The 57127-nt window shown below is 71.9% G+C and carries 49 protein-coding genes, 1 tRNA gene and 1 pseudogene (1 of these 51 cut by a window edge); 14 read left to right on the forward strand and 37 right to left on the reverse strand.

Annotation, left to right across the window (positions count from 1 at the left end; translation table 11 throughout):
- The first annotated feature begins 104 nt into the window (after positions 1–104).
- On the forward strand, positions 105–299 hold the full coding sequence (locus ACFW1A_RS02705; RefSeq protein WP_380402905.1) for a hypothetical protein: 195 nt from the start codon (positions 105–107) through the stop codon (positions 297–299).
- Positions 300–349: 50 nt separating this feature from the next.
- Here ACFW1A_RS02705 and ACFW1A_RS02710 read toward each other — a convergent pair whose 3' ends face one another.
- The 8 genes and pseudogenes from ACFW1A_RS02710 to ACFW1A_RS02745 all read right to left on the reverse strand — a co-directional run bounded on the left by ACFW1A_RS02710 (position 350) and on the right by ACFW1A_RS02745 (position 10220).
- Positions 350–1330, reverse strand: a complete 981-nt coding sequence (locus ACFW1A_RS02710; RefSeq protein WP_380402908.1) for an endo alpha-1,4 polygalactosaminidase — start codon at positions 1328–1330, stop codon at positions 350–352.
- A complete protein-coding gene (locus ACFW1A_RS02715) occupies positions 1327–2076 on the reverse strand; it encodes a spherulation-specific family 4 protein (protein WP_380402911.1) in 750 nt (249 codons plus the stop codon). The genes ACFW1A_RS02710 and ACFW1A_RS02715 overlap by 4 nt, the downstream gene beginning before the upstream one ends.
- Entirely contained in the window at positions 2073–2978 is a 906-nt protein-coding gene (locus ACFW1A_RS02720; RefSeq protein ID WP_380402916.1) for an NAD-dependent epimerase/dehydratase family protein, read from the reverse strand. The genes ACFW1A_RS02715 and ACFW1A_RS02720 overlap by 4 nt, the downstream gene beginning before the upstream one ends.
- 128 nt (positions 2979–3106) lie before the next feature.
- Positions 3107–3808 (reverse strand): annotated as a pseudogene (locus tag ACFW1A_RS02725) (NDP-sugar synthase); the annotation flags it as partial.
- Between the two features lie 86 nt (positions 3809–3894).
- The gene (locus tag ACFW1A_RS02730; protein WP_380402922.1) at positions 3895–4887 is read right to left on the reverse strand and encodes an SDR family NAD(P)-dependent oxidoreductase; all 993 of its coding nucleotides are present in this window, start codon (positions 4885–4887) and stop codon (positions 3895–3897) included.
- Between the two features lie 41 nt (positions 4888–4928).
- Positions 4929–6440 carry a hypothetical protein gene (locus ACFW1A_RS02735; protein ID WP_380402925.1) on the reverse strand — a complete coding sequence of 504 codons (1512 nt, stop codon included), beginning with the start codon at positions 6438–6440 and terminating at the stop codon, positions 4929–4931.
- Positions 6437–7888, reverse strand: a complete 1452-nt coding sequence (pelF, locus tag ACFW1A_RS02740; RefSeq protein ID WP_380402928.1) for a GT4 family glycosyltransferase PelF — start codon at positions 7886–7888, stop codon at positions 6437–6439. The genes ACFW1A_RS02735 and pelF overlap by 4 nt, the downstream gene beginning before the upstream one ends.
- Before the next feature lie 106 nt (positions 7889–7994).
- The gene (locus tag ACFW1A_RS02745) at positions 7995–10220 is read right to left on the reverse strand and encodes a hypothetical protein (protein ID WP_380402931.1); all 2226 of its coding nucleotides are present in this window, start codon (positions 10218–10220) and stop codon (positions 7995–7997) included.
- 401 nt (positions 10221–10621) lie between these two features.
- Here ACFW1A_RS02745 and ACFW1A_RS02750 point away from each other — a divergent pair, with 401 nt between their 5' ends.
- Positions 10622–11539: a tyrosine-protein phosphatase gene (locus tag ACFW1A_RS02750; RefSeq protein WP_380402934.1), complete on the forward strand. Its 918-nt coding sequence runs from the start codon at positions 10622–10624 to the stop codon at positions 11537–11539.
- Between the two features lie 60 nt (positions 11540–11599).
- Here ACFW1A_RS02750 and ACFW1A_RS02755 read toward each other — a convergent pair whose 3' ends face one another.
- The 10 genes from ACFW1A_RS02755 to ACFW1A_RS02800 all read right to left on the reverse strand — a co-directional run bounded on the left by ACFW1A_RS02755 (position 11600) and on the right by ACFW1A_RS02800 (position 20577).
- On the reverse strand, positions 11600–12508 hold the full coding sequence (locus ACFW1A_RS02755; protein ID WP_380402937.1) for a SigB/SigF/SigG family RNA polymerase sigma factor: 909 nt from the start codon (positions 12506–12508) through the stop codon (positions 11600–11602).
- Between the two features lie 172 nt (positions 12509–12680).
- Positions 12681–13613 (reverse strand): RNA polymerase sigma factor SigF, encoded by a 933-nt coding sequence (locus ACFW1A_RS02760; RefSeq protein ID WP_380403078.1) that lies wholly within the window; start codon positions 13611–13613, stop codon positions 12681–12683.
- 251 nt (positions 13614–13864) lie between these two features.
- On the reverse strand, positions 13865–14158 hold the full coding sequence (locus ACFW1A_RS02765) for a Dabb family protein (protein ID WP_380402940.1): 294 nt from the start codon (positions 14156–14158) through the stop codon (positions 13865–13867).
- Between the two features lie 79 nt (positions 14159–14237).
- On the reverse strand, positions 14238–14378 hold the full coding sequence (locus tag ACFW1A_RS02770; RefSeq protein ID WP_380402943.1) for a hypothetical protein: 141 nt from the start codon (positions 14376–14378) through the stop codon (positions 14238–14240).
- A gap of 388 nt (positions 14379–14766) precedes the next feature.
- Positions 14767–15192: a DUF6917 domain-containing protein gene (locus ACFW1A_RS02775; protein ID WP_380402946.1), complete on the reverse strand. Its 426-nt coding sequence runs from the start codon at positions 15190–15192 to the stop codon at positions 14767–14769.
- Positions 15189–16148 (reverse strand): Gfo/Idh/MocA family protein, encoded by a 960-nt coding sequence (locus ACFW1A_RS02780; protein WP_380402948.1) that lies wholly within the window; start codon positions 16146–16148, stop codon positions 15189–15191. Before ACFW1A_RS02780 ends, ACFW1A_RS02775 begins: the two co-directional genes overlap by 4 nt.
- Positions 16145–17317 (reverse strand): Ldh family oxidoreductase, encoded by a 1173-nt coding sequence (locus ACFW1A_RS02785; RefSeq protein ID WP_380402951.1) that lies wholly within the window; start codon positions 17315–17317, stop codon positions 16145–16147. Before ACFW1A_RS02785 ends, ACFW1A_RS02780 begins: the two co-directional genes overlap by 4 nt.
- Positions 17308–18615 (reverse strand): M20/M25/M40 family metallo-hydrolase, encoded by a 1308-nt coding sequence (locus tag ACFW1A_RS02790; RefSeq protein ID WP_380402954.1) that lies wholly within the window; start codon positions 18613–18615, stop codon positions 17308–17310. Before ACFW1A_RS02790 ends, ACFW1A_RS02785 begins: the two co-directional genes overlap by 10 nt.
- Positions 18609–19559, reverse strand: a complete 951-nt coding sequence (locus ACFW1A_RS02795) for a sugar phosphate isomerase/epimerase family protein (protein WP_380402957.1) — start codon at positions 19557–19559, stop codon at positions 18609–18611. Before ACFW1A_RS02795 ends, ACFW1A_RS02790 begins: the two co-directional genes overlap by 7 nt.
- On the reverse strand, positions 19549–20577 hold the full coding sequence (locus ACFW1A_RS02800) for a Gfo/Idh/MocA family oxidoreductase (RefSeq protein ID WP_380402960.1): 1029 nt from the start codon (positions 20575–20577) through the stop codon (positions 19549–19551). The genes ACFW1A_RS02795 and ACFW1A_RS02800 overlap by 11 nt, the downstream gene beginning before the upstream one ends.
- Positions 20578–20863: 286 nt before the next feature.
- Here ACFW1A_RS02800 and ACFW1A_RS02805 point away from each other — a divergent pair, with 286 nt between their 5' ends.
- The 7 genes from ACFW1A_RS02805 to ACFW1A_RS02835 all read left to right on the forward strand — a co-directional run bounded on the left by ACFW1A_RS02805 (position 20864) and on the right by ACFW1A_RS02835 (position 29016).
- Positions 20864–22039, forward strand: a complete 1176-nt coding sequence (locus ACFW1A_RS02805; RefSeq protein WP_380402962.1) for a DegT/DnrJ/EryC1/StrS family aminotransferase — start codon at positions 20864–20866, stop codon at positions 22037–22039.
- A complete protein-coding gene (locus tag ACFW1A_RS02810; protein ID WP_380402965.1) occupies positions 22036–23178 on the forward strand; it encodes a DegT/DnrJ/EryC1/StrS family aminotransferase in 1143 nt (380 codons plus the stop codon). The genes ACFW1A_RS02805 and ACFW1A_RS02810 overlap by 4 nt, the downstream gene beginning before the upstream one ends.
- Before the next feature lie 330 nt (positions 23179–23508).
- Positions 23509–24012, forward strand: a complete 504-nt coding sequence (locus ACFW1A_RS02815) for a hypothetical protein (RefSeq protein WP_380402968.1) — start codon at positions 23509–23511, stop codon at positions 24010–24012.
- A gap of 85 nt (positions 24013–24097) precedes the next feature.
- A complete protein-coding gene (locus tag ACFW1A_RS02820) occupies positions 24098–24937 on the forward strand; it encodes a class I SAM-dependent methyltransferase (protein ID WP_380402970.1) in 840 nt (279 codons plus the stop codon).
- An 83-nt stretch (positions 24938–25020) separates the two neighbouring features.
- The gene (locus ACFW1A_RS02825; RefSeq protein WP_380402973.1) at positions 25021–25989 is read left to right on the forward strand and encodes a UbiA family prenyltransferase; all 969 of its coding nucleotides are present in this window, start codon (positions 25021–25023) and stop codon (positions 25987–25989) included.
- Positions 25986–27572 (forward strand): class I adenylate-forming enzyme family protein, encoded by a 1587-nt coding sequence (locus ACFW1A_RS02830; protein WP_380402976.1) that lies wholly within the window; start codon positions 25986–25988, stop codon positions 27570–27572. The genes ACFW1A_RS02825 and ACFW1A_RS02830 overlap by 4 nt, the downstream gene beginning before the upstream one ends.
- A gap of 100 nt (positions 27573–27672) precedes the next feature.
- Complete coding sequence (locus ACFW1A_RS02835; protein WP_380402979.1) at positions 27673–29016, forward strand: protoporphyrinogen/coproporphyrinogen oxidase; 1344 nt, start codon at positions 27673–27675, stop codon at positions 29014–29016.
- A gap of 63 nt (positions 29017–29079) precedes the next feature.
- Here ACFW1A_RS02835 and ACFW1A_RS02840 read toward each other — a convergent pair whose 3' ends face one another.
- Positions 29080–29520, reverse strand: a complete 441-nt coding sequence (locus ACFW1A_RS02840) for a DUF3574 domain-containing protein (RefSeq protein WP_380402982.1) — start codon at positions 29518–29520, stop codon at positions 29080–29082.
- A 361-nt stretch (positions 29521–29881) separates the two neighbouring features.
- Between ACFW1A_RS02840 and ACFW1A_RS02845 the strand changes: the two genes are divergently transcribed.
- On the forward strand, positions 29882–30595 hold the full coding sequence (locus ACFW1A_RS02845) for a hypothetical protein (RefSeq protein WP_380402985.1): 714 nt from the start codon (positions 29882–29884) through the stop codon (positions 30593–30595).
- On the opposite strand, the gene ACFW1A_RS02850 is transcribed toward ACFW1A_RS02845, so the two are convergent.
- Complete coding sequence (locus tag ACFW1A_RS02850) at positions 30579–31733, reverse strand: damage-control phosphatase ARMT1 family protein (RefSeq protein ID WP_380402988.1); 1155 nt, start codon at positions 31731–31733, stop codon at positions 30579–30581. The genes ACFW1A_RS02845 and ACFW1A_RS02850 overlap by 17 nt on opposite strands.
- A gap of 104 nt (positions 31734–31837) precedes the next feature.
- On the opposite strand from ACFW1A_RS02850, the gene ACFW1A_RS02855 reads away from it, so the two are divergent.
- Both ACFW1A_RS02855 and ACFW1A_RS02860 read left to right on the forward strand, forming a co-directional pair.
- Entirely contained in the window at positions 31838–32611 is a 774-nt protein-coding gene (locus ACFW1A_RS02855; RefSeq protein WP_380402991.1) for an aminotransferase class IV family protein, read from the forward strand.
- Between the two features lie 129 nt (positions 32612–32740).
- Positions 32741–35374, forward strand: a complete 2634-nt coding sequence (locus tag ACFW1A_RS02860) for a valine--tRNA ligase (RefSeq protein WP_380402994.1) — start codon at positions 32741–32743, stop codon at positions 35372–35374.
- A 366-nt stretch (positions 35375–35740) separates the two neighbouring features.
- Here ACFW1A_RS02860 and ACFW1A_RS02865 read toward each other — a convergent pair whose 3' ends face one another.
- The 12 genes from ACFW1A_RS02865 to ACFW1A_RS02920 all read right to left on the reverse strand — a co-directional run bounded on the left by ACFW1A_RS02865 (position 35741) and on the right by ACFW1A_RS02920 (position 49595).
- Entirely contained in the window at positions 35741–36514 is a 774-nt protein-coding gene (locus tag ACFW1A_RS02865; protein ID WP_380402997.1) for a DUF6339 family protein, read from the reverse strand.
- A complete protein-coding gene (locus ACFW1A_RS02870) occupies positions 36511–37374 on the reverse strand; it encodes a hypothetical protein (protein WP_380403000.1) in 864 nt (287 codons plus the stop codon). Before ACFW1A_RS02870 ends, ACFW1A_RS02865 begins: the two co-directional genes overlap by 4 nt.
- A 59-nt stretch (positions 37375–37433) precedes the next feature.
- Entirely contained in the window at positions 37434–39398 is a 1965-nt protein-coding gene (locus ACFW1A_RS02875) for a hypothetical protein (protein ID WP_380403003.1), read from the reverse strand.
- Complete coding sequence (locus ACFW1A_RS02880; protein WP_380403006.1) at positions 39395–40378, reverse strand: PD-(D/E)XK motif protein; 984 nt, start codon at positions 40376–40378, stop codon at positions 39395–39397. The genes ACFW1A_RS02875 and ACFW1A_RS02880 overlap by 4 nt, the downstream gene beginning before the upstream one ends.
- A gap of 47 nt (positions 40379–40425) precedes the next feature.
- Complete coding sequence (locus ACFW1A_RS02885; RefSeq protein ID WP_380403009.1) at positions 40426–43068, reverse strand: Z1 domain-containing protein; 2643 nt, start codon at positions 43066–43068, stop codon at positions 40426–40428.
- A 205-nt stretch (positions 43069–43273) separates the two neighbouring features.
- Positions 43274–44410 carry a DNA cytosine methyltransferase gene (locus tag ACFW1A_RS02890; RefSeq protein ID WP_380403012.1) on the reverse strand — a complete coding sequence of 379 codons (1137 nt, stop codon included), beginning with the start codon at positions 44408–44410 and terminating at the stop codon, positions 43274–43276.
- Between the two features lie 142 nt (positions 44411–44552).
- Positions 44553–45032 (reverse strand): very short patch repair endonuclease, encoded by a 480-nt coding sequence (locus tag ACFW1A_RS02895; protein ID WP_380403015.1) that lies wholly within the window; start codon positions 45030–45032, stop codon positions 44553–44555.
- 113 nt (positions 45033–45145) lie between these two features.
- Positions 45146–47095, reverse strand: coding sequence for a hypothetical protein (locus tag ACFW1A_RS02900; protein WP_380403018.1), 1950 nt, complete (start codon positions 47093–47095; stop codon positions 45146–45148).
- Positions 47096–47885: 790 nt separating this feature from the next.
- Positions 47886–47975 (reverse strand) — tRNA-Ser (locus tag ACFW1A_RS02905).
- A gap of 77 nt (positions 47976–48052) precedes the next feature.
- Positions 48053–48568: a tRNA adenosine(34) deaminase TadA gene (gene tadA / locus ACFW1A_RS02910; RefSeq protein ID WP_380403021.1), complete on the reverse strand. Its 516-nt coding sequence runs from the start codon at positions 48566–48568 to the stop codon at positions 48053–48055.
- 34 nt (positions 48569–48602) lie between these two features.
- Entirely contained in the window at positions 48603–49169 is a 567-nt protein-coding gene (locus ACFW1A_RS02915) for a hypothetical protein (protein WP_380403024.1), read from the reverse strand.
- Between the two features lie 228 nt (positions 49170–49397).
- Positions 49398–49595, reverse strand: a complete 198-nt coding sequence (locus tag ACFW1A_RS02920; protein WP_380403027.1) for a hypothetical protein — start codon at positions 49593–49595, stop codon at positions 49398–49400.
- Between the two features lie 165 nt (positions 49596–49760).
- On the opposite strand from ACFW1A_RS02920, the gene upp reads away from it, so the two are divergent.
- Complete coding sequence (gene upp / locus ACFW1A_RS02925; protein ID WP_380403030.1) at positions 49761–50396, forward strand: uracil phosphoribosyltransferase; 636 nt, start codon at positions 49761–49763, stop codon at positions 50394–50396.
- Between the two features lie 117 nt (positions 50397–50513).
- Here the strand turns inward: upp and ACFW1A_RS02930 are convergent, their stop codons facing one another.
- From ACFW1A_RS02930 to ACFW1A_RS02945, 4 genes are all read right to left on the reverse strand, one after another.
- Complete coding sequence (locus ACFW1A_RS02930) at positions 50514–51248, reverse strand: LytR C-terminal domain-containing protein (protein WP_380403033.1); 735 nt, start codon at positions 51246–51248, stop codon at positions 50514–50516.
- 349 nt (positions 51249–51597) lie between these two features.
- Positions 51598–51894 carry a type II toxin-antitoxin system VapB family antitoxin gene (locus tag ACFW1A_RS02935; RefSeq protein WP_101380881.1) on the reverse strand — a complete coding sequence of 99 codons (297 nt, stop codon included), beginning with the start codon at positions 51892–51894 and terminating at the stop codon, positions 51598–51600.
- A gap of 83 nt (positions 51895–51977) precedes the next feature.
- The gene (locus ACFW1A_RS02940) at positions 51978–53144 is read right to left on the reverse strand and encodes a hypothetical protein (RefSeq protein WP_380403036.1); all 1167 of its coding nucleotides are present in this window, start codon (positions 53142–53144) and stop codon (positions 51978–51980) included.
- 135 nt (positions 53145–53279) lie between these two features.
- On the reverse strand, positions 53280–53972 hold the full coding sequence (locus ACFW1A_RS02945) for a rhomboid family intramembrane serine protease (RefSeq protein ID WP_380403039.1): 693 nt from the start codon (positions 53970–53972) through the stop codon (positions 53280–53282).
- A gap of 127 nt (positions 53973–54099) precedes the next feature.
- On the opposite strand from ACFW1A_RS02945, the gene ACFW1A_RS02950 reads away from it, so the two are divergent.
- Positions 54100–56853: a GH92 family glycosyl hydrolase gene (locus ACFW1A_RS02950; protein WP_380403042.1), complete on the forward strand. Its 2754-nt coding sequence runs from the start codon at positions 54100–54102 to the stop codon at positions 56851–56853.
- 72 nt (positions 56854–56925) lie between these two features.
- Here ACFW1A_RS02950 and ACFW1A_RS02955 read toward each other — a convergent pair whose 3' ends face one another.
- Positions 56926–57127: the 3' end of an HhH-GPD-type base excision DNA repair protein gene (locus ACFW1A_RS02955; RefSeq protein ID WP_380403045.1), read on the reverse strand. It continues 416 nt past the right edge of the window; only the last 202 of its 618 coding nucleotides appear in the window; its start codon lies off the right edge, out of view; its stop codon occupies positions 56926–56928.

Raw genomic sequence — 57127 nt, forward strand, 5'->3', positions numbered from 1 at the left:
TCCACAGCCTGTGGACGGGGCCCGCGCTGCTGTTCGGCGGTCCGTCACCCGCCCGAGGGGTCCGGGCTGTCCCGGGACTGGTCGGATTGGTTAGAGTCCCTGCCATGGCTGAGAACTATGAAGACCCCGCCGGCAGCACCCAGATGTTCCGCGCCTTCGTGGAGACCCCTCCGGCGCAGACCCAGAGCAACGTGTCGGTGCACCGCGCCGGCAGCGGCAACCGCAGCGGCGTCCTCGTCATCGGGGCGATCGTCGCCCTGGTGGTCGTGGTCGGCGTGGTCTGGCTCGCCGTCAAGTAACCGCGGTCACCCGACGGGTAGCCGGACCGGCACCGGAACCGGACGCGGCGTCAGCAGGGCTGGCGCCAGGCGTCCAGTTCCAGGTGCTTCTCCATCGAACTGAGCTGCAACTGCTTGGACTGCGCGCAGTAGGACGCGTTCGGCACGTTGTACTCCACGTGCAGCACCGCCTTGCCCTGCTGGATGAACGGGGTGAGCTTGTCGCACTCCGAGTACTCCGCGCACTGCTCGTTGACCGCGAAGTCGAAGTCGTTGACCAGCTGCGGGATCTGGTCGAGGTCGTTCTTGAGCGCGACCCCCAGGCCCCGGTCGTGGGCCAGCTTGGCCACCATCCGGTTGAAGGCCAACTGCTCGTCGGCGGTGAGCGGGAACCCGCTCTTGTTGGCGTAGGCGTCCATCAGGTCGGGCTCGATCGCGTCGAAGCCCTTCTGCTTGCACATGTCGAACCGCTTGCCGAGCAGCGGGCCGAGCACGTTCAACTGCCGGATGTCGAGCCACTTCTCGCCCTGCCAGCCGTTGCCCGCCCCCTCCACCGCGTTGGGGAAGGCGGCGGCGTCGGGGCGGTAGTCCTCCCACGAGCCGGCGTTGATGTAGCAGATCACCTTGCGGCCCTTGGCGTGCAGGGCGGCGACCACGGCGGCGCTGTTCTCGAAGCCGTCGATGTCGTAGACCGGCACGTCCACCGACTGGTCCACGGTGCCGCCCAGCTGCCACTGCCAGGCGGTGCCGGGTGCGGGGTGCCAGACCGCACCGGTGGTGCCGGGCGTGCTCGGCGAGCTGCCGGGGCGGCCCGGGGCGGAGCTGCCCGGGGTCCCCGGGCTCGCCGGGCCCGAGGCCGACGCCGACCCCGACGGTGATCCGGAGGCCGTCGCCGAGGGCGAGTCGGTGGGGCTGTCGGAGAGCGAGGGGGCCGGTTGCGGCGGGAGGTCGGCGTCCCCGTCGTCACCCCCGCCGCTGCTGCCGCAGGCGCTCGCGAGCAGCGCGGTGGTCAGGGTGAGGGCCGCCACCAGGGCGGCGGAACGTCTGGTCACAGCGAGCGCTCCGGAGCGGTCGGGTGAGCTGGCGTGGGAATGGCGGACCTGCTCCTGGCCGAGGTCGGCCCGAAGAGCCCGTAGGGCAGTCCGTCCCAGGGATTGGACCCGGTGCCGGCCACCACGCACCCGGTGCCCGCCCGCCGGGAGGCGATCAGCGCGCCGGTGGCCTCGGCCCGGTCGGACGGGACGGCGTAGACCAGGTGGCAGAACCGCTCGGCCGGGTGGTGTCCGGTCCACAGCGGCAGCACCAGGTCCTGGTAACTGAGCAGGCTGCCCTCGAAGGTGACCAGGATGTCACTCAACTCAGGCTCTGCATAGGCAGGTTCGGGGTGGTCTCCGTGTCCCAGCGCGACCGTGGCGCAGCCTGCTGCCCGGGCTGCGACGGCGAGCCGCCGGTAGTGCGGGACGGCTGCCGCGTGGGTGGCGGCCTGGTCGAAGTAGACCCCGGTGGTGCCGTACCAGTCGCGGTGGTTGAGCATCTCCGCGACCACCTCGGCGTGCGGCCGGCTGCCGTAGTTGGTGTCCACGTAGCCGAGCACCTCGATCCCGGCGGCGGCCAACCCGGCGGCGGCCTCGGCGAAGGCGGGCTCGCGTGCCGGTCCGGGACCGTCGGCCACGTTGAGCACCACGGCCCGCACGGTTTCGGGTCCTGCTGCCGTGACCGCCTGCCAGGCCGCCGGGTCCACCGCGGGGTGGACGTACAGCGGCACCAGCAGGCGGGCTGCGGTGACGGTGCCGGTCATCGTGCCCCGGCGGTCGCGGCGGTCCCGGCGACGGCCTGCCACAGATCGCGCAGGCTGTCGGCGAGCTGGTGGGCCGGCTGCCAGCCGAGTGCCTCGCGGGCGGCCGAGATGTCGGCCTGCTGCCACGAGACCGCGGCCGAGCGGGCCGAACCGGCGCCGGTCTCGGCCAGTTCGCCGGTGAAGCCGGCCGCCGCGACCAGGCCCTCGGCCACCGCGCGGACCGGCTGGGCCCGTCCGCCGGCGACGTTGAGGATCCGCGGCAGCGGCCCGGGGGCGGTGACCGCGGCGGTGACCGCCGTGGCCACGTCGCGGGCGTCCACGAAGTCGCGGTAGGCGCTCAAGTCGCCCAGGGTGATCACCTCGCCCGTCCCCGCGGCCAGTTCGGCTGCCAGCCGCCCCGGCAGCGAGGCGGTCGGCGAGCCGGGACCCAGCGGGTTGAAGACCCGCAGCACCACCGCGTCCAGGGCGGACTCGGCCACCGCGAGGGTGCCGGCCAGCTTGCTGACCCCGTAGATGCCCAGCGGGCGCGGCTGGCTCTGCTCGGTCAGCGAGCTGCCGTGCTCGGTCGGCCCGTACTCGCCGGCCGACCCCAGGTGGACCAACCTCGCCGCGGGCCGGGCCAGTTGCAGTGCCTCGGCGAGCACGGCCGGTCCGCGGGCGTTGACCTCGGTCTGGTACAGCGCCGAACCGGACACCGCCCCGGCGCAGTTGACCACCACGTCCGGAGCGAGTGCGGCCAGCCCGGCGGCCAACGGCTCGACCTGACAGGAAGTCAGGTCGAGTGGCAGGTCGTGGTCCGGGCGCCGGCCGGCCGTGCGCAGCTCCGCTGCGGGCAGGGCCCGCAGCGCGGCTGCGACGTGCCGGCCGAGGAACCCGTCCCCGCCCAGCAGCAGGATCCTCACGCGGCCCGCCCGTCGGCGACCGCCTCGGCCAGCTGCGGCACCTCGATCGGCGCGGCGGCGGGCTGGCTCGGGATCACAGTGGGCTCGGGCACGGCCACGGCGACCGGCGGCTGCGCGGCCTCGTGCGGCAGCAGCAGGTCGCGGCGGAGCGCGAACTCCGCGTTGGCGCGGTCGTAGTCGTCCGGGCGGCCGATGTCCAGCCAGTAGCCGTTGAACTCGTAGGCGGCCGGCGGGGTCTGGGCGTCCAGCAGGTCCAGCACCAGCTCGTCGAAGCCGAGCGGCAGGCCGGGCTGGTACTTGGCGAGCGCGTTGCGCGAGACGCCGTAGACGCCCATCGAGACCCGGTAGTCGTAGCTGGGCTTCTCGCGGAACTCGGTGATGCTGCCGCGCTCGGTGGTCAGCACACCGAAGTCGATCTTCACCTCGCGCGCGTAGGTGGCGATGGTGAGCGGCGCACCGGAGTCCTCGTGGTGCTTGAGCACCCCGGCGAAGTCCAGGTCGGTGAGGATGTCGCCGTTCATCACCAGGAAGTTGTCGGGCAGCCGGTCGAGCATGGTGAGCAACGGGCCCATGGTGCCCAGCGGCGTGTCCTCGACGGCGTAACCGACCCGCAGCCCCCACTGCGAACCGTTGCCGACGTAGGCGCGGATGATGTGGCCCAGGTGGCCGATGGCGAGCGTGACCGTCTTGAAGCCCGCGGCGGCGAGCTGCCGCATCACGATCTCCAGGATGGCGTGCTGGTCGCCGATCGGCACCAGCGGCTTGGGCAGTGCGGTGGTGTACGGGCGCAGCCGAACGCCCTTGCCGCCGGCCAGGATCACTGCGTGCATGTGGTCTCCCCCACGAAGTCGACTGGACTGTGTCTTACGTGCTCAGAGCTGGACGTTGTTCAGGGTCGGAACGTGCTCAGACTGGGTCACACGTTGTACAGGTCGGTCTTGTAGCGGGCCAGGTTGGCGGGGTCGCGGAAGAAGGCGATGGTCTTCTCCAGGCCGGCCTCCAGGGAGTGGGCCGGCGCCCAGTCGGTGGCGGCGCGCAGCCGGCTGGCGTCGGCGACCAGGCGCATCACCTCGGAGTTGGTCGGGCGGATCCGCTGGGCGTCCTCGCGGACCGTCAGGTCGACGTCCATCAGCTTGCCGACCAGGGTGACCAGGTCGCCGACCGAGATCTCGCCGCCGGTGCCGGCGTTGAAGGTGCGCCCGACCACGGTCTCGGCCGGCGCGGTGCCGACCGCGTGGAACGCGGCGGCGGTGTCCTTGACGAACATGAAGTCGCGGGTGGGCCGCAGGTCACCCAGGGTGATCTCGCGCTCCCCGGCGGCGATCTGGGCGATCACGGTCGGGATCACGGCGCGCATCGACTGCCGCGGGCCGAAGGTGTTGAACGGGCGCAGCGTCACCACCGGGGTGTCGAAGCTCGCGTGGTAGCTGTCCGCCAGTCGGTCGCCGCCGGCCTTGGAGGCCGCGTACGGGGACTGGGTGTTGATCGGGTGGTCCTCGGTGATCGGCACGGTCTGCGCGGTGCCGTAGGTCTCGCTGGTGGAGGTGTGCACCAGGCGCGGGATGTCCAGGTGGCGCACCGACTCCAGCACGTTCAGGGTGCCGGTGACGTTGGTCTCGATGTACGAGTGCGGTGCCTGGTAGGAGTACGGGATCGCGATCAGCGCGGCGAGGTGGTAGACCGCCTCCGTGCCCTTGACCAGGCCGGTCACCGAACCGGGGTCGCGCACGTCGCCGAGCACGATGTCCACCGAGTCCAGGGTGTCCCGGTCCAGGGTCTCCAGCCATCCGAAGGAGGAGAAGGAGTTGTACTGAACCATGGCCCGGACGCGGTGCCCGTGGGCGACCAGGTGCTCGACCAGGTGGGAGCCGATGAATCCCTCGGCCCCGGTGACTGCGACGGTCGTCATGTCGGTGTGCTGCCTTCTGTCGTGTGGTGTGTGGGAAAGGTTCAGCGGTGACGCGTGGTGCGCCCCAGCACGACGACGGCGACCGGGACCAGGGCGACGGCTGCTGCTCCACAGCCGTAGACCTGGGCCGTCACGGGGTCACCGCCGACGAGCAGGGTGAGGATCTCGAAGCCGGCCGCCGCCAGGGCGAGCCCGGCGGTGCGCCAGGCCACCGAGAGCGCCTGCAGCAGCAGTGCCGTCCACAGCGCGGCGGACAGCAGCAGCAGGGCGGCCAGCTGGGTGGGGCTGATCAGGTGGGCCGAGGCCCACAGCGGGGTGACCGCGTAGTCCAGCGCGGCCACGGCGGCGAGGTAACCGCCCAGGCAGCCGGCCAGGGCCAGCGCGGTGCGGCGGCGGAAGTCGCCGGGACTGAGGCTGACCCGCAGTGCGGTGGTGGCCAGCGAGCGGTAGCGGTACAGCAGCCACTCGGCCAGGCCCAGGCTCAGGGTCAGGGCGACCAGCGCGGGACCGGCGGCCGCCGAGTTCGGCACCGCCGGGGCGCCGGGGCTCACGGCGTGGTGCAGGGTGGCGCCCAGGCCCGCGATCATGGTCAGGGTGCCGACGCCCAGGCCGAAGAGCCCGGCCGCCAGGGTGGTCGACCAGCTGGGGCTCGACTGGTCGGTGGCCGGCAGGCGCCTGCACCGCAGCAGGTCCCAGCCGGCCAGGCCGACCGCCGTGGCCAGGGTGGCCAGCAGTATCGCCGCCCGGACCGCCCCGGGCAGCTGGACGACGTGGACCAGCAGCGCGCCGACCGCCGACGGGGCCAGCGCGACCAGCAGTTGCTTCTCCCGGCCCAGCACCAGCAGCACGGTGGCCGCGGCCAGGTAGCCGGACTGGCCGAGCGTGAAGAGCAGCGCGGCCAGCGGTCCGCCGAGCACCCAGCCGGTGCCCCCGGCCAGCAGCGCCCCCGCCGGGGCGCCGATCAGCAGGGTGAGGCCGGCCCGGTGCCGGTCGGTCCGGCTCAGCCAGGCGTAGGCCCGGTGCGCCAGCGCCTGGTTCCAGGCCCAGCTGACCAGGGTGGCCGCGGCGGTCGCGGCCATCCCGGACGGCATCCCGAAGCGCATCCGGTGCGGGGCGAACAGGTCGGCGCCGAGCAGGTAGGCCAGGCCCGGCAGGGCGAAGACCAGCCCGCGCAGCACGCAGCGCCACGGGTCGGCCCGCCACGGGTTGTCGGAGCTGACCGGGCCCGGGTAGCGCCGGTCCACCTTGGCGAAGAGCTCCTCCGCCAGGGTGAAGGCGTCGGGCCGGCCGTAGAGCAGGGCGGCCTGCTCGTCGGTCAGGCCGTCCGACTCCAGGAACGCGGCGATCTCGTACGGGTGCACCGCGTCGGCGCACAGTTCGGCCAGCCGGTCGGCCAGCTCGTCGAGCGGGTCGGCGGAGACCGGCGGGTGCTCCGGCTCGGTGGGCGAGCCGAGCTTGGGCCGGCGCCGACGCGGCAGCGTACGCAGCCGCATCGTCTCCTCGGCCCAGCCGGGTGTGCCCTCGTCCGGGACCAGCCGCAGCGGACCGCTCACGCCGCCCCCTCCGCATCGTTCTGAACGACCGTCAAGTTCCGCTGCCCGGCGGTGAGTTCAGTATAGATGGCGCGGAAGCCGTCGATGTTCTGGCGGAGCGTGAACTGTTCGATCACCCGCAGCCGGGCGGCCGCGCCCATCCGGGTGCGCCGCTCGGAGTCGCGCAGCAGCTCCAGCGCGGCCTTGGCCATCGGCTCCGGCTCGCGCGGCGGGACCACCAGGCCGGTGTCGCCGACCGCCTCGCGCACCCCGCCGACGTCGGTGGAGACCGTCGCCCGGCCCGAGGACATCGCCTCGATCAGGGTGAACGGGAAGCCCTCGCTGATGCTGGAGAGCATCACGATGTTGCCCGCCGCGTACGCGTCCTGGATCAGCTCGACCCGGCCCTCGAAGACCACCGAGTCGCCCAGGCCCAGCTCCTGGGCCAGCGCGACGCAGCCGTCCCGGTAGCCCTCGGCACCGCGCGCGGTGCCGCCGAACAGCCGCAGCTTGGCGTCGGGTATCTCGGCCTTGACCAGCGCGAACGCGCGGATCAGGGTCTCCAGGTCCTTGATCGGGTCGACCCGGCCGGCCCAGCTCAGGGTCGGCGTGGCCGGTTCCGGGCCGGCGGCCGGGAAGAGGTCGGGGTCCACCCCGTTGTAGACGGTGCGGATGTTCTCGACCGGGGTGCCGCCGCGCTCCTCCCAACGCCGGTTGTACCGGTTGCCGGGGGTGACCAGCGCCGCCTGGGCGTAGCTCTCCTCGGCCAGCATCCGGTAGAAGCCGAGCAGCAGGGCCTTGACCGGCCAGCGGTACGGCCCGGTGCGGTAGCCCAAGTAGCGCTCGCGCAGGTAGATGCCGTGCTCGGTCAGCAGGAACGGTACGGCGTACTGCTGGGAGGCGATCAGGCCGGGCAGAGCGGCCAGGCCCCCGCTGACGGCGTGCGCGACCCCGTGGTGGGGCGGCTCGACGCTGAGCGGGCGCAGTGCGTGCTCCAGCAGGTCGGTGGCGTGCAGGGCGTCGTGCAGGGTGGGGGCGGCCGCCGCGGTGGGCAGGTACGGCCGGGTCCACACGCCCTGCAGGGTGCGCAGCGCGCCCTCGGTGCGCAGCGCCGGGCTGAGCAGGCCGCGGCGGGCCAGATCGGCGAAGCTGTACAGCTCGGTGCCGAAGTGGGAGGCGTAGACGGGGTCGATGAGGGAGTGGAGGAACCGCTCGTAGGTGTCCAGGAAACGGCGCAGCTCACGCCCGCGCGGCGGCTTGCCACCGGCGGCCGGGCCCCAGAGCGGAGCCGGGGTCACACTTCTGACCTGCGGCGGCAGCTCCCAGGCGAGCTCCTCGGCGCCGGTACCGGTCACCGCGATGATGTCGAACTCCACGTCGGGCATGCCTTGGACCAACTGGTCGCACCAGACACTGACCCCGCCGTGTGCGTGCGGGTACGTCCCCTCAGTGAGCAAGGTGACGCGCATCCTGCTTCCTCTCCCCCCATCGGTGGCACCCGGTGGCGGCCGGGCGCCGCACCGGTGCGACTCGTTGGCGGACGAGTCGCACCGGTGGGTTGGTGCTCTCTAGCTGTTACTGCTTGCCGCTGGTCGGGACCAGCGACTTGGCCTTGGTGCCCTTGGTGTCACCCGGGCCGGCCGAGACCGGCTTGGCGGCACCCGAGGGGACCACGGCCTTCGGCGCGGTGCTGTCGGTCTTCACCGTGGACGGCGCGACCTTGGCGGCGCCGGCACTGACCGTGGCCGGGGCGGCGCCCGAGCTGAGGGTCAGCGTGACCGAGCTCTGGAAGGTGCCCGGAGCGGCCCAGCCCGACAGGGTGCCGGCGTAGGCCGTACCGAACGCGGTAGAGCCCAGCAGCTGGTTCTGAACGGTGCCGTTCGGCATGGTGGCCTCCACCTGGACGCCGGACGGCGCCTGGATGGTGACGGTGTTGCCGATCCGGTACGCGGTCACCTTGCCGGTGGTGACGGCCGTGGACCAGGCCGCCCGCTTCTGCAGCTCCTGGCCGATCTGCGCCTCACGCAGGTTCACGATCGGGGCGGAGCTGTTGTACAGGTTGTTGTACGTACCGAGGATGCTGTTGAGCGCCGGGTAGGCGATCCGGTCCTCGGCGAAGTTGGACTGGTGCACGAAGTGCGGCCGCGGGTCGTTGTTGAGCACGTGGCCCAGGTCGATCCGGGTCTCCAGCGGGACGATGTACGAGGCGTAGCCGGTGCTGGTGTTCAGCGGGGCCGCCAGGCAGGTGGAGTTGCCGGAGGTCTCGCAGACACCGCTGCCGCCGTTGGCCTTGCTGGTGTAGATCCAGTTGTACTCGTCCACCTCCTCGTTGGTGTGGCCCGCGTTGTAGAACACGTTCATCGGGTACCGCGGCACCGTCAGGGTGGAGCCGACGTAGCGCTGGCCGGACTCGCGCGACGCGTCCGAACCGGTCCACTTGATGCCCTCGGCGGCCAGCGCCGGCGCCAGGTTCGGGTTGTCCACCGGCTGCTGCGGCGTGGTCACCAGCCCGGAGTGCTCACCCGTGAGCAGCTCGGTCGGGTCGATGGTGAGGTTCTGCTGCTTGGCCCAGTCGATGTTCTTCTGGATCGCGGTCTGGATGTCCGCCTGGCTGACCCAGAGGATGTTGCCCGAGGCGTCGGTCTTGCACTTCCACGGCACGACGCTGACGTCCTGCTGGCACCCGAGGAACGGGTGGTCCCAGGTGTGGTTGATGAACTTCATCTGGGACTGGTTCGCCAGCACCGAGGTCAGCAGGCCGTCGGTGGTGGCACCCGAGTTGGACAGGTAGTCCTCGCTGCCGTACCCGTTGAACGGCCAGTCGATCGTGAAGTTGTTCGCCTTCTGCCACTGCAGCAGGTAGTTCACGTCGTCGGACGTCATCCGGATCGGGCTGCTGTCGGCCGGCGTACCGGGCTGGCAGGTCACGTCACCGGGGGTGCACTTGAGGTTGGTGTCCCAGCGGTCGTCCGACAGGAACAGGTCGTCCGCGTGGAGCGCGAAGTAGTTCCGGTCGTAGCCGAGGTGGATGCCCTGGGTCAGCCAGTCCACCATGCCGCGCGCCAGCAGCCGGTACTGCTGCTGGTACTGGTTGTAGACGAAGGTGACGACCAGTTCCTTGCGGCTGTCGTGGCTGTACTCGCCGACCAGCGACCCGCGCGAGGTCGAGTTCGGGATCGGCATGTCCACCAGCGGCGTGAAGCTCGCACCGGTCGGCAGCGTGGTGAGCGGGGTGGCCAGGTAGCCGTAGCTCTCGCTGACGCTCGGGTCGTTGTCCTCGAACGGGACGCTGCCCTTGAGGTAGCCGAACGGACCGGCGGTGCCGGCCGAGGTGACGGCGCCCTGCATGCCGTCCAGGGTGCCGATGAAGCCGGGGTTCTGAGCCCAGTTCAGGCCGACGTCCGGACGGGCGTAGGTGTACGCGTCGATCTGCCGGATGCCGAACTGCGCCTCGTAGGCGGCCAGCGCGGCCATCTCGGTGGAGCCCGTGGCGAACGGGTTGTCGTTCGGCATGACGACGCCCTGGAACTTGGCGCGCGGCGTGCCGTTGACGGTGTCGCTCAGGAACGCCGTGGTGATCTGCGGCCGGTTGGGGTCCGACAGCTTGACCACGGTGTAGGGCGTGCCCTCACTGGCGAGCTCGGCGGTGATCGCGGCGACGGCGGGACCGCCGTCGTCGACCACGAGCACGGTGAGGTCGATTCGGTTCTGCGTTGCTGCGAACGCGGTCGTGCTCTGCAGGCCCATGGCCAGCAGGCCGGCTGCCGCGCACGCGGCAGCCCGACGGGTCACTCGACCCATGTGGTGTTCCTCCCCTGAGGAGGGTGGAGAGCCCCCGTGCATCCACCCGTTGTACGTGTGTCCCCCGCATCGCACGGTCAGCCGTGCGCGTCACTGCCGACCATGGTGGGCCAGGAATACCGGGTGCATGGGCCGAACGAGTGATAGTGCAGCCAATCTGTCATAGACGTTCACCTTGGTGCCACCTTGGACACCGGAAAGTTGTTAAGCCGGACTTAATGTCCCGCTAAGTCGGGTTGGGTCATGACAATTTGCGCTGTATGAATGCGTCTCACCTGGTGAAACATGTCGTATACGGGCGCGCAGAAGCCCCCCCGTGCACGCCGGGGTCGTCGAATCGGCGGGCCGGCGCACTTCGTACTCTGGTGCGCCAGGAGTCGGGATTGACCGGAGGAGCCCAAGTGACCGAACAGTCCGAGCACGAGGTCCCGGCCGTGGACGAACTGGCCGCGCGCAGCCTGGGGCTCCCGGGTGCGGTCAACGCCCGCGACCTCGGCGGTTACCGGACCGCCGACGGCCGGGTGCTGCGCGTCGGGGTGGCGCTGCGCAGCGACGGACTGAACCGGCTGACCGAGGCGGACCACGCCGCGTTCGCCGAGCTGGGCGTCCGGCACGTGGTCGACCTGCGCAGCCTGGACGAAGTCCGGGAGGCCGGACCGGACCGGGTGCCCGGCCTGCCTGTGGCGGACATCACATCGGTGGAGTACGCCGCCGAGCCGCTGAGCGTCACCGCGCCGGACGGCGGCGTCACTCTCCATCACCTGCCCGTCTACGCGGCGGGCTTCGACATCTACGTGGCGCTGCGCCAGGCGCTGGCCGATCGTGACCCGGTCAAGCAGCGGGAGCTGCTGGGCGACGGCCGCGCGGCGGAGATGATGACCGGTCTGTACCGATGGTTCGTCACGGACCCGGTGGCGCGCAGCCGGTTCGCCACCGTGCTGCGACTGCTGGCGGCGCCGGAGAACCCGCCGGTGCTCTTCCACTGCACCGCGGGCAAGGACCGCACCGGCTGGACCGCGGCCCTGCTGCTCACCGCGCTCGGGGTGGACCGGTCGGCGGTCTTCGAGGACTACCTGCTGACCAACGTCCGCTCGGGCGCGCTGATCGACACCATCCTGGACAGCTTCCACACCCGCGGCCTGATGCAGGAGCCCGCGCTGCTGCTGCCGCTGTTCCGGGCCGACGCCGCCTACCTGGAGGCCGCCTTCGCGGAGGTGGCGGCCGGCTGGCCGAGCTTCGAGGAGTTCTGGCGCGCGGGCCTGGGGCTGGACGACGCCGTGCTGGACGGGCTGCGCGCGAACCTGCTCGGCGACGACTGAGCGGGCCCCGGGCCGGCCGGCGGGTCGCACCCGCCGGCCGCCGCCCGCCGGTACGGACCGTCAGGACTCGCTGGTCAGGCCCTCGCGCAGCTGGGTGAGGGTCTTGGTGAGCAGCCGGGAGACGTGCATCTGGGAGATGCCGATCTCCTCGCCGATCTGGGACTGGGTCAGGTTGCCGAAGAACCGCAGCATGATGATCCGCCGCTCCCGGGCCGGCAGCTTGGCCAGCAGCGGCTTGAGCGACTCGCGGTACTCCACGCCCTCCAGCGCCAGGTCCTCGTAGCCCAGCCGCTCGGCCAGCGGGCCGTCGCCGTCCTCCTCGCCGGGCGTCGAGTCCAGCGAGCTGGCGGTGTAGGCGTTGCCCACCGCCAGGCCCTCCACCACGTCCTCCTGGCTGACGCCGAGGCACTCGGCCAGCTCGGCCACGGTGGGGGAGCGGTCCAGCCGCTGGGAGAGCTCCTCGCCGGCCTTGGTCAGGGCCAGCCGCAGCTCCTGCAGCCGCCGCGGGACCCGGACCGACCAGCTGGTGTCCCGGAAGAAGCGCTTGATCTCGCCGACCACGGTGGGCATCGCGAAGGTGGGGAACTCCACCCCGCGGTCCGGGTCGAACCGGTCGATCGCCTTGATCAGGCCGATGGTGCCGACCTGGACGATGTCCTCCATCGGCTCGTTGCGGCTGCGGAACCGGGCCGAGGCGTAGCGCACCAGCGGCAGGTTGAGCTCGATCAGGGTGTCGCGCACGTAGCTGTGCTCGGCGCTGCCCGGCTCCACCGTGGCGAGGCGGCGGAAGAGCGAGCGGGAGAGGGTGCGGGTGTCCAGGGTCGCGGTGGGGGCGGGCGACTGAACGGACGTCGGCTGAGGGGGCGTCGGCTGGGCCTGCGCCGGCTGCGGGCCGCCGGCCGGTCGGGGCTCCTGCTCCGCCACCGCCGTGCCGCCGTGGATCTTCGCGCCGTCCAGCTCTGCGGACATGCACCCACCCCCTCGTGACAGGTTCAACGGGAGCCTCCGCTCGGCGGTTCCCCGGTACGCGCCGAATGATCGGCGTCCCCCAAACGCTTGATTACCGGCACAGCGTCGGCCGCAAACCCGAACGTCGCAAGATGTCACATGGCGGTAACGCGCAGCTATGCCCCGTCTGTGCTCACTCGTCCCAGGAATTCCCGGTTCGCAACCTGGTCAAGATCCTGGACAACAGTCGCGAGACGTGCATCTGCGACATGCCGAGCTCGTGCGAAATCTGCGACTGCGTCAGGTTGGCGAAGAAGCGCAGCATCACGATCCGGCGTTCCCTTTCGGGCAGCTGGACCAGCAGGTGGCGCACCATGTCGCGGTGCTCCACGTCGGTCAGGGCCGAGTCCTCGTAGCCGAGGCGGTCCAGCAGGGCCAGCCCGCCCTCGTGCTCCTGGGCGGCCTCCAGCGAGGCGGCGTTGTAGGCCCGCCCGGCGTCCAGGCAGGCCCGCACGTCCTCCTCCGGGATGCGCAGGTTGGCCGCGATCTCCGGCACCTTGGGGGTGCGTCCGTGGGTGACGGTCAACTCCTCCATGGCCCCGCTGACCTGGACCCAGAGCTCCTGGAGCCGGCGCGGCACGTGCATGGTGCGCACGTTGTCCCGGAAGTAACGTTTGATCTCCCCCAGGATGGTCGGCAGCGCGTAGGTGGGGAACTGCACCCCGCGGCCGGGGTCGAACCGGTCGATCGCGTTGATCAGGCCGATGGTGCCGACCTGGACCACGTCCTCCATCGGCTCGTTGCGGCTGCGGAACCGGGTGGCGGCGTAGCGCACCAGCGGGATGTTGACCTCGATCAGCGCGGCCCGCACCTGCTCCCGCTCGGGGGCGTGCGGCGGCAGCTCGGCCAGCCGCTCGAAGAGCACCCGGGTCAGGGTGCGCACGTCGATCGGGCCGCCGCCGTCGCCGGTCGGCTCGGCCCGCTCCGGCGCTGCGGGCGGGTGGGCGGGGTCCACCGGCTCCCGGGGCGGCGCCACCGGGTCGTGCGGCGGCTCCACCGGTTCGCGGGGTGCGGCGGGTCGTGCCGCCGCACCGTTGTCCGTGCCCGCCCGCGGGTCGTCCTGGATCCGCACGGACGCGCCACCCCCTCTTCGGTCACCACCCTGTCCTGCCCGGCAAAATCGGTCATAGCATCACAAGCCGGGCGTGGTCCGTTCAAGCACCGCCCGGAGGCGTGTTGACGGACCGTTGACCGGTGCGGGGTGGACGTGCAGCGGCCCCCCGGGTGCCCGGACGCCGCACGGGGAGGCGTCGGACGGCGGGGGGCCGCAGGGTCGTCAGTGTGCGACCGACCGTCGGGGCCGGTCGCGCGGGTCGGTCAGACCTCGAAGTCGGCGACCACCAGGGTGGCGATCTCGCGCCACTGCTGGGCGACGACCACGTGCGCCGGATGGGTGGCGTAGGTCGCCAGGCCCGCCTGGTCGGCGAACAGGCTGTTGATCGCGAAGTCGTAGGCGACGTCGCGCGGGCTCACGTTCCAGCCGGTCTGCCACTCGAGCAGCTCGGGGATCTGCTGGTCGAGCCCGTCGAAGCCCTTGGCGGCGGCGAGCGCGCGCTCGTCGTCCTTGGCGATGCCTTCGTTGAGCTTGAACAGGACCAGGTGGCGGATCACGGGAGGCTCCTTGGCGGGGCGAGGGTGGAAAACCCCGACACGGTAACCCGGCGCCCGGGCCGGGTGGTCGGGGTGCCCGCTATTTGACCAGGCCGGTCATGAATTCCCCGACCGACTTGGCCGCCTCCGAGATGCCGACGAAACCCGACTGGACCAGCTCCGCCGCGCGGGCGGGGGAGTGGATGATCGTGTACACCACGAAGATCAGCAGGAGGTACATGCCGATTTTCCTTGCCTGTGCCATCCCCATCGCCGCCTTCGCCGTCCGCCCCACCCGGGTCCAGAGCGCAGCTTATCCACCGTTCGGCGCAATGAGGTGAGGGACGCGTTCACTCGACAGGACGAAGGTCCCCGCGACTCGGGTCGTTGTGCGGATGATCCGTCGCGGCCCCGGCGGCAGGATGGTTGACGTACCGAGGAGCTGGCAGGAATCCCCGGTGCACGAGTCCGGAGTCTCCCCGCTGTGGGACCGGGCGCCGCGTGCTTCCCCCTGATGCGGCGCTGGGTTGGGGAACTCCGCCGGGGCAGCCGACTAGTCCCCCCGAGTCGGCTGCCCCCTCAGCGGAGCTGATGGGTCGTCGGCTCCGCTGAATTCTTCCCCGGCGCCGTCAGCGCTGGGTGAACCGCACCTCGGCCTCGGGGGCGAGGCCCAACTCCTCCCCGGTCACCGGCTCACCGGTGCTGATCAGGATGTTGTAGTGGTTGGGGAAGTGGCAGGCGTCGAAGCCCAGCACCGTGCCCACCGGGCGGCCGCCGATCCAGACCGTGTCGCCCCGGTCGATCACCCCGGCCCGGGAGATCTCGGTGAAGCCCAGGAAGCCCACCCGGTCCACCCGGGTGCCGGGCTGCGCCTCGGACAGGTCGGTGCTGACCAGTTCGTGCAGCTCGCCGGCCCGCACGCAGCGGCTGGCGTACGGTTCGACCGTCATGCCGCGGTCCTCCCGCCGGTGCACCAGCACCTTGACCAGCTCGCCGGCCACCGCCCGCTTGGCACCGTCCTCGCGCGCGCCGACCTGGTGCGAGAGCTCGGTCATCGGACCTCCTCGGGGATGCGGATGGCGATGTGGGTGGCCTGCTCGCCGGCCAGCCGGTAGGCGGCGTGCACCAGCTCCAGGGCGGCCGGGCCGCCGTCGCGGTGCCGGCGCGGGTGGTCCAGCGCGGCGCCGAAGTCGGCCAGGACGCCCCGGTACTCGTGCCAGAGCGACTCCTTGAACCCGGGGTGCCCGGCCAGCAGGTCGGCCCGGTGCACGGTGCCGTCGGCCAGCGTGACCGTCACGTCCTTCAGCTCGCCCGGGTAGGACCAGTCCAGCTCCACCCGGGCCCGGCGCGGCCGGGCCTCGTCGGTGGCCAGCTCGACCACCGCCTGCCGGTCCAGCCCGGTCCGGTCGCGGTCCACGGTGGCACGGACCACGGCCGGCTCCGCCCCCAGCACCAGGCGCACCAGGTCGAAGGCGTTCGGCCCGTTGTCCGCCACGCAGCCGCCGCCGCACCGGACCGGGTCCAGGTACCAGCGGTCCCGGCCGATGTGCTCCTCGATCCGCTCGAAGTAGCGCACCGTCAGCTGCCGCACCGGCTGGTCCAGCCGGGCCAGCAGGTCCAGCAGCGGCTGGTTGTAGCGGCGGTGGAAGGCGGTGAACAGCACGGTGGACCGCCCGGCCGCCAGCGCGGCCAGCCGCCGGGCGTCGGTCGGCTCGGTGGCCAGCGGCTTCTCCACGCAGACCGGCACCCCGGCCGCCAGCAGGTCCCGGCAGAGCTCGTAGTGCGCGTCGTTCGGGGCGGTGACGATCGCGGCGTCGAGCCCGGGGACGGCGGCCAGCAGCGCGCGGTGGTCGCGGTGGCCGGGCACCGCCGGGGCCGTGGCCAGCGCCGCCTCGTCGAGGTCGCAGACGGCGGCCAGCTCGAAGCCGGGGTCGGCCTCGATCGCGGCCAGGTAGAACCGGGAGATCACCCCCAGGCCGATCACCGCCACCCGGCGGGGCGCGCGCCTCATGCCGCACCGCCGATCGGCCGGGGCGCGGTCAGGCCGGTGGCCGCGGCCAGCTCGGTCAGCTCCTGGAACCGGGCCGGGGACAGGTGCACCCCGCCGATCTGCTGACGGGCCGCCAGCTCGCCCTCCGGGTGGCCCGGGTAGCCGACCGGCGCGGCCGGGTCCACCGGCGGGCAGTCCAGCAGGGTGGCGAACAGGCCCGCCGCCTCGCGGGCGAAGTCGGCCCCGGAGCGGAGCGCGCCCGGGGCGATCGCCAGCGCCAGGTAGCCGATGTCGTCGTCCCGGCCGGTCGGACCGCCGTCCCCCGCCAGCGCCTCCGCGGCCGGGCCCAGGCCCGCGCCGGATAGCAGCGCGCCCAGCACCTCGACCACCAGGCCCAGGCCGTAGCCCTTGTAGGCCCCGGTCTCCGGCCGGCCGCCCAGCCAGAGCAGGTGCGCCTCGCCGCGGTCGAAGGCGGCCGGATCGGTCACCGGCGCGCCGTCCTCCCCGGCCAGCCAGCCCTCCGGGACCGCCTGGCCGGCCCGGGCCGCCGCGCGGATCCGGCCGGTCGGCACCGCGGTGGTGCTCATGTCCAGGACGAAGGGGTGCAGCCGGTCGCCGGCCGGGGCGGCCACGCTCAGCGGGTTGGTGCCGAGCAGTGCCGGACGGCCGCCCGGCGGGCGGGCGATCCGCTGCCGGCCGCAGTTGGCGGCGAGCAGCCCGATCATGCCGCGCCGCGCGGCCCGCAGGGTGTGGAAGCCGGCGCAGCCCAGGTGGGTGGCGCCGCGCACCGAGACCAGGCCGATCCCGTGCGCGGCCGCCCGCTCCACGGCCAGGTCCATCGCGGCGGGCGCGGCCCACAGGCCCAGCGCCCGGCGGTCGTCGCGCAGCACGGCGGCGCCGAGGTCGGCCAGGTCCTGCGGTTCGGCGGCCGGGTCGGCCCGGCCGTCGTCCAGCAGCGGCAGGTAGAGCCGGGTCAGGTTGGCCAGGCCGTGCGAGGTCAGGCCGGTCAGGTCCCCGTAGCAGAGCGCCTCGGCGGCGGTGCGGGCCCGGGCGGCGGTCAGGCCGCGGGCGGCGAACACCTCGGCGGTGAAGCGCAGCAGTTCGGGGTAGCGGACCAGCAGGCCGGGGCGGGCGGCGGTGGCGGCGCCCAGGCGGGCGCCGTCGCCTTCGAGGGTGGCGGTCAGGGGCATACGGGGTGCGGCTCCTGGGGGTGCGGGACGGTCGGGAGGGTGGGCGGCCGGTCGAAGGCCAGCAGCAGCGTGCTGATCGACTCGGCGAAGGCGGCGAGTTCGGCGGCCCGCACGTACTCGCCGTCGGCGTGGGCGTGGTTGCCGGCCAGCGTGCCGGGGCCGAGCACCACGGTGCCGGTGCCGGGCCGCTGGGCCAGCCAGATCGCGTCGCAGGTGAAGCCCGGCCGGTCGATCGGCCACAGCTGCAGTCCGGCGGCGGCCAGCAGCCGCCCGAGCCAGGCCTCGCCGACCTGCGGTTCCAGCGCGGGCAGGCCGCGCTTGAGCCAGTCCAGCCGGGTGATCCGGCGGGCGTCCACCGCGGTGCGGGCCAGCAGCGGGTTGGCGGCGAACCGGTCGGCGAAGGCGCGCAGCCCGTCGACCAGCGCCTCGGTGACCGCCCGCTCCAGCCGTTGCGCGGTGGCGCGGTCGGGGTAGGCGAGGTTGAGCAGCAACTCGCCCTGGCCGTAGACCCGGTTGTGCAGGTGGCCGGTGTGCAGGCCGGCGACGCAGATCCGCCCGTCGCCCGGCTGCACGGTGGCGGCCAGGTGCTGGGCCAGGAAGCCGAGCAGCACGGTGGCGTTGTGGCCGGCCCCCGGTTGGTCGTCCACCGCGTCCTGGCCCACCACCCGGACCCGGGCGGTCATCGCGGCGGTGCTGCTGGTCAGCGCGAGGTTGCCGGTGGGCTCGCAGAAGACGTTGAGCCGGCCGTAGTGGCCCTGCTCGACCAGCGGGCGGGTGCCGAGGGTGCCCAGCGCCCCGCCCTCCTCGCCGGCCACCGCCTGGATCAGCACGCTGGTGTGCAACGGCAGTTCGGGGCGGGCGGCGAGCGCGGCCCGCAGGCCGGCCAGCAGCGCCACCGCCGGCCCCTTGGCGTCCACCGCGCCGCGCCCGTGGTACGTCCCGTCGGCGAACCGGACCGGCTGCCGGCCCGCGACGGTGTCCAGGTGCACGTTGAACATCACGGTCCGCTCGCGCTCCCGGGCCGGTCCCAACCGCAGCAGCAGGCTGGGCTGTCCGGCCAGGAAGGCCGGGTCGGCCGCGGCGGCGGCGCGCACCGGCACCGGCACGTCCGGCAGTTCGGCCCAGCGCGGGGCGGGCGCGGCGTGCTGCACGGTGGCGAAGCCGAGTTCGGCGGCGGCCGCGGCGTAGCGCCGCTGGGCCTGCCAGAGCTCGACCGGCCCGGCCGGATCCTCCAGCGGCCCCGCGGTCGGCAGCTCCAGCAGGTCGAGCAGCAGGTGGTGGTCCGCCCGGCTCAGCACGGCGCCCACTCCAGGCCGGCCGGACCGGTGCGCCAGCCGGGCTCGCCGGCCACCGCCTGCTCGGCCAGGGTGCGCAGCGCCTGCCCGCAGGCGGCGAACTCGGCGCGGCAGACCGCGGCCGGCGCCCGGAAGCCCTCGTGCGGGCGGTGCGCCAGGTGCGGCTCGATCGACAGGTGGCCCTGGTAGCCGGTGTCCAGCAGCAGCCGCAGGCAGTCGACCAGTTCGGCCGAGCCCCGGCCCGGCACCCGGTACTCGACCCGGCCGTCGCGGACCACCGCGTCCTTCACCTGGACGTGCCGCACGTACGGGGCCAGGGTGCGCAGCAGCTCCAGCGCCCGGTAGCCGTGGGCCGCGCCGTTGCCGGTGTCGAAGAGCAGGCCGAAGTGCTCGGGGCCGGCCGCGTCCAGCAGCCGCAGCGCCCGCTCGCCGTTCCCGCCGGCCCAGCCGGAGCAGTTCTCGTGCAGCAGCACCACGCCCAGGTCGGCCGCGCGGCGGGCCAGCACCCGGATCCGGCGCAGCACCTCGCGTTCCCACTCCTGGTCGGGCAGCGCGTCGTTGGGGTAGGACATGATCCGCAGGTAGCGGCTGCCGAGGGCGGCGCAGCGGTCGGCGAGCACGGTGAGCTCGACCAGTTCCTGGTCCAGGTCGCAGCTGATCGGGCGGGCCCAGCCGCCGATCCGGGAGGCGATCACCGGGACCGCCAGGCCGGCGTCCGCGATCCGGGCGGCGGCGCGGGCGAACGCGGGGCGGCTGAGCAGGTCCAGCGGCTGGCCGTCGACGGTGCGCAACTCGATCGCCTGCCAGCCGAGTTCACGGGCGGCGGTGAGCTGCCCGGCGAGTTCGGCGGCGGCCTCGTCGGTGATCCCGCAGTAGCCGATCCGCCGCATCACCCGCCCGGGCGGGGAGTGGGCGGTGGTGCTGCCGGGGTGCAGGTCAGTGGACACAGGTGAGCTCCCGTTCGCTGGTGTCGGCCGTGGCTCCGCTCAAGGACTTGGCTGCGCCCAGCAGGCGCACCGCCCGCAGCTGGGGCTCGAACTCCCGCTCCGGCGGCAGCGGGCCGGCCAGGAAGCGGACGTAGCTGCGGTGCAGGTAGCTGCCGAGCGAGTCGTCGGCGAAGACCTCGCGCCGGTCCGACCGGCGGGCGCTGACGCGCAGTTGGGCGTACTCGTCGTCGGCGCTGCCCGGGTAGTGGCCGATCGCGGTGCCGCGGGCGAAGCGCAGCGTGATCCGGCGCTCGCGCACCGGGCTGGTCAGGTCGGAGACCAACTCGGAGCGCACCCCGCTGTGGTGGGCCAGCCGCAGGCGGGCGCCGCCGAGCGCGGGGTGCAGCCGGCCGGCCACCCGCAGGTCGTGGCAGGAGGCGGCGGTGACCTCCGCGTCGCCGGCCAGCTGGAGCACCACGCCGAGCGAGTGCGGCAGTTCGACGTCGAAGGCGGTGGGGTGGCCGTCGGTGGTCAGCGACCGGCGGAACCGCGGCTTGTGCTGGCGGACCGCGATCCGGTGCAGGTCGCCGAGCGATCCGCCGAGCACCAGGGCGGTCAGCCGGTCGGTGAGGGTGCTGGCCAGCCAGGGGGCCACCACGGCGACCTGCAGGCGGTGGTGCTGGACCAGTGCGGCGAGCTCGGCCAGGTCGGCCGGGTCGGAGGCCAGCGGCTTCTCCAGGATCAGCCGGTCGAAGCCCAGGCCGGCCAGCTCGGCGACCAGTCGGGCGCGCCCGCGCGGCGGGGTGCAGACGTGCACCACGGTCCGGGCCGGGTCCAGCCGGGTGCGGGCGGCGGCGAGCGAGGGGAGCAGCTCCAGCTCCGGCGCGGTCCCGGCGGGCGGCCCGCCGACGGCCGGGTCCACCGCGAGCACCGGGGCGGCGGAGAACGGGCCGGGAGCCGTGCGGCGCAGCCTCAGCAGCACGGGCAGGTGCAGTCCGGCGCCCGCGCGGCCGAGGCCGACGATGAGCGTGCGGAGCATCGCGGTGCCTCCCTTGCTGGGGGTCCTTGACGGGGTTGTCGACGGGGGTGGGGCCGTGCCGGGGTCCTCGGACGGTGCCCGCTGCCGGGCAGGCGCCGGTGCGGAGTTCGGGTCCGGGGTCGGCTTCAGCGTGCCGATCTTCCGGACGCCAAGTCAATTCGGTTTGGGGCGTTTCTTCACGAAAGAGTGGTTTACCCGCGATGAGCACTCTTTTGACGGTATGGGGACGAAGAGTTGACATACCCTCGGTCCCCCCGAGATCCCGAACGCCCTGACAGGGGGAGCCGTGCCGAGTCCGAGCGAGACCGTGCCGCAGCAGACCGGGTACCGTCCGGTGCCCTTCTTCAGCCAGGCCCGCGCCTTCGAGGAGCTCTGGCCGCTGATCGAGCGGCACGCCCGCGAGGTGCTGGACGACGGCAAGTTCTCGCACGGCCGCCAGGTCGAGCGGCTGGAGCAGGCGCTGGCCGACTACACCGGTGCCCGGCACGTGATCGGGGTGAACAGCGGCACCGACGCGCTGGTGCTGCTGCTGCGGGCCGCCGGCCTGCAGCCGGGGGACGAGGTGGTGGTCCCCGCGTTCAGCTTCTTCGCCAGCGCCAGCTCGGTGGTGCTGGCCGGCGGGACCCCGGTCTTCGCCGACATCGACCCGGTCGGCTACGGGCTGGACCCGGCGGCGGTGGCGGCGGTGGTCGGCGACCGGACCAGGTTCCTGATGCCGGTGCACCTCTTCCACCGCCCGGCCGACCTGCCGGCGCTCACCGCGGTGGCCGAGCGGCACGGGCTGACGCTGGTGGAGGACAGCGCCGAGGCGATCGGCATGCGCCGGGGCGGCCGGCACGCGGGCCTGTTCGGCGCGGGCGGCGTGCTCTCCTTCTTCCCCACCAAGACGCTGGGCGCCATCGGCGACGCCGGCGCGGTGCTCACCGACGACGAGGGGATCGCCCGCACCGTCGACGCGCTGCGCCACCACGGCCGGTACGGCCGCACCATCGGGGACTTCCCGGCGATCAACACCACCACCTCGCTGCCCGGCTGCAACAGCAAGATGGACGACCTGCAGGCCGCCGTGCTGCTGGCCAAGCTGACCAGGCTGGACGCCGACATCGCCCGCCGGGCCGAGCTCGCCGCCGCCTACGACGAGCGGCTGGCCGGACAGCGCGGGGTGTTGCGGCGCCCGGCGGTGGGCGGCATCGAGGGCCAGGTCTTCTACGTCTACCTGATCGAGGTGGAGCGGCGCGACGAGCTGGCCGCGCACCTGGCCCGGCACGGGGTGGAGACCGAGGTCTACTACCCGTCGCCGCTGCCGCTGCAGCCCTGCTTCACCGAACTGGGCCACCGCCCCGGGGACTTCCCGGTGGCCGAGGCGGCCTGCGCGCACACCCTGGCGCTGCCGCTCTTCCCCGAGCTGGGCCTGGACCAGCTGGACCAGGTCTGCGAGCTGATCAGGAGCTTCTACGGATGACCACCACGGACCTCGCCATCCCGTTCTTCCCGCCGGACCTCTTCGAGGGCGACCGCGAGGTGCTGCTGCGGCTGCTCCGGGAGACCGGCACCGCGCCGGGTCAGCGGTTCATCCTGGGGGAGCAGACCGCCGCGTTGGAGCGGGAGCTGGCCGAGCAGTTGGGCGCGGCGGACGTGGTCGCCTGCTCCAGCGGCACCTCGGCGCTCACCCTGGTGCTGGCCGCGCTGGAGATCGGCCCGGGGGACGAGGTGGTGGTGCCCGCCTTCGGCTGCGCGCCGCTGGCCTCCAGCGTGCTCGCGGTCGGCGCGCGGCCGGTCTTCGCCGACGTGGACCCGTGGACCATGGTGCTGGACCCGGCCGAGGCCGAGCGGCGGATCACCGAGCGGACCAAGGCGCTGATGCCGGCCCACATGTTCTCCGTGATGGCCGACCTGCCGGCCTTCGCGGCGCTGGCCGAGCGGCGCGGGCTGCGGCTGGTCGAGGACTCCGCGGTGGCCCAGGGCGGCGTGCTGGCCGGGCGGCCGGCCGGGCTGTGGGGGGAGGCGGGGGTCTACTCCTTCGTCCAGGTGAAGACCTTCGGGATGCCGGGGGAGGGCGGGGCGGTGGTCACCCGCAGCGCCGAACTGGGCCGGGTGGTGCGGATGCTGCGCAACCACGGGCAGGACGGGCGGACCAGGTTCCGGCACCACCGGGTCGGCTGGAACAGCCGGTTCGACGAGCTGCAGGCGGCCTTCCAGCGCCACCGCCTGCCGGGCCTGCCCGGGCGCCTCGCGCGGCGGGCCGAGATCGCCGCGTACTACACCGAGCGGTTCGCGCCGCTGGCCGAGCGCGGGATCCTGGCGCCGCCGCCCGCCCCGCCCGGGCGGGACGGGCGGTGCTTCTACGTCTACACGCTGCTGGCCGAGCGGCGGGCCGCGCTGGCCGACCACCTGGCGGCGCGGGGCGTGGCCTCGCACGCCTACTACCCGCAGGCGCTGCCCCGGCAGCAGGCCTTCGCGCCCTTCGCCCGCCCGGGCGACGCCTGGCCGGCCGCCGACCGTGCGGCCGAACGGGCGCTGTCCGTTCCGGTGTACCCGCACCTGACCGACGGTCAGGTCGAGGCGGTCGCGGACGCGGTGTGCGCCTTCGCCGGTGACTGAGCCGGTCGTCAACTGAGGTCGGCGTACCGACTTTTGACAGTGGCGTTCGTCGGACTTGTCTGTCCTCGGGCCCGGTTCGCCCCGCTGGTGCGGGTGGGAGCCGGGCCCGCCGTACGGGTGAAGTGGCCGTGCCATCCGAGTGACGTGCGTACCCGTCCTAACGGGCGGGAGCGGGCCGCCGGACGGACCAAGATCCCTTGCGGCGCATGGGCGGGCGGCGGGGTCCGTCGGGCGACCCGCCCAGGACACGGAGCGTGACGACCCGATGTCCGACTGTGATCAACTAGCGCCGAGTTCGGGCAGCCCGCCCGACATGTCCTAGGAGGACCCATGCAACGAGTTGTCACGGTCAAGCGTTCCGTCGCCCTCGCGGTCGCTGGTCTGGTCGTGGGCACCGTCGGTGCGCTCAGCATCCCGTCGGCGCTGGCCAGCAACCACACCGCGCACCGCGCGGCTCCGGTCCCGTCGCTGACCCTCGACTTCTCCGGCAGCAACAGCGAGGCCAATGCGGCGCAGTCGGTCGGCGCGTCCTTCGGTGGCACCGCCCGGGTCAAGGACACCAGCGGCAACGTGGTGGGCACCGCCTACGACCTGTGCGACAAGGACGCCATTGCGGCCGCCGCCGACAGCGTCTTCTGCACCGGCCTGATCAAGTTCACCAGCGGTGACCAGATCTCCTTCAGCTCCGAGCTGCCGATCAGCAACACCGGTGCTGCGGGCGGCGACACGTTCAACGGTGTGGTCAACGGCGGCACCGGCAGCTACGAGGGGATCACCGGCCAGGCCGCCTTCACGCCGCGCGCCGCCGGCGTCTACGACCTGAACTTCAGCTGATCCGTCGGTAGTCGGTGCGGGGAGTCGTCGAGTCTTCGGCGGCTCCCCGTCGGTTTGTGGGGAGCTGTTCGTGACCGGAGGAACATTGTCCGCGACTGTGGTGGCGGCCGGGGCCGGCGGTGGGGGTGCGGGGTCCGCCCGGTACGCCTTCGCCGGTGCGGCCGAGCTCGCCGAGGCCCAACTGCGGGCGCTGAGCGAGACGTACGACCTTTTCACCCTCCAGCGGCTGGCCGCCACCGGGGTCGGCCGCGGGTGGCGCTGTCTGGAGATCGGCGCGGGGGACGGGACGCTGGCGCGCTGGCTGGCCGGGCGGGTCGCGCCCGGCGGTGAGGTGCTGGCCACCGAGTTGGACACCGCGGTGGACGCCTTGCGGCGGCGGGCCGGCGAGGAGGTCCGGGTGCTGCGCCACGACATCGGGCGGGACCCGGTGCCGCCGGGGCCGTTCGACCTGGTGCACGCGCGGCTGGTGCTGCAGCACGTGCCCAACCGGCGCGAGGTGCTGGACCGGTTGCACGGGGCGCTGCGGCCGGGCGGGTGGCTGCAGATCGACGAGTTCGACGTCTCGTACGGGCCGGTGCTGCTGGCGCCGTCGGCCGACGCCGCCCGGCTCTACGAGCGCTACCTGGCCGCGAAGGCCGAGGTCCTCGGGGCGGCCGGGGCCCGGACGGTCTGGGGCCGCGAGGTGGCGGGCGAGCTGGCGGCGGCGGGGTTCACCGAGGTGGACCCGCAGCCGCGGGTGGCGCTCTGGCGGGCCGGGCACCCCGGGCTGGCGCTGCAGGCGAGCCATCTGCGGACGCTGCGCGAGCCGTTGCTGGCAGCCGGTCTGACGGACCGTCAACTGACCGAGGTGGCGGACCTGCTGGAGCACCCGGGGTTCGCGGTGTGTTCGCCGGTCTGGTACTCGGTGCAGGCCCGGCGGGAGTGACGGCAGCGGCGCGGCCCTGCCGCCCCCCGTCCTTCCCCCGCCGCCCGTCCCCCGCCCCCACTCCGCAGAGAGGAACCCCCACCGTGCTGGACAGTCTCGCGCCGATCCGGCGGTACTGGCCCGAGCCCGCCGTCTCCTGGCGGGTCTACGCCCGCCTGGCCAAGCTCGACATCTACGACTACTACCTGGCCACCCCGCTGCTCCTCGCCATGGTGCTGCCGGCCGACGGGGTGGGGGCGGCCGGTGCGGCCGTCCTGCTCCTCTTCCTCCTCGGCGGCGTGGCGATGTTCGCGGGCCTGTGCGCCTTCGACGACATCACCGGCCACCGCGACGGCAGCGACGCCGCCAACTACGGCCCGGACGCGCCCGCCCGCCGGATGGCGCGCAAGCCGCTGCTCACCGGGGCGATCGGCGAGCGCCAGGCGGTCCGGTTCGCCTGGTCGGCGATCGCCGTGCAGGTCGCCTGCTGGGGTGCCGCGCTGCTGCTGGCCCCGCACCGGCCGTGGTGGGCGGTGGCGGCCACGCTGGCCTGCGGCTTCGCCGGCTTCCAGTACTCCTGGTGGCTGCGCCTGAGCTACCGGGGCTGGCAGGAGTTCCTGCTGGCCGGCTACGGCTGGGTGTTCGTGCTCGCGCCGTACGGTCTGCTCACGGGCCGGCTGACCGGCTTCGCCCTGGCGGCGGGCCTGGTGTTCGGCCTGGGGCCGCTGCTGTTCGGCGTCTACTCCAACATCAACGACATCGCGGGCGACCGCGCGGTCGGCCGGCGCACGGTGGCGGTGCTGGCGCCGCCCGCCGGGAACGCCGCGTTCATCGCCGGCCTCTCGCTGCTGGAGGCCGGGCTGCTGACCGTCCCGGCGGCGGTCGGCGCCGCGCCGTGCTGGCTGCCCGCGCTGCTGGCGCCGGTGATCGCGCTGCGCGCGGCGCAGTTCACCCTGGGGCTGGTGGCGGGCTCGGGCGAGATCCTGCGGGCGCGCCGGCTGGGCATCCACACCCACCGGGTCTGCTGCGCCCTGCTGGTGGCCGCCTGCCTGCTGAACGGCGGTGCGGTGTGAACCTGTTGCGACCCCGACCGCTGGACCTCGGCCCGCTCTTCGAGACCCTGGCCGAGCGCGGCTCGCCGACCGTGCTGCACGCCAACCGGCCGCTGGAGGTGGCGGTGGAGGCGGGGGAGCGCTGGACCGTTCCCGAACTGGCCCGGATGGTGGCCGAGTTGTCCGCCGTCCTGGTGGCCGCGAAGGTGCGGTACGGGGACCGGGTCGCGGTGCACAAGCGCAACCACTGGGACTACGTGCTGCTCGCCGCGGCGGCCGCCCGGATCGGCGCCCTCCCCGTGCTGCTCTCCGACCACCTGGCGCCGGACGCCCTGGCCGCGCTGCTGGCCCGGGTGCAGCCGAAGGTGCTCCTCTCGGACCGGTACACGCTGGCGCTGGGCGGGGTGACGAAGGGGCTGCGCACCGTCTGCCTCGACGGGCCCGCGCCCGGCGCGATCGACGCGGCCACCCTGCGCGGCGCGCGGGCGGTCCCGCCGGTGCACCCGCGCGGGGACGACGAGCCGCTGGTGATCAACCACACCTCCGGCACCACCGGCCTGCCCAAGCTGGTGGTGCACACCACCGCGAGCCTGGTCCGCAAGCTCACTGCGTTCGAGGCGCACCGGTGGCCCGCCGTGTCGATCCGCAGCGACGACACCGCGGCGGCGCAGTTCTCGTTCGCGCACGGGCGGGCGGTCTCCTGGACCATCTCCGCGCTCTGGGCCCGGCCCCGGGCGGTGCTGCTGCTGCCGGACGAGGACCCCGGGCTGCTGCGCGCGCATCCGCCGACCGTGGTGGAGGCGCTGCCGGCGACGTACGCGCGGTGGCAGGCGCTGGCGGCGGGCCCGCAGTCGCCGTTCGCCGATGCCCGGCTCTTCGTCAGCACCTTCGACGCGGTGCACCCGCCGACCGTCCGCGCGTTCCTGGCCGCCTCCGCGCGGCGTCGCCCGGTCTGGATGCAGGGGTGGGGGCAGACCGAGACCGGGCCGCTGACGTTCCGCTTCCTGACCCGGCGGGCGCTCGACCAGCACGCCGAACGGCACCCGACGACACGGGACCTGGGCCGCCCGGTCCCGTTCCGGACCAGGCTGCGGGTGGTGGACCCGGCCACCGGTGCGCCGGTGCGGCGGGGCGAGCGCGGGGTGCTGCTGACCCGGACGCCGGCGCTGTGCGTCGGCTACCTGGGGGAGCAGCAGCGCTGGGAGGGGAAGTTGACCGACGGCTGGTTCAACACCGGTGACGTGGGGGTGCGGACCAAGGGCGGCCGGGTGCTGCTGCTGGACCGCGAGGTGGACACCGTCCCCGGGCTGAGCTGCGTGGAGCTGGAGGACGTGCTGCACGACCGGCTGCCTGAGGTGCAGGAGGCGGTGCTCCTGGACGGCGGGCCGGGCGGGCTCCCGCTCCCGGTGCTGGTCACGGGCGACGGGGAGATGGATCCGGCGCGCTGGTCCGCCGCGGTCGCGGACCTGCCGCCGCTGGCCGCGCCGCTGCTGCTGGGCTGGGACGACCTGCCCAGGACCGGCACGGGCAAGGTCCGCCGCCACGAGCTCCGCGCCCGCCACCTCTCGGGCGCGGTGGCGACCGGGACGGGGCGGTGGACGTGAGGGGGCCGGTGGGGGGCGGGCACGCGCCGCCCTCCAGCCCGCTCCCCCTCAGCGCCCACCCCTCCAGCTCCCACTCCCCAGCCCTCGAAGGGTGACCCCCATGCCCCTGCCCGATCTCGACGTCGCGGTCATCGGCGCCGGCCTGGCCGGCCTCTCCACCGCCCACCACCTCACCGCCGCCGGGCGATCCGTCGCCGTCTTCGAGGCCGCCGACCGGGTCGGCGGCCGCACGGCCAGCAGCCTGCGCGACGGCTTCCGGATCGACGAGGGCGCGGAGACCATCGCGTCCCGCGGTTACCCGGCCACCTGGGAACTGATCCGCGCCACCGACCTCGGCCGTGCCGACGTCCTCCCCGTCACCCACTCGCTGGCCCTGTGGCGCGGCGGCAGCGCCCACCCGTACCTCGGCCACCCGCGCGGCCTGCTCACGGGTGCGGGCATGTCCCTGCGCGGGCGCGCCGACTGGCTGCGCTTCGCGGCGACGCTCGGTTCACCGTCCCTGGCCCGTCCGGACGCCACCCGGTTCGCCGACCTGAGCATCCGTCACGCGGCGGCCGACTTCCACCCCGACCTGCACGACGCCCTGCTCCAGCCGCTCGCCGCCTGCTTCTTCGGCTGGGACACCTCGCGGTCCGCGATGGGTCCGTTGGCCGCGGTGCTCGCCGCCCACGGGACCGGCAGCCGCTGGCTCACCTACCGCGACGGCATGGACAGCCTCACCCGTGCCCTCGCGGCCCGGCTGTCCGTCACGCTCTCCGCGCCGCTGGGCTCGGCCACCATGGACGCGGGGCTGGTGCGGCTGGACTTCCTGGACGGGACCGTGCTGACCGCCCGTCAGGCCGTCCTCGCCCTCCCCGCGCCGCAGGCGCTCGCGCTGCGTCCGGACCTCCCGGTCGGCGAGCGGCCGTTCCTGGAGTCCTCGACCTACGCCCCGATGCTCAAGGCGGTCTGCCTGCTGGAGCGCGCGCTCCCCTCGCCCACGCCGCACGCGCCGTCCTACGGGCTGCTGTTCCCCGCGCGCGAGAACCGGGTGCTGTCCGGCGCGATCCTCGACCACCTGCGCGCCCCGAACCGTGCGCCGGCCGGTCGCGGGCTGGTGAGCCTCTTCCTCGCGCCGTCCGTGACGCCCGGGCTGCTCACCGCGTCGGACGACGAGATCGCCACCACCGCCGTGGCCGCGGCGGCCCCCCACTTCCCGGGCCTCAGCGCCTCGGTCCTCGCCACCCACGTCTTCCGCCACCCGCACGGCCTGCCCGCCTGCACCCCGCCGGCCCTCCGCCTGCGGCGCGGCTTCATGGCCCGCCCGCGCCACGCGATCGACTACGCGGGCGACTGGGTCGTGCTCCGCCCCAACAGCGAGGCCGCCGCCGCCTCGGGCCGCCTGGCCGCCGCGCGCGTCCTGGCCACCGCCGCCGCCCCGACCCCGTACTCGGTCCGGCTCTGATCCCCCCGCGCCGAAGGCCCCGGGGTGGTCGGGGCCTTCGGCGCTCGGCTTCGCCCCCTCCGCTCAGGAGAACGACGCCTTCACCGGCTCGTCCACCCGCCCCACCGACTCCTGCGCGAACCGCTGGTCGTAGGACCGCCGGATCTCCTCGATCGCGGCCCCCGCCGCCCTCCCGGTCGGGCTCGGGTACACCAACGAGACCACGTACGAGCGCTCGTGCTCGATCACCCCGTGCGCGTCCCGGTACTGTCCGCGGGCCTGCTCGATGGTCAGACCGGCGGGGAAGCGCGAAGTGATCTCCGCGTCCACGAACTCCTGGAACTCCTGCTCGGTGACCGCGGCCCCACCCTCGGGCCGCTCGGTCCCGAAGAACAACTCGGTTCGCGTGTACGGATCGCGCGGCGCCACCGGTGCCCCCACCGCACCCGCAACGGGGGCAAGGCTCGCGCCGGTCGCCAGCACAGCGGCGCCGGCCAGCACTCCGGCCCAGGTCCTGGTCTCCATGGCTGGACAACGGCTTTCCGGATGCGGAGGACACGCGAGTTCAGCCGCACGGGCGCCCAGAACCGGCACCTCACCGTGCACTCAGGAAGTCGACCCCGCCGACCGTTTCGAGTACTGACAGACAATCAGTTACTCTGTGCATCGTCATGATTACAGAGATGACCCCGGCGGTGCTCGCAACACCCCGGGGTCCGGCACTGGAGCTAACCCTCCCATGCACATTCATCGTAGCGCCCACGAGCGGTCCTTCACGGTACTGCCGAACGCGATCCTCCAGGACCGTCGCCTCAGCTTCACCGCCCGCGGCCTCCTCGTGGACCTCCTCTCCCGCCCGGACGGCCGCCGTGAGGACTGTCGCCAGATGGCCGACACCAGTCCCCAAGGTCGCGGAACCATCCGCCGCGCCCTCAAAGAGCTCACCGTCGCGGGCTATTACCGCGTGGACACCGTCCGCCTCCCCAACGGCACCCTGCGCTCCGAGGCCCACGTCTTCGACACGCCACAACTGGGCCCGCCACCACCGGATCCGCCCGCCGCTCCACCGGCTGCCACCCACCCGGAACCCGGTGAACCGGAACCCGGCCCGCCTGTCACCCTTCCCAAAGAACCGGGGAACAAAGAACCCTCCCTCCCCAACCACCTCCGCACGGCCGTGCAGACCCTCTACCGGGTGCTGCGCCCCGAACCCCGCCTGCGCCTCGGCGAGGCCGAGGCGCTGTCCCTGGCGCCCCTGGTCGCCCGCTGGCTGGAACGCGGCAGCACGGCGGCCGAACTGGCCCGCGCCATACTGCTCGACCTGCCCGAGGTGCTGCACTCCCCGGTGGGGATCCTCCGCAACCGCCTGGAACGCAAGCTGCCGCCACCCACCGTCGCCCCACCGCCACCACCACGCCTCACGGAGTGCGCCAGCTGTCACGACCCCGTGCCCCGTCCCGGCACCTGCCGCGCCTGCACCGGCCTCGCCCGACCACCCGTCGCCGTCGGCCTGGGCGCGGCCGCCACCCCGGCGGGCGCCGCCCGCGCCCGCGCAGCCCTCCGAGCTGGGCGCACCGATCCACCTAAGCCCGGAGGTTGACCTGAACCACGGCGTGGCGCCCACTCGTCCGCCACGGCTCGCCCGACCCGTCCAACCGCGCGACGCTGCGCTCGTCGAGGCCCACGACGACATCGGACTTCAACGTCCGCAGCGCCGCCACCGACGACGGGAAGTGGTCGACCGTCTCGCCGAACGGCGTGGTCGGTGGCCACCACTGGTCTCCCACCAGGCGCCGGTAGTTGAGGTCGCCCTTCAGCACCGTCATCGCCGCCCCGGCGAACTCCGCCCGCAGGTCGGCGGGCATTTCCCGGTACGGCAACGGCGCACAGAAGAACGGATGCGTCCGCACCTCCAGGACCCCGCGCTCCATCGCCTGCCAGAGCCGCCGCCCGACCTCCCGCGCGGCCTCCACCTCGGCGCTCCTCAACCGCTCGACGGTGGCGAGCACGTCATCCATCGTCGCGTCCGACACGAAGTACGGCTGCGGCTTCACGTACAGCACCACCCGACCCGCCAGCCCCTGCGCCAGCAACTCGTCCATCAGCACCAGGTCCGGCAGCAGCTCCTGCCCGGCGTTGTCCGCCACCAGGCACACCAGCCCACCCCGCCGGCGCTCCAACTCCGCCCAGAGCACCGCACTCTCGTCCACCAGCACCTCCGACCGGCCTCCGCCGGCCTCCGCGGTGATCCGGAAGCTCAGGTCCGCCCGGTTCCCCCACAACGCGGACCCCAACAACGCCGCTGCCGACAGCCCGCCCACCGTCTTCAGCGCGGCCAACTCCTCCTCGACCCCGGCCCCGCGCAGCTCCGCCGCCTTGAACGGCCCGAACGGATCCACTCCCCGCCAGACCCCCGCCCCGAAGTACCCGGTGGCCTCCAACAACCTCCGGTAGAAGTAACTCTCCGCCCAGAGAAACGGCGCCTCCCCCCACGGGCGCCCCCACAACCCTTCCCCCCACGCCCCCCACTGCGCCGCATCGTGCGCCCCCACCGCCAGCGGCTCCAACACCCCCACCGTGCTCTCCACCAACAGCTGCTCCACCCCGGCCCGCTCCACCGGCCCGTACGGCAGCGCCGCCAGCACCCGCCGCACGAGCTCGGGGTGCCGCTCGTGAAAGACGCCCCAGGCGAACGACCCGGGGGTGCCGCTGCGGATCACGGGTGCGGTGGTGGCCATGTGAGCCCTCGTCTCTCTCGTCATCGGTCGCCGTCGACGCTAGCCAACGGCAGCCCGGACCAGTACGACCGTCCGGCGCCGCGAGTCGATGCCATCCTTGGGCCATGGCGGAATTGAACGGCAAGCCGATCAGCCCTGACGACCTCCAGACCCTCGCGCTGACCAACTACGGCCACTTCACCTCGATGCGCGTGGAGGACGGCCGGGTCCGCGGCCTCGATCTCCACTTCGCCCGCCTGCAGCGGGACTGCCGGGCCGTCTTCGGCGTCGACCTCGACCTCGAAGCCGTCCGGGAGTTCGCCCGCAGAGCAGTGCCGTCGCGTGGTGTCTGCATTGCCCGGCTCACCGTTTTCGACCCGGCCATGGACCTCGGCCACGTCGGCGACGACGCCCACCCGCAGGTGCTGGTCACCACCAGGCCGGCCGGCTCGCTGTCCCTCCCCGCGATGCGCGTCCAGTCGGTGGCCTACAGCCGTGACATGCCGCAGGTGAAGAGCGTGGGGATCTTCGGCTCGCTCCGCCATCGCCGCGCCGCCCAACAGGCCGGGTTCGACGACGCACTCTTCACCGACGCCAGCTCAGTGATTTCCGAAGGAGGCACCTGGAACATCGGCTTCATCAGGGATGACCAGGTCATCTGGCCGGACGCCGAATTCCTGCTCGGTACCACCATGGAGCTCCTGCGCCGGCTCCACCTGTCCCGCACGGCCACGGTGCACCTGGCCGACCTTGCCGACTACGACGCAGCCTTCGCCACGAACGTCGGCATCGGCGTCAGGGCGATCCACGGAGTGGACGAGCTCACCCTGCCGGCCGACCACCCGGCCATCGATCGCCTTCGCCGGGCGTACACCGAGCTGCAGGGCGACTTGCTCTAGGCATCGGCAAGAGACCCACCCTCGGGCATCTCGAGCACCTGCGAAGTGCGCGCCTGGTAGTGGTGAAAGCCAGTTCGCCCAGGGAAATTCGGACGATTGCCGAGACGGCTCAGGCCTAGACTTCCCGCCGTGACCGACAACACTCCGCAGAGCCCCTCCAGCGGGCCTACGCCTACCTACGAGCTGCCGACCCAGTACGCGCCGGCCGAGGTAGAGGGGGCGTTGTACGAGCGCTGGGTGGAACGCGGGTACTTCGAGGCTGACGCCAAGAGCGAGAAGCCGGCGTACACCGTCGTCATCCCCCCGCCGAACGTCACCGGATCCCTCCACCTGGGCCACGCCTTCGAGCACACGTTGATCGACGCGCTCACCCGGCGCAAGCGCATGCAGGGCTACGAAACGCTCTGGCAGCCCGGTATGGACCACGCCGGCATCGCCACCCAGAACGTCGTCGAGCGCGAGCTCGCCAAGGAGGGCAAGTCCCGCCACGACCTGGGCCGCGAGGCCTTCGTCGAGCGCGTCTGGCAGTGGAAGGCCGAGTCGGGCGGGCAGATCGCCAGTCAGATGCAGCGCCTCGGCGAGGGCCTCGCCTGGAGCCGGGACCGGTTCACCATGGACGAGGGCCTGTCCCGTGCCGTCCAGACCATCTTCAAGAAGCTCTACGACGACGAGCTGATCTATCGTGCCGAGCGCATCATCAACTGGTGCCCGCGCTGTCTCACGGCCATCTCCGACATTGAGGTTGACTACCAGGACGACGACGGAGAGCTCGTCTCCATGCAGTACGGCGATGGCGAGGACACGATCGTCGTCGCCACCACCCGCGCCGAGACGATGCTCGGCGACACCGCTGTCGCCGTCCACCCCGACGATGAGCGCTACGCCCACCTGATCGGGAAGCAGATCAAGCTGCCGCTGACCGACCGGAGCATCCCGGTGGTGGCCGACACGCACGTCGACCCGGAGTTCGGCACCGGCGCCGTCAAGGTGACCCCGGCGCACGATCCGAACGACTTCGCCATCGGTCAGCGCCACGACCTCGAATCCATCGAGGTCCTCGACGAACGCGGCATCATCACCGTCCACGGCCCGTTCCTGGGCCTGGACCGTTTCGAGGCGCGCTCCGCCATCGTCGCCGCTCTGCGCGCAGAGGGCCGGATCGTCGCCGAGAAGCGCCCGTACGTTCACTCCGTCGGCCACTGCTCGCGCTGCAGGACGACGTTGGAGCCCCGTCTGTCGATGCAGTGGTGGGTCAAGGTCGAGACCCTCGCGAAGGCCGCCGGCGACGCGGTTCGCGATGGTCGGGTCACCATCCACCCGGCCGACATGGCGCAGCGCTACTTCGATTGGGTCGACAATCTCAAGGACTGGTGCATCTCGCGCCAGCTGTGGTGGGGCCACCGCATCCCGGTCTGGCACGGCCCGAACGGTGAGCTGGTCTGCGTCGGCCCGGACGACGAGCCGCCCACGGGCGAGGGCTGGACCCAGGACACGGATGTCCTGGACACGTGGTTCTCGTCCGGCCTGTGGCCGTTCTCCACGCTGGGCTGGCCGGAGCAGACGCCGGACCTGGAGAGGTTCTACCCGAACTCCGTCCTGGTCACCGGCTACGACCTGATGTTCTTCTGGGTCGCCCGGATGATGATGTTCGGCCTGTACGCGATGGACGGCCGGCCTCCGTTCCGCACGATCGCGTTCCACGGCATGGTCCGCGACGAGTTCGGCAAGAAGATGTCGAAGTCGTTCGGAAACACGGTCAACCCGCTGGACTGGATGGACACGTACGGCTCCGACGCGCTGCGTTTCACGCTGGCCAAGGGCGCCAATCCGGGCATTGACGTCCCGATCGGTGAGGACTGGGTCCAGGCGTCCCGGAACTTCGCCAACAAGATCTGGAACGCGGCCCGCTTCGCGCTGATGAACGGCGCCACGGTCGAGGGTGAACTCCCGTCCGTCGAGAAGCTCTCAGCGTCCGACCGCTGGATCCTGTCGCGTCTCAACAAGGTCGTTGCCGCAGCAGACGCCTACTACGACGACTACCAGTTCGCCAAGCTCGCCGACGCACTCTTCCACTTTGCCTGGGACGAGGTCTTCGACTGGTACGTCGAGCTGTCCAAGACGGCGTTCATCGAGGGCGGCGAACAGGCCGAGGTCTCGGCACGCGTGCTCGGCGAGGTCCTCGACGTCACCCTGCGGTTGCTGCATCCGATCGTCCCGTTCCTCACGGACACGCTGTGGACCACGCTGACGGGCCGGGAGTCGGTCGTCGTCGCCGAGTGGCCGAAGGACTCCGGGTTCCGCGACGAGGCCGCGGAGCAGGAGATCGAGCTGGTCCAGCAGGTCGTCACCGAGGTCCGCCGCTTCCGCTCCGAGCAGGGCCTCCAGCCCGCCCAGAAGGTCCCGGCCCGCCTGGAGTTCGACGGCACCGCGTTGGCCCCGCACGATGCCGCCATGCGCCAACTGCTCCGTCTCCAGCCGGAGGGGGAGGACTTCGCTGCCACCGCCTCCCTGCCGGTCGCCGGCGTCACGGTTTCCCTCGACCTCTCGGGCACCATCGACGTGGCTGCCGAGCGTAGTCGTCTGGCGAAGGACCTGGCCGCGGCCGAGAAGGAGAAGGCTCAGGCCGAGGGCAAGCTCGGCAACGAGGCGTTCCTGGCGAAGGCCCCGGACAACGTGGTCGACAAGATCCGCACCCGCCTGGCAAAGGCAGGGGAGGATGTCGTGCGCATCCAGGCCCAACTCGACAAGCTGCCGCCGCGGTAGAGGCCGGAACTCGCCCGTAGGGGGCCCAGACCATACGGTCTGGGCCCTTTCGAGTTGTGGCCACGGGCGGCCGGCCCTACGGGATCCGGAGCGCCTCATAGGGGGCCTGGCGGAGGTCGAACCTCGCCATGTGCAGGAGGTCGTCGAGACGTGTCGGCTTCTGCTCCAGCACCTCGCGGGCGATCGAGTGATAACCGGCCTTTCCTCCCAGTGTTCAAGAGTAGATTCGCCCCAGGCCGCGCGAGTTTCGCCCCGCACGATGGCCGCCACACTCGCCCGTCGACAGGCAGACTTCGGGGCCGTCGTCTTCAGAACGACCAGCCCATGTCAGCCCTGGCACCCGAGATGATGGCACCCGTATCCACCTCAAGTCAGCGACATCCGCGCCTCGAGTCGGATCATGCGTGCCAGATGGTCGGTCTCGCTTTCCGAAAGCGAATCGACGTCGAGAAACGCCGTTAGGCGGAGGAGCCGAACGAGACTCTCCCGAAGGACAGCACGTGCTGTCGCGCCGCCGTCGCCGCTGCGTTCGGCGTCCCGGTGACCGCGTACTACCGCGCGGACAAGTGCCGGGGAAGCAGCGATGGATCCCCGTCTGGCCATGATCTGGTCCAGGTCCGCTTCTCCGAGTACCGACAGGAGGCTGTAGGGCTCGGGTGCCTCGGGCTCGTGCAGGACATGTGCTCGGGTCCAGAGTCTGGCCAATGCATGGCGGGTCAGGTCCAGGCCCTTGAAACGGTCTGCCAGGTACTGGCCGTCGTCGTTTGCCGGCCAGCGCCAGACGCAGATGTCGGGCAGAAGTACCAGCGCCAGGAAGGACCAAACCTGACGTTGCGCAGCCTCCCCGGGCACCATGAGGCTCTGCTCGTGAAGGATCCGCGCAGTCTGCTGGTCGAACGCGTTCCGTCGAGCGCTACCCGGAGGTTCGGGAAAGCCCTGCGCCTGAGCTGCCGCGAGGACAGCATGGCGGAGATCGTCGAGCTCGTCCCGGGTGACCCGTCGACCGCCGGTCGCCGCGTACACCGCGCGGGAAGAATGGCCGGCGACCATCTTCTTGTGCTCCCCGGGCCCGAGCCTGTGCAACTCCGCGAACAGTCTGTCGGACTCCCCGGGGAGCAGCCGTGGGTACAGAACACTCATCGAGATGCCTCTCGTGGAAAGCCGACACCCTTCTGGACATATGCACGGAATCGCGATGGATCCGCCTTGCGCTCGTCCCGGAGTCGCTTGATGGCAACAGCAGGGGTTTCAGTCGGGTTGGCGAGGTAGATGCGGACCAGGGATCTGATGAGTCCCGCCATCGTCAGGTCTCCCTCGGAGCCCGTCGCCTCCTGATCCTCGTCGAAGGCCTCGTCGTCCAGGGCGCGTCCTACGAGGTCGGTCACGATGTCGATGCCCAGGGTGTCCCACAACAGGGCCGTGGCTTCGTCATGGCCGGCTTCGAGAGCCTTTCGAACGGCAGGGTTGTCCGTGTTGAGGAGCACCAGCAGGCTCCCCATCGCTGCTTGCCGCCAGTCGCCGCCGTCCATGCTGACGTACCAGGCCGCGCCGGCCGGAAGGCCGGCTTCCGAGAACGACACAGGAGCAGTGGGCAGCAGACCCGCAGCGCCCTCGAGTGCGACTCTGGTCTGCTCGTGCCAGAGGATCGAACCGGCTCGGTGGGGAACGAAGGGGTGGTCCGTTCTGAGGTCTGCAGCGAGTTCGAGGAGGGTCTCGACAGTAAGGAGCCCGCCCAGGTCTCTGCCCGGTGCGGTCAACTCGACCACGGTGACATTCTGCGACGCATGTGTGGGCAAAGCAGCCTGGAAGGCCGAATGACGCAGCCGCGAGCTGGACGGCCAGTACCGGACGCACAGCCGTAGTGGGGCATCGTCCGGAAGGCCGCAGTCCTCGCGGATTCCTGCCAGGTCCAGATGGACGATGCGCGCCAGAGTGAGGTCGGTCGAGTAGTCCCAGGCTGGAAGGGCCGCCGGGAGCAACGGCCCGGTCTCCGCGTCCATCCGCCAGGCCTCGGCAACGACTCGGTCGATCGGCCGACGGTACGGCCATGCCTTCACACTCATTGCTGCCCCGTCACATTCAGTTCGAGAACGGCGTCCGGGACCGCAACAACAATGAGATCGACCTCCGCGAGGCCCTCGGAGTGATAGAGCACTTCGCCCGGGACGATCCGCCCGTCCGTGGTTCGCCAGCCGTACACAGTTGGCTGGACGGTACCGAGAGGGGCGGAGTGCTCAGTGCCGCCCTCGCCGGTAACGACCTTGACGTGCCCTTCGTTGCGGCCGGATCCGTGCAGTCTGACCCGCTGGACCAGAACCGGCTTCCCGTCGATGAATTCGAACCGGGGTGAGGAGACCAGTGTGGGCCTGCGAGTCGCGGACGTCCGAGGCTGCGGCTGGGCCGGCGCTGTTCGAGGGTCCGGGATACCCGCCGCGTTCCCCGGGTGAGTTCCGTCCCATGGTTGTCCGGCTGAAAATGGTTCTTGCTGCGTTCCGGAAGCCGGTGCTTCGGAGGGCCCGTGGTCCTGCTCGATCGATCTTCCCGGCATGGGAGCCAGGTCGGGGACAGCCGTGCCAGTTCCACCGGGGCCGGCCAGTAGGTGTCCCAACCTCTGGGCGACCGATCCGACACGGTAGTCGCCGACCTTGAACGCCCTCATTGCCGTGGCCCCGCTGATCGCATCGCAGCGCTCCTTCAGCCGTCGACCCAGTGTCCGCACGAAGGTCGCTTCCTGACCCTTCAGCTGTTGATAGGCCCAAGCGTCGTGGGTGGGGGGCTCCGATCGAGCGAAGACGGGATCGAGCTCGTCCGACACCTTGAAGACGCCTGCGTAGCCCACATGTGGGTTGGGACGTTCGGGACCTTCGTAGTACCTGGTCACGAGTTCCGGTCCACGGATCAGGCAGACATGATGGGGAGCGCCTTCGATACCGAGATCACGGGCAGCGGGTGATGTGACGGTCGCCGCGTAGGTGTACTCATAGGCGAAGTCCCCCAGTTCCTTCTGCGGCCGACCGCAACTGAGCACCTCCCCCCGGCCCATGGCCGCCTTGTGGTAGGCATCGGCGAAGAACGCGAGCGTCGGATCGGTTGAAGGGCTCGGTACCTCGATCTCGATCCCGTTGGCTGTGACGGAGACCTCCATACGGGTCTGCCTTCCCTCCAGCATGATCGGCCAGAGGTTCCAAGCGGCCGCATCAGCCAGGTAGGTGCCCGCATCGTTGATGTTCATCTGTGCTGCGGATTCGGTGTCCGGAAGCGTCGGGTCCGTCAGGTCGGGATCCACGATGACTACCGTGGTGCCCGTGTCCTCCGCACCGAACACGGGAAGACCGAGACGACGGGCGAGTCCGTCGGCCATCTCGTCGTGGAGGGGCTCGCAATGCTCGGGCCCCGGCTGTCCCCACCAGTGACGTCCCGTGTAGCTGGCTCCGTCATGCCAGAACGCCTTGCGAATCGCGCTTCCGATGAAACGGGACCGGAGCGTGCCGTCCTCGTCCCTGAACCGGGTGTGGACGAAGACGCATCCCGCTGCGGACGAGAGGAAGAAAGCTCCCTTTCCGTAGCCGAAGGTTCCCCCGGTGGTACCGGGCTGGTGATCGCCGTCCCTGTCACCACTGTTGAGGATGAAACGGAGCCATTCCCGTCGCGTGCTGTGGCCGGCGTCGGAGCGGGTCGGCCCGCCCAGCCCGCGGGTCCCACGATCGGAGACCGCGAGATACCGGATCGAGGACGCTTGCCCGAGCTTCCTGAATGCTCCGTCTGTGTCTCCTTCCGGGGGTATCCCGTCCGCGAAAAGGCGCCGCCACTCACCGATGTGTGCGGCACTGACGGTGCTGAGATCGAGGCGGAACCGCACGACCGGCTGGTCGTGGCACCTGGCGTCCCAGGAGTTCTGCGCGGCTTCCCGGACCAGAATCGTCAGGCGGGACAGCTGCGGTCTGCCCAACTGTCCCAAAAGTCCGTCGGCGGTGATGCCGCCGTCCGCGCGAAAGGGCTGGGAGTACCAGGTGTGTGTGTTCAAAGTTCGGATGCCAAACGGTCGAGGGCGGTCAGTCGGTCGGCTCGGGCGGGAACGTTGTCCAGGTCGACGAGGTACTCCATGCTGCTGACACCTGACGGCACGGCACCTTCTGCAAAGCTGGTCGGGATGATCCGGGGGAAGGTGTGGTCGACCTCGTACCACTGCTCGTCCGTCGACTCGAAGCGTGCCTCCGCGAAGACGGGTTCGAGGCTCGCGTTGATTCCCAGCGCACTCAGACGCTCGTCCAGTATGTCGAGGGTGCTCGCCCTGGCGCGGCAGGATTCGACGAGGTCGAGGACGGTTCTGCCCTCGTTTCCGGCGCGTGCGGCGACACGGAACCAGGCGAGGTGCAGGCTGCCGCCTGCCGGGGCCTCCAACTGGTCCACTCCGTGAATACGGACTGTCCGCCCGCCCGCGGTGGTGGACGCCTTGACCTCGATCGCATGATGGGCAGTGCGGAAGTCATGTGCACTGCCCGTAGGGCCGTGCCAGGTTCGAGCCGCTTCCGAGCTGACTGTCAGCAGCTCTTCCAGGACAGTGAGTTCGGCGAAGAGGCCGGCGAGGCGGGGCATCGTCCACCGGCCGCTCTGGCTGCCGAGCAGGAGACGCCAGGCGCTGAGCGTCCGAGCGATTCCGGCAGGCGCATCATCAGGTTCCACCGCCACCTGCGCGCAGAGATCTGCGACGAGCCCGGTGAAGACACCGGAGAGGTCCTGCCGCCGACACACCAGGTCCGCGAAACGGACCGGTAGATCGTCGACCAGCAGGACGCGACTGGTGAGGTGGACACCGACGCTTCGTCGGTCGTCGTCGACCCTCTGCAGGCGTGCGACCGGAACGAGCAGGTGTCGCCTGCCTTCGGCATCCCGCCCGAGGCGTACCAGTCCGTGTGGCGTGGCGATCTCGAGGGCGCCGGTCAACATCAGCTCCGAGGGTCTGCTGAGCGCCTCTTTGTCCAGCCGGGCCCACAGACGTTCCAACAGCTCCCGCCACCTGGCGGAGGCGGGAGGCACAGCCGACGATCCGGTCACGACCCCGCCTCGCCGTCGGCGTCGAGATCTTGGTCGAGCACGGACAGATCCTCCGTGTCCTCGTCGCCGGCCGAAGGAAAGACCTGACGGAGGTTGGCAGCGACGTAGTCGTACTCGACGAGAGCGTCTCCCCCGCTCGGGCGGGGAAAGATCAGGGCGGCGCCCCAGACGACCTCTCCCGGCGCGTCGAGCGGTGCCCGGCCCGGGACTTCTGTCTTCTCACCGTTCAGCGTGCGTACCGGGACCTCGGACTTGGCGTCGATCGGGTAGAGCAGAACCAGACCGCGTTCGGGCTGTTGGCGGACCCGCAGATCCTGGAGCTTGGTCCGGTTGAGCGACTTCTCATCCTCGGGGATCACGAGGTCGAGAGCCTCGTCCCGCGAACCGGTGAGCGTCTTGATGTCCGCCACGTCGTCGTGGGCGGTGGCCTTGAGCTGGGTACGGGTCACCCGGGCCACTGTGATGCCACCGGGAAGCGGGACCGCGGAGGAGTCCTTCTTGACGGAGCTACCGACAACACCGATGTTCCAGGTGGCAAGGGCGCCGTTCTCGTTGCGGCGGCGGATGTACTCCCGCATCAGGTCCGAGGACGCCTCGACCGACTTCGGGTGGAACTGGTACGAGCCGAGGAAGTCGACCACACGGGCCGCGGGCACCTCGCGCCACAGCGCGCGACCCGCTGGGACCGCTGGGTCCGACCGACCTTCCAGAGCCGCCGCATCGAGGAGCTCCGCGACCGCATCTGCATTGGTCTCGTGCCACTTCGAGGCGAGGTCGTCGGGCAGACGCGGGAAGTAGTGGCTCTCGACAAGCTGCTCGCCGTAGGAGGCAGCTGCGCGGACTGCGGAGCCCGCTTTGGAGGGGGCCGTTACGCGCATTTTCGGGTGGCACCGGATCCGAACGGCCAGTTCGAGAGGAGTCCTGTGCTCGGTGAGGTAACGGTCGATCTCCCGGCGCATCTCCTCCTCGACCGTGGCCAAATGCATGAACCACCGCCGGGTCTCCTCGGGCATGAAGATCCGGGGCAGGTCCTCGTAGCCGGGACGGTAGCCGAACCAGCGGCCCATCTGGAGGAGGGTGTCGTAGACGTTCGATGAGCGCACGAAGAAGCTGACCACAAGCCCTTCGAGGGTGAGCCCTCGCGAGAGAGTGTTGCCGCCGACAGCGATCACGTTCACCGGACCGGAGTCGTAGTCCAGCCGATCAGTGCTCCGATAGTGGTCCATGACAATCTTGGTCGTCCGGACCACGTTGGTCAGCTGCTCTGGCAGGTCGTCGAAGCCGATCACGGGATTCCCGAAGAGCGTGGGGGAGACCCGGCCGGACTCTTCCTCCCAGAGCCGGCGAAATTCGTCGATCAAGACGGGATCGCGGTCCGTGAGGCCCGCGGACACCGCCTCCTGCAGCTCGCGCAGCGGCGCCCCGTACGAGTCGTGGACCCGGGTGTCGGAGTGAGCGTGGACCAGCATTGAGGAGTGCTTCGCCTGCTGGCCCCGGGCGTGGCGCGCGGCTGTGCTCAACCAGAACCAGAGCGCTGCCCGGCGCAGCGACTTCGTGATCAGCGGTGCGAACCCGGCGGCGGCACTCTGCTTCTTCGGTCGCAGGTCGTCCAGTTCGTCGTCCGGGATGGTCCGGATCATGTCGAGTCCGCCGGGCACAACGGCGGGGTCCTCCCCGTCGAGGGGGTGGCGGCCGAAGAGAGTCTCGGGCCCCTGGTAGTCCGCGCCCCGCGGCAGGCTCAGGATGAAGTCGCGCGGGTAGAAGTCCTCGTGGTCGAGCGGGTCGGTCAGCAGGTTGGCGAACGGGGTGGCGGTGTAGCCGACGTAGCAGACCTTGGGCAGACGGGTGATCACATCCCTGATGAGGGGGTTGATCCTGCGCGTTGCCAGCGTCGCTTGGTCCGCCTCGTCGTCGATGATCAGAGTCGGACAGTTGCCCAGTTGCTCCTGTGCCTGCTCGAGCCAGTCGCGCAGCTTCCGCAGGACGAATGCGTTCTTCTTGACTACGAGCAGGAGAGTCTGGTCCTTCGAGGCCAGGAAGGACTGCGCGTTCGGCGGCGGCACGAAGTCGTGCTCGGTGCTGGTGATCTGATGCCACGACGGCTTGTTCTGGTTCACCACGTCTCGGATGAGCCGTGCCTGGGTCTGACGCCGGAGGGAGTTGTGGATGCCGGACAGGACGATGAACATGCGGTAGCCCCGGTCCGCAGCCTTGCAGACCACGCCGGTGAAGTTGCTCGTCTTGCCGGACTGCACGTGACCCACGACCAGACCGCGGGATCGGAACGTTGGCGTGGCGGGATGGTCGAGCATCGCGACCACCCGGGTGGAGGCCTCGTCGATCTTCGAAGTGGCCTCTGCACCCAGCGAGCGGCGCAGCAGACCCTCGAACGGAGGCCAGTTCTTGTCGTCGGGCCGAGGGCCTGTGTACCAGGGCAAGGCATTCTCGCGTCCGAGTGCCAGCGGTTCCCGCAGGCCGGCGATCCGGGCGGTCTCTGCGTCGTGCCGGCGGAGAAGCTCCTCGATCACCTCGTCCGGCACGAACAGGTCCCGGAGCTCCTGCGTCACCTCGTGCGGAAGAGCCGTGTCCACCCTGGCCTGGAAGACCCTCCAGGCCTTCTCGATGCGCGGATCTCCCACTGTCGCTCCTTGCAGTTCGGAGCCTGCACACGGAGAGATGCCGCGTGCACCGACTCGACGAGGACTGTTCGAAGCACACGATAGTGAGAATCAGTGACGGACTGGCGGAAGTTGCGCGAACCATCGGGGCGCACGACGCGGGACTGCCCATAGCGCCGGCGGTGATTCAGTGTCAGCTCCTGCTGGCTGCCGTGGTTGTGACGGCTCACTCGCCTGTGTCGGGCTCGACAGGGGCACCGTCGATCGCTGCGCAGTGCGGGAAGCTGAGCTGCGGCAGCAGAGCCAGGGCGGTGTCCCGCTGCTCGTTGTCGAGGCCGAGTGCAGCCGCGAGCACGTGGATTCCGAGGCGGGGCGGGATTGCATTGCCGATCTGCTGCGACACGGCCCTGCCCGACCAGGGGAAGGTCGCGGGGAAGGTCTGCAACCGGCCCGCCTCCTCCTCGGTGAGGCGGTCGAGCGGCGGGGGGAACGGTGTGCCGTACGGCATCACTACCTTGTTCCGGGAGACCTTCCCGGTCACCGTGAAGGCCGGCTCGTCCGAACGTCGCTGACCGCGGAGTTTGGGGTCGCCACCAGTGCCGTAGTTCGAGACGACGACGAACGGCCCGGTGCGGTTCAGGGCGTTGCCCATGGTCACCCAGCGGTCCAGCTTGGAGGGCTCGTTGCTGTCCTTGGTGCGCTTGTGATAGCGGCGGTGGGTGGCTTTCGGCAGTTCGACCTCGGCTCGAAGAGCCGACTCGGAGTCGCCGACATAACGGGCCACCAGAATCGCTCGACGACGGGTCTGCGGTACACCGAATTCCTCGGTGTGCAGGACGTCGCAGATCGCCGAGTAACCCTTGGTGATGAGAATGTCGCGAAACTCCTGCCAGACCGGCAGGACCGCCGGTACCTGCTCGAGCACGATCAGCTGGTAGGGGCGTTCGAGTTCCAGCGCCTGGAGAGCCCAGCGCAGGGGCTCGAGAACCAGGCCGGTGCGAGGATCCTTCTCCTTCGCGAGCTCGGTGATCACGGCCTCGATGTCCCCCTTGGCCATGCGCTTGGCCAGATCGAGGACTTGGTCCAAGGCGCGGCGTCCGGTGCCGTTGCCCGCAACGGTGTACGTCTGGCACGGAGGTCCGCCGGCGAGAACATTTGCTGTCGGGAAGCTCTTGGGGCCGTACTTCCGAACATCTCCCTGCTCGGTCAGCAGCCCGGCTGCCAGCCTTGTCGCGCAGGCATCGGAGTCCCACTCGATGCCGGTCACCGGGATCCCGAGTGCACGAGCAGCCACGTCCAGCCCACCTGGCCCGGCGAACAGGTCAATGATCTTGAGGTGGGCGGGTACCACGGACGTGTGCATGCTGGGATCCTAGCCGGCGGGCCGGAGAAACGTCCGGCTACGAGCCCGACCGCCATCCACGCGTGACGAGCGTTGGGCAAGCGGCCAGTTTACAGGGAGCGGCCGACAGCGGACTCCAACGAACGAAGTTCGCACGGGTCGCTCACTCCGGGCGCTCCTCATGTAGTGGGCGCGGGCGTATCGGCCTTTTCGGCGGAGTATTGGCGGCGACCGCCTCCCTCACCCGCTGCGCCACGGACTCAGGTGCTTCGTGTTCCCAGAACCTGAGTACCGTCCACCCATTGGCGGTCATGTGCGCAGTGGTCTCCAGGTCCCGGGCCATGTTGGCGTCCAGCTTGTCCCGCCACCACTGCGAATTGCTCTTCGGCTGTGTGGCGTGGACCGGGCAGCCGTGCCAGAAACAGCCGTCGATGAATACCGCGACACGGGCCCTTCGGAAGGTGATGTCGACGGTGCGCCGCGCCATTCCGGGTACCCGCTCGTTCAGGCGGTAGCGCAGGCCACTCCGGAACAGCAGGCCGCGAACCGCGAGCTCGGGCTTGGTGTCCCGCGATGCCTGCCGGCTCATGCGGTCCGAGACACCCGGGGAGGACGGAACGGGGGAGATCACCACATCTGCCATTGTCCTCCGCCGGGTCGGGGCGAGTGGCCGCACCGGTGTGCAGGATCGGTGTGCGCTCCGCCCACCCGGGTCGGACGGGTGGGCGGAGCGTCCGGAGTTCGTGCAGCGGTCTGCTAGGAGGCGGCGCGACTGCCGAACAGCCCGCCACCCTGGGTGAGCACTCGCTGTTCGACGTTGATCAGTCCGAGCAGCGCCGCCGACAGGGCTGCGGGCTCGAGCAGCGACTGGACATCGTCCTCGCTCATGACCACCGGGGTGCCCTCGTCCGAGCGCCCCACGAGCGTGCCGTTGAGGCGCTGGGCGTGGACCACGTGGGCCACGGCCTCCTCGCCGTAGACCCGTTCGACGAGCTCCCGCACCTTCGCCGGGTCGGCCTTGGGCCATACCTGGCCGGACCAGTACAGGAACTCCTGGACGAAGACGGGGTGCTTGGCGTTCAGGTGCACCACACCCCGGTACGTGATGTCGTCGACCGTCAGGGTCTCGTTCTTCACGTAGTAGGCGAGCTGCTTCGCCTCGTCCGTGTCGAACTGCTTCCAGCGGAATGCCGGGTAGCCGCCGCGCACGGTACCGGGCATGCCCGTGGCACTGCCACCAGCGGTGGGGATCAGAACCTGTCGGGGCGTCACGGAGCCGGTGCCCTGGCCCTTTGCCACCGTCCCGGTGCCCGTACGGGGGCTCCTGGCGGCGGGAACTCCCGCGCCGGTGCCGGCCGGATTCCCGAGGATGCGGCCGGCCGCGTTGCTCAGCACGCGGGAGGCCTTGAAGCGGGGGTTGAGCCGGTCGAGGATCCGCGAAAGGTTTTTGGCCATCGACGGGTCGCTCTGCGAGGCGGTCGCGGCCCGGGCTGCGTCCCGAGCCCTGACGAGTTCGTCGGGGAACTGTTGGAAGAACGCGTCTCCCCATTCCTCCCAGGGGAGCTCGCGCCCACCCTTCGAGAACAGGATGTGTCGCGACGCCTGAGTGAGCACGCCCCACTGAGTCGGGCGACTGTCGCTGTAGACGGGGGGTCGGACGATCAACCAGGTCCTGTGCATGATCTCGTCGGTGATGCCGAACTGGCGGTAGCGCGACTTCCCGCTGTCCGAGTGGTACGCCTCGCCCTGGTAGTCGACCACGACAGCGGGCCGTTGAATGATGTAGTCCGAGGTGCCACCGACTGCCGGATGCGGCTCGGGAACGTGGAACCAGTCGACACGGGTGCCGTGGGGGTCGACGACGACGGTGCCCCGAGCAGCAACCTCGGGAATGTAGTGGGTGAGCCCGTGGACTCGTCGGGGACGCCAGACCATCGAACGCCCGTCCGGGAGTTCGATGGTCCTGTCCTTGCTGTCACGGCGTTCATTGCTGCGCTTGGCGTACAGGTCGATGACGTTGGTCTCGATGGGACTGCCATCACGCTCGGGCACGATCAGCAAGCGACCGTTCATGTAGCGGATGAGGTCGTCCACCGTCTCCTTCCGTGACGGATCGCCCATCCAGGTGTCGCTCTTCGGATTGTCACCGAGGAGGACCATGATGGTTCCGGTCTTCATCCAGCTGGGACGGATCTGCCCCCAGTCGCAGCCATGCTCGTCATCGACGAACGGTGCCACTACGTCGGTCTGGCTGACGAAGTCTCCGTCCTCGTCTTCCGCCGCCCACTCCCTGAGGGCGTAGCTGCCGGTGTGGTCGCGGTGGATCCAGAGCATCGCGCCGTCGGGGGCAGTCTCCGTGTAGCTGATGACGACGACACCGTACGGATTCCACGGCAGGACCGAGGACTTGAAGCCCTGACCGAAGTTCTCGTCCATGCCGATCGGCTTCCCGCCGCCCCCGAAGGTGGTCAGGAAGTCGCGAAGGTCGTTCGGCTCCATGCCGTTGCCGTCGTCCATGATGGTCCGCCGCAGCACGCCCAGGTTCGCGGCGGCCTGCTCCTCGATCCCGAAGTGGATGGTGCGGGCGCCGCTCTCCTCGGAGTTCTTCCACGCCTCGCGGGCCCACTGGTACGGGCCGCCGGCTTCGTACGCCTGCCGGATCAGGTTGGCGGTGGCTGCTGTGGGTACGTGTACGTACCTTGGCATATGCAGTTCTCCCCTGTCCCCTAGAGCCGGAGCCCTAGAAGTGTCGGCAAGAGCAGATGCCCTTGCCGGGGGCCAAGTTACCTCATCCATCGAACAGTTCGAGGCCCATATTCGATCGGAACGGGTTGGGCGACGCAGGACGTGCAGCGACTCTCCTCGACGGCGGACGGACTGGGCGTCAGGCGCAGGGGCGGGACTGGTGGAGGGGGGTGGCTCGTGGAACTGCTGTCCGCGGGAGGGGACGGGCGTGCTTTTGGGCCGGCGGAGCTGGTGGGGGCGGTCGACGTTGAGACGCAGGACCAACTGCCGCGCCGGGCGGAGGTATTGGACGGAAAGGGAGTTGGAGTGGTGCTGCGCGGCGGTCCGGCCATCCCGGCCGGGCTGCTGGACAGGGGTCGGGCCGTTGCTCCGACGCTGTTCCAAATCTCCCCGTCGCAGGCGTGGAGATCACAGGCCGCGATGATGTGCAACGGGGTCATCTGCAGCCCTGGTCGTGTCCTGCCGATGGTCGAGTTGGGTAAGCGCGGTGGCAGCCTCGCGGCAGGCGCGCTATCAGCAGGGGCGCCTCAGCTGGTTCTCGACTTCGGCGATCGGGTACCCGCGGGCAACCGGATCCTTCTGTGTCGGTAGTCCCGGGCGCACCTCGGTGAGATCCTGGCGCACCGATCGGAACTGCACCCCTGGCCGGCGCTGCTCCCGTTCGTGGCGCCGTCATGAGAACGGCCTGCGGCGTCGCGAATGAGGAAGGGCGCCCCCGAAACATCGGGAGCGCCCTTCCTGGCTACTACTCTGGCGGTAGCGGTGGGATTCGAACCCACGGTGGAGTTGCCCCCACACACGCTTTCGAGGCGTGCTCCTTTGGCCGCTCGGACACGCTACCGAGAGAGACTCTACCCGACCGGGTGGGCGGGGACGAAATCCGTTCTCGTTGCCGGTCAGGGGGCGGGCCGGGGCCGGTCAGCGGTGGGGGGTGAAGAAGTCCAGCAGGGGGGCCGCGCAGTCGTTGGGCAGGACGGACGGGATGACCTCGGGGCGGTGGTTGAGCCTCGGGTCCCTCAGGGCGTCGAACAACGAGCCGGCGGCGCCGGTCTTGGGCTCGTGGGCGCCGTAGACGACGCGGTCGAGGCGGGACAGGACGATGGCGCCCGCGCACATGGTGCAGGGTTCGAGGGTGACGACCAGGGTGCAGCCGGCCAGGCGCCACTCGCCGACGGCGGTGGCGGCCCGGCGGATGGCGAGGACCTCGGCGTGGGCGGTGGGGTCGCCGGTGGCCTCGCGTTCGTTGTGGCCGCGGCCGATCACGGTGCCGTCCGGGGAGAGGACCAGGGCGCCCACCGGGACGTCTCCCGAGGGGAGGGCCGAGAGCCCCTCCGTGATCGCCTCGCGCATGGCCGGCTCCCAGCGGGTGCGCACCGGGTCCGGGCGGACCGGGGCCGGGAGCGGGGGGAGGGCGAGGGCGAGGCGGGGCTGCATCCCACCAGTGTGCGCGATGCAGCCCCGGCCGCCGCTAGCGCACCGCCTCCAGCACCTCGGCGCAGCCCAGTGCGTCGGCGATCTCGGCCAGGGCGTCGCCGGGCTCGGCGCCCTCGTCGGCCAGGGCGAGCAGGTCCTTGGCGGCCACGCCGAACTCGGTGAGCAGCTCGGCGTCGCCCAGCGGGCCGACCGGGACGCCGCCCGGGCCGGTGAGCGGGGCGTCCTCGTCCTCGTCGTCGGAGTCGGAGAGCTCGGCGTCCTCGCTCTCCTCCAGTTCGGTCACCAGGTTGTCGATGTCGTCGAACTCACTGTCGCCGGCGCGGCCGACGAGCTCCTCGGTGAGCACCACGTCTCCGTAGGAGCTGCGCGCGGCGGCCGCGGCGTCGGAGACGAAGATCCGCGGATCCTCCTCGCCGTCCACCCGGACGACGGCGAACCACGCGTCCTCCTGCTCGATGAACACCAGCACCGTGTCGTCGTCCTGTGCCGATTCGCGCGCCAGGTCGGCAAGATCGGCAAGGGTCTCGACGTTGTCCAACTCGGTCTCGCTCACATCCCACCCGTCCTCGGTGCGAGCAAGCACTGCAGCGAAGTACGCCACCAGGGACTCTCCCAAATGGTCTCGGCCGTAGGCGATCTCGGGCGAACGCGGTCTGGCCGCCCCCGCACCAGAGGCGGTCCGCTGTTCGGACCGTCCCTCCGGCATCGTGACAGATCGCCAGCCCTCTCGGGGAGTGTTCGACGCCGCGTCTTCGCAGGTCGTGTCGGATTCGGCGCGATGGTGGCCGGGATTGCACGGTTGGGCGGCGCGAGAGGCGCGGGGCGGGGGTCAGATGCGGAAGGTGCGCATGCGGAGTGCCTCGCGCATCCGACGCTCCTTGGTCTTGCGCGGCTGGACCCGGGCGCGGAGTTCGCGGGCCTCGGCCAGCTCGCGCAGGAACACCGCCCGACGGCGGCGGCGCTCCGCCTCGGTCTCCATCGGGGCGTCGGCCGGCTCGGCCGCGGGATCCTCCGGGGTCCTGTTCATACCGTCCGACTCTCCCAGAACTCGCCGGTAGATACCACAGGAGGGACGGAAGAAGGTTCATGACACAGGAGGGAGGGAGTGGTGAAGGGGAGGGGGAGATCGCAGCGCGCAGAGCGCGCACGCGGACGGTCGTGGGCGCTCCTGGACGCGGTTAAGGTCAGAAGCATGCGGATCCACGTCGTCGACCACCCCCTGGTGGCCCACAAGCTCTCCACGCTGCGCGATGAGCGCACCGATTCCCCGACCTTCCGTCGCCTGACCGACGAGCTGGTCACGCTGCTGGCCTACGAGGCCACCCGGGACGTGCGGACCGACGAGGTCGAGATCACCACCCCGGTCGCGGTCACCACCGGAGTGCGGCTCAGCTACCCGCGCCCGCTGGTGGTGCCGATCCTGCGCGCGGGGCTGGGCATGCTGGACGGCATGACCCGGCTGCTGCCCACCGCCGAGGTCGGCTTCCTCGGCATGGTGCGCAACGAGCAGACCCTGGAGGCGTCCACCTACGCCACCCGGATGCCCGACGACCTGTCGGGCCGCCAGGTGTACGTGCTGGACCCGATGCTGGCCACCGGCGGCACCCTGGTCGCCGCGATCAAGCTGCTGATCGAGCGCGGCGCGACCGACGTGACGGCCGTGGTGCTGCTGGCCGCGCCGGAGGGCGTGGCGGTGATGGAGAAGGAGCTGGCCGGGCTGCCGGTCACCGTGGTGACCGCCGCGCTGGACCAGCGGCTGAACGAGCACGGCTACATCGTCCCGGGCCTGGGCGACGCGGGCGACCGCCTGTACGGGACGGCCGGGTAGCCGGGCGGGGAAGCACAGCAAGAACGGCAGGAACGGGAAGGGCCCCTCGGTGACGAGGGGCCCTTTCTGACGTGCGGTCGGGTCCGTGCGGTTGGTCCGTGCGGTCGGGTCGGCGGCTCAGCAGCTGCCGGGGACCGGCGACGGGGTGGGGGAGGGCTTGAGGGCCTCGGCCAGCGCGGAGGCCGCGGCGGTCGGGTCCAGCAGGGCGGTGTAGCCGTCGCCGATCACGAAGTCCACGCTGCCGTCGGTGCGCTGGTCGGCCATCGTGCTGGCGCCGGCCACCTGGGCGCCGAGCAGCGCCGCGCCGCCGGCGCCGGACTGGCCGGCCACCAGGACCGCGCTGCCGGGCACCTTCTTCTGCAGCGCGGACGGCGCGTTGCCGACCTTGCCGACGGTGAAGCCGCGCTTCTTCAGCTCGTCCGCGGTGTTCTTGGCCAGGCCCGCCTTGTCGGTGGAGTTCAGCACGTTCACCGTGACGGTCTGCGGCTGCGGGGCGGCGGTGACGCCCGGCAGCGGACTGCCCAGGGCGCTGGGGGCGGCGGACGCGCCGGCGCCGGCCGGGGCGGAGCCGGAGGCCGGGGCACCGGGGGAGGGCGCGGCCAGCGGCTTGCCCGCGGCGGCCGGGTGGCCGGACGGGTGGGCGGAGGCGCAGGCCTGTGCGGCGCCGTGCTTGGCCTTGCCGGTGAAGATGTCCACGACCTGTACGCCACCCAGGGCGATCAGTGCCAGGGCGAGCAGCGAGCCCACCACCATCAGCACCCGGCGGCCGCGCCTGGGCGGCGGGCCGAGGCGCGGGTAGCTGGTGCCGGTGATCCGGAACTGCTTCCCCTTCAACCCTTGGGGAGTCAACATGCTCACAGTCTGTCTCCCCTTGGTCGAAGGACAGCCGTTGGCGGCGATGGTGGGCGCGTCGGGCGAGGTCGGCGGATGCGGGCACCACGAGTCGGATCGGGGAGCCCGCAGTGTGCTCAGACCGTGGTCAGCAGCCTAGTCCCGTTCGTGGGATGAAGGTAATAAATGATCATCAATTGGCGCAGCCGGGCACTCGAAAGGGTGTACTGGCGATCGCCGGACAGCCCCGTCCGGGTGACGCGGCACCCGTCAGGGCGTGTCGCAGGGGAGTGGCGGCCCGTGCCGGGGCAGGCGTCAGCCACGGGTGGGAACGCGTGACGGGGGATCAGCCGACGGGTCGGCCGAACGGTCAGTCGAGTTCCAGCACCCGGGCGTGCAGCACCTGGCGCTGCTGCAGCGCGGCGCGCACGGCGCGGTGCAGCCCGTCCTCCAGGTAGAGGTCGCCGTGCCACTTGACCACGTGGGCGAACAGGTCGCCGTAGAACGTGGAGTCCTCGGCGAGCAGGGTCTCCAGGTCCAACTGGCCCTTGGTGGTGACCAACTGGTCGAGTCGCACCGGGCGAGGGGCGACGTCCGCCCACTGGCGGGTGCTGGTCCGGCCGTGATCCGGGTACGGCCGCCCGTTGCCGATGCGCTTGAAGATCACACGGAAAGCCTACCGTTTGCGCGGCGGTCACCGCAGCAGGCCGGCCCCGCCACACCGTGCGGGAGCCGCCGGGTCCGTCGCGCTCACCCCCGCAGAGCTGCGCCGATCCGGTCCAGCGAGGAGAGCCGCATCAGTCCGTAGTTGTAGAACTCGACCTCCGGCACGCCGAGCCCGCGCAGCACCGCGATCTTCTCGGCCAGGTTGGCCGGCCCGTCGCAGTCCTGCGCCATCGGCCGCAGGATCACCGCGAGCTCGGCCGGGCGGACCCCGTGCAGCCCGAAGGCGGCGACCTTCTCGCGCACGGCGTCGGCGGTCCTGGCGTAGCCGAGGGTCTCGATGCCCACCCCGGCCTTGGTCAGGGCGGGCAGGTCGATGCCGGAGAGCCAGCCGGTACCGGGACCGCCGGCGTCCATGAAGCTCAGCCGCATCCCGTGCTGCCCGGCCCGCTCGGCCAGCTCGGCGGCGAGCGAGGTGACGGTGGCACAGCTCGCCTCCAGGTAGGCGGCCAGCTCGCCGTCGGCCAGCCGGTCCAGCGCGCCGGGCTCGGCGGCGGCGTCCTCCTCGGCCAGCCGGCGGCGCAGCTCGGCGGCCACCTCCTCGCGCACCCGCTCGGCGGCCACGCCGCGGGCGGTGGCGGCGGCGGTGCAGTGCGGGCAGAAGCAGATGCCGAGCAGTGCCTCGGCGAACGGGCCGAGCTCCTCGAAGTAGCGCTCGTGGTGGTAGCCGTGCCGCAGGCCGTGGAAGTGCAGCGACTCGGCGCGGATCGCGTCCACGCCGTACCGGGCCAGCTCGTCCACCAGGGTCAGCGCGTAGCGGCGCACCTCGGGGTGGGCGGGGCACAGCTCGGTGAGCAGGCGGTCGCCGAAGGCGTTGGCGGGGGCGCAGTCCGGGTGCTCGAAGCCGAGCCGGTCGTTGTGGCAGAAGACGGTCCAGGCGTGCAGCTTCAGGCCGCGCCGGCGGGTCTGCTCGGCGGCCTCGGCGAACGGGTCGCGGTCGCCGATGGCGCGGGCCGGCGGCGGGGCGAGCCGCTGCCCGGCCCAGCGGGCCGGGTCGGGGCGGAAGTACGCCGCGCCCGGCTCCAGGTAGCGGACCACCCGGGTCGGGTGGTGCGGGAAGACGTCGCGCGCCTCGTGGTAGACGGCGGCCAGCGTGACGCCGCCGACGCCGGCCCGGTCGGTGAGCCGGCCGAAGAAGGTGTCCGCACCCTCGTCGATCAGGTCGGTGGCGAAGGCGAGGACGGACGACTGCACGGGGCGCTCCGGGGCGAGGGGACGGCGGCTCGGCCCACGCTATCCGGGGTCCGGAAAATGGTCTAGACCTAAACGGGCGTGTCGCGGGGCGCGGAGCCGGTCCGCGCCGGTCCGTGCCGGTCCGCGCCGATCCGCTCAGAGGCCCAGGTCGTCGAGCTCCTTCAGCAGGGCGGAGCGCTCGGAGGGGGCGCCCTTGGCGGCACCGGCCGGTGCCGCGGTGGCGGTGGACCCGCCGGGGTGCCGGTCGCGCAGCAGCCAGGCGCCGAGGCAGCCGCCGGCCAGGCCGCCGAGGTGGTCCAGCCAGCTCACCCCGCCCGGGGCGCCCGGCAGCGCGCCGAAGACCAGGTAGGCGAAGCTGGCCGCCATCACCAGGCCGATCAGGGTGTCGATCAGGTGCCGGTCGAAGATCCCGCGCAGCACCACGTAGGCGAAGAGGCCGAAGAGCAGGCCGCTGGCGCCGACCGTCACGCTGTTCGGGCTCTGGAAGATCCACACGGCCAGTCCGCTACTGACCGACAGCAGCACGGTCAGCAGCAGGAACCGCGCCACGCCACGGTAGGCGGCCAGGAAGGCGAAGACGAAGAGCGGGCCGGAGTTGGCCTCCAGGTGGGCCCAGCCGAAGTGCAGCAGCGGGGCGGTGAAGAACTTCGGCAGCGAGGCGAGCTCGTGCGGGCGGATGCCGTACTGCACGGAGAGCGCGCCGCCGTCCGACCAGTTGCCCAGCTGCACCGCCCAGACCAGCGCGAGCAGCCCGAACACCACGAAGAACGCCGTGCGGGCCTCCGCGATCATCGTCGCCTCGGCGCCGCGGCTCTCGGTCTCGGCCATGTCCGTTCCCCTCCCGGTGGTGTCCCGCCGATGGTAGAGGCCGGGACCGACCCCCGGGTACGCCTTCCGGGCGACTGACGGTCTGTCGCGCAGCGGTGCGTATCCGCACCGGCCGGACGATGGTCGCATGAGAGTCCGTCAGATCATCGCACTGGGCGCTGCCCTGCTGCTCGGCCCGGTCGCCGCCGCCCCCGCCCTCGCGGCCCACCGGGCCGCGGCCCGCTTGCACCGGACGACCGTGGAGGACCCGGCCCGGTACGTCGACACGTTCACCGGCACCCGGCAGACCGCCGTGGACTACGGCAACGGCGGCGGCGCGGGGAACACCTTCCCGGGCGCCACCGCCCCGTTCGGCATGCTCCAGTGGAGCCCGGACACCGTGGTCTACCAGCACGGCGGCTACTCCTACGACGACCGGCGGATCCGCGGCTTCAGCCTGACCCACATCTCCGGCGCGGGCTGCGGCGACTACGGCACCACACCGTTCCTGCCGCTGCTGGGCGACCGGCCGGTGGGCGCGGAGTCGTTCTCGCACGCGCAGGAGAGCGCGGCCCCGGGCAGCTACGCCGTCACCTTCGACAACGGGCTGCGCACCGAGCTGGCCGCGACCGCGCGCTCGGGGATCGCGCGGTTCAGCTACCCGGCCGGGCAGACCGCCTCGCTGCTGGTGGACGCCGGGCGGGCGTTCAACGACGCCAGCGGCTCGATCACGATCGGCACCGACACCCTGTCCGGGTACACCGACAGCGGCGGCTTCTGCGGGACCGGCAACCGGTACCGGGTGTACTTCACGGCGGTCTTCGACCACCCGTTCAGCACCGCGGGCATCGTGCAGGGCGACCGGGTCGACACCGGCCGGCGCACCGCCGGCGGGCACAGCCCGGGCATCGCCCCGCAGCCGGCCCGCACGGCGGCCGCGCAGCAGGCGGCCGGGAACCGGATGCGGCCGGTGCACCCCGAGGCGCCCGCGGCCGGATCCGGTGCGCAGGCGATGGTCTCCTTCGAGCCCGGCGCCACCGTGACGGTCCGGCTCGGCCTCTCCTTCACCAGCGCCGCGGGCGCGGCGGCCAACCTGGCCGCCGAGCAGGGCGACCCGTCGGGCGGCCTGGACCGGGTCCGCGACGCGAGCCGGGCCGCCTGGAACGAGCTGCTCGGCCGGATCGCGGTGGCCGGCGGCACCGAGCCGGACCGCCGGCTGCTCTACACCGCGCTCTACCACTCGCTGCTGCACCCCAGCGCGCTCAGCGACACCGACGGCAGCTACCCCGGGATGGACGGCACGGTGCACCGCACCGCGGCGGGCCGGGTCCAGTACGCCGACTTCTCCGGCTGGGACGTGTACCGCTCGCAGGTCCAGCTGGTCGCCCTGCTCGACCCCGCCCGGGCCTCGGACATCGCGCAGTCGCTGCTCGAGCAGGGCGTCCAGGCCGGCTACTTCGACCGCTGGACGCTGGCCGCCGGCGGCACCGGCGTGATGGTCGGCGATCCGCTGCCGGTGATCGCCGCGAGCGTCCACGCCTTCGGCGCGACCGACTTCGACGCCGCCGAGCTGCTGCGCCGCGCGCTGGCCGGCCGCGCGGACGGCCGCGAGCGGCCCGGGCACCAGGCCTACGACACCTTGGGCTACCTGCCGGTCGGCACCCCGGGCGAGTGGGGCCCGGCGGCCGGCACGCTGGAGTACACCAGCGCGGACTTCGCGCTCGCCCAGCTGGCCGGACGGCTCGGCGACGGCGCCGACCACGAGGCGCTGCTGCGCGCCTCGGCCAACTGGCGCAACCTCTTCAACCCGGTCGGCCGCTACCTGCAGCCGCGCGACGCCGACCACGGCTGGCCCGCCTTCGACCCGGCCTCCGGCGACCACTACACCGAGGGCAACGGCGCCCAGTACACCTGGATGGTCCCGTACAACCACCGCGGCCTGTTCGACGCGATGGGCGGCGACGGGGCGGTGGTGCCGCGGCTGGACGCCTTCTTCCAGCAGCTCAACGCCGGCCCGGAGCGGCCGTACGCGTACCTGGGCAACGAGCCCTCGCTCAACACCCCCTGGGCCTACGACTACGCGGGCCGCCCGGACCGCACCGCGGACGTCGTGCGCACCGCGCTGACCACGCTGTTCAGCGCCGAGCCCGACGGCGAGGCGGGCAACGACGACCTGGGCGAGATGAGCTCCTGGGCGGTCTGGGCGGCGCTCGGCCTGTACCCGCAGGCGCCGGGCCGGGCCGAACTGGTGCTGGCCAGCCCGCTCTTCCCGCAGACCACGATCACCCGGGGCACCGGCGTCAGCATCGACATCAGCGCGCCCGCGGCGAGCCGGGCGGCCCGCTACGTGCACGGGTTGCGGGTCGACGGGCGGCCGAGCACCCGGCCGTGGCTGGGCGAGGAGCTGGTGGCCCGGGGCGGCACGCTGGACTACGACCTCGCGGCGGTGCCCGACCCGGTGTGGGGCCACGACCCGGCCGACGCGCCGCCCTCCTTCGACGTGGGCCCCGCCGCCCCGCCGACCGGGCCGATCACCGGTGCGGCCGCCAAGTGCCTGGACGCGGGCGGGGCCGGGGACGGCGGCACCCCGGTGCGGCTGCGGACCTGCGACGGTTCCGACGCGCAGCACTGGACCCTGGCCGGCGACGGCACCGTCCGGGCGCTGGGCCGCTGCCTGGACGCGCTGCAGGACGGCACCGCCGACGGCACCCAGGTCCAGGTGTCCGGCTGCGACGGCACCGGCGCCCAGCAGTGGTGGCCGCGCCCCAACGGCTCGCTGTACCACCCCGCCGCCGGCCGCTGCCTGGACCTGCCGAGCAGCCGCAGCGCGGACGGCACCCTGCTGCAGCTCTACGACTGCAACGGCACCGGCGCCCAGCGCTGGCGGGTCCCGACCGGCTGAGCCGGCCGGCCGCCGGACCCGCCGCGCCGCGCGGCTGGTCCGGCGGTCACGTCCTCCGCTTGGGTCCGGCGGTCACGTCCTCCGCCTGGGTGCCGTGGTATTCCTGACCGCGGCGGTCTTCTTCGCCGCAGCCTTGGCCTGCTGCTTGTACGCGCGGACCTCGGCCAGCGACTCGGGGCCGGTGATGTCGGCGACCGAGCGGTGGCAGCCGTCCTCCCCGTACGCGCCGGCGGCCGCGCGCCAGCCCTCCGGCCGCACCCCGAACTGCTTGCCC

Origin of the sequence: Kitasatospora sp. NPDC058965, assembly GCF_042741245.1 — a bacterium.
GTDB lineage: Bacteria > Actinomycetota > Actinomycetes > Streptomycetales > Streptomycetaceae > Kitasatospora.

Excerpts from the sequence above, each read along its gene's own strand:
- ACFW1A_RS02705 (WP_380402905.1), top strand. The coding sequence starts at position 105 with ATGGCTGAGAACTATGAAGACCCCGCCGGCAGCACCCAGATGTTCCGC.
- ACFW1A_RS02715 (WP_380402911.1), bottom strand. The coding sequence starts at position 2,076 with ATGACCGGCACCGTCACCGCAGCCCGCCTGCTGGTGCCGCTGTACGTC.
- ACFW1A_RS02730 (WP_380402922.1), bottom strand. The coding sequence starts at position 4,887 with ATGACGACCGTCGCAGTCACCGGGGCCGAGGGATTCATCGGCTCCCAC.
- pelF (WP_380402928.1), bottom strand. The coding sequence starts at position 7,888 with ATGCGCGTCACCTTGCTCACTGAGGGGACGTACCCGCACGCACACGGC.
- ACFW1A_RS02745 (WP_380402931.1), bottom strand. The coding sequence starts at position 10,220 with ATGGGTCGAGTGACCCGTCGGGCTGCCGCGTGCGCGGCAGCCGGCCTG.
- ACFW1A_RS02755 (WP_380402937.1), bottom strand. The coding sequence starts at position 12,508 with ATGTCCGCAGAGCTGGACGGCGCGAAGATCCACGGCGGCACGGCGGTG.
- ACFW1A_RS02770 (WP_380402943.1), bottom strand. The coding sequence starts at position 14,378 with ATGTACCTCCTGCTGATCTTCGTGGTGTACACGATCATCCACTCCCCC.
- ACFW1A_RS02775 (WP_380402946.1), bottom strand. The coding sequence starts at position 15,192 with ATGACCGAGCTCTCGCACCAGGTCGGCGCGCGCGAGGACGGTGCCAAG.
- ACFW1A_RS02780 (WP_380402948.1), bottom strand. The coding sequence starts at position 16,148 with ATGAGGCGCGCGCCCCGCCGGGTGGCGGTGATCGGCCTGGGGGTGATC.
- ACFW1A_RS02785 (WP_380402951.1), bottom strand. The coding sequence starts at position 17,317 with ATGCCCCTGACCGCCACCCTCGAAGGCGACGGCGCCCGCCTGGGCGCC.
- ACFW1A_RS02800 (WP_380402960.1), bottom strand. The coding sequence starts at position 20,577 with ATGCTCCGCACGCTCATCGTCGGCCTCGGCCGCGCGGGCGCCGGACTG.
- ACFW1A_RS02810 (WP_380402965.1), top strand. The coding sequence starts at position 22,036 with ATGACCACCACGGACCTCGCCATCCCGTTCTTCCCGCCGGACCTCTTC.
- ACFW1A_RS02815 (WP_380402968.1), top strand. The coding sequence starts at position 23,509 with ATGCAACGAGTTGTCACGGTCAAGCGTTCCGTCGCCCTCGCGGTCGCT.
- ACFW1A_RS02835 (WP_380402979.1), top strand. The coding sequence starts at position 27,673 with ATGCCCCTGCCCGATCTCGACGTCGCGGTCATCGGCGCCGGCCTGGCC.
- ACFW1A_RS02840 (WP_380402982.1), bottom strand. The coding sequence starts at position 29,520 with ATGGAGACCAGGACCTGGGCCGGAGTGCTGGCCGGCGCCGCTGTGCTG.
- ACFW1A_RS02845 (WP_380402985.1), top strand. The coding sequence starts at position 29,882 with ATGGCCGACACCAGTCCCCAAGGTCGCGGAACCATCCGCCGCGCCCTC.
- ACFW1A_RS02850 (WP_380402988.1), bottom strand. The coding sequence starts at position 31,733 with ATGGCCACCACCGCACCCGTGATCCGCAGCGGCACCCCCGGGTCGTTC.
- ACFW1A_RS02855 (WP_380402991.1), top strand. The coding sequence starts at position 31,838 with ATGGCGGAATTGAACGGCAAGCCGATCAGCCCTGACGACCTCCAGACC.
- ACFW1A_RS02865 (WP_380402997.1), bottom strand. The coding sequence starts at position 36,514 with ATGAGTGTTCTGTACCCACGGCTGCTCCCCGGGGAGTCCGACAGACTG.
- ACFW1A_RS02870 (WP_380403000.1), bottom strand. The coding sequence starts at position 37,374 with ATGGACGCGGAGACCGGGCCGTTGCTCCCGGCGGCCCTTCCAGCCTGG.
- ACFW1A_RS02890 (WP_380403012.1), bottom strand. The coding sequence starts at position 44,410 with ATGCACACGTCCGTGGTACCCGCCCACCTCAAGATCATTGACCTGTTC.
- ACFW1A_RS02895 (WP_380403015.1), bottom strand. The coding sequence starts at position 45,032 with ATGGCAGATGTGGTGATCTCCCCCGTTCCGTCCTCCCCGGGTGTCTCG.
- ACFW1A_RS02900 (WP_380403018.1), bottom strand. The coding sequence starts at position 47,095 with ATGCCAAGGTACGTACACGTACCCACAGCAGCCACCGCCAACCTGATC.
- tadA (WP_380403021.1), bottom strand. The coding sequence starts at position 48,568 with ATGCAGCCCCGCCTCGCCCTCGCCCTCCCCCCGCTCCCGGCCCCGGTC.
- ACFW1A_RS02920 (WP_380403027.1), bottom strand. The coding sequence starts at position 49,595 with ATGAACAGGACCCCGGAGGATCCCGCGGCCGAGCCGGCCGACGCCCCG.
- upp (WP_380403030.1), top strand. The coding sequence starts at position 49,761 with ATGCGGATCCACGTCGTCGACCACCCCCTGGTGGCCCACAAGCTCTCC.
- ACFW1A_RS02930 (WP_380403033.1), bottom strand. The coding sequence starts at position 51,248 with ATGTTGACTCCCCAAGGGTTGAAGGGGAAGCAGTTCCGGATCACCGGC.
- ACFW1A_RS02945 (WP_380403039.1), bottom strand. The coding sequence starts at position 53,972 with ATGGCCGAGACCGAGAGCCGCGGCGCCGAGGCGACGATGATCGCGGAG.
- ACFW1A_RS02950 (WP_380403042.1), top strand. The coding sequence starts at position 54,100 with ATGAGAGTCCGTCAGATCATCGCACTGGGCGCTGCCCTGCTGCTCGGC.